Annotated in this window: 53 protein-coding genes and 2 pseudogenes; 38 read left to right on the top strand and 17 right to left on the bottom strand. The window is 67.9% G+C overall.

What is annotated here, in order from left to right:
• Positions 1-197: 197 nt before the first annotated feature.
• On the top strand, positions 198-1,184 hold the full coding sequence (locus PV350_RS02300) for a nitrilase-related carbon-nitrogen hydrolase (protein WP_499510073.1): 987 nt from the start codon (positions 198-200) through the stop codon (positions 1,182-1,184).
• Positions 1,185-1,280: 96 nt separating this feature from the next.
• On the opposite strand, the gene sigJ is transcribed toward PV350_RS02300, so the two are convergent.
• Positions 1,281-2,156, bottom strand: a complete 876-nt coding sequence (sigJ, locus tag PV350_RS02295) for an RNA polymerase sigma factor SigJ (RefSeq protein WP_500332670.1) — start codon at positions 2,154-2,156, stop codon at positions 1,281-1,283.
• A 409-nt stretch (positions 2,157-2,565) separates the two neighbouring features.
• On the opposite strand from sigJ, the gene PV350_RS02290 reads away from it, so the two are divergent.
• The 3 genes from PV350_RS02290 to PV350_RS02280 all read left to right on the top strand — a co-directional run bounded on the left by PV350_RS02290 (position 2,566) and on the right by PV350_RS02280 (position 5,088).
• Positions 2,566-2,979 carry a hypothetical protein gene (locus tag PV350_RS02290; RefSeq protein WP_499510071.1) on the top strand — a complete coding sequence of 138 codons (414 nt, stop codon included), beginning with the start codon at positions 2,566-2,568 and terminating at the stop codon, positions 2,977-2,979.
• Between the two features lie 91 nt (positions 2,980-3,070).
• Entirely contained in the window at positions 3,071-3,739 is a 669-nt protein-coding gene (locus tag PV350_RS02285; RefSeq protein ID WP_500332669.1) for a Type 1 glutamine amidotransferase-like domain-containing protein, read from the top strand.
• A gap of 332 nt (positions 3,740-4,071) precedes the next feature.
• Positions 4,072-5,088 carry an alpha/beta fold hydrolase gene (locus PV350_RS02280; RefSeq protein ID WP_500332668.1) on the top strand — a complete coding sequence of 339 codons (1,017 nt, stop codon included), beginning with the start codon at positions 4,072-4,074 and terminating at the stop codon, positions 5,086-5,088.
• A gap of 50 nt (positions 5,089-5,138) precedes the next feature.
• Here the strand turns inward: PV350_RS02280 and PV350_RS02275 are convergent, their stop codons facing one another.
• A complete protein-coding gene (locus PV350_RS02275; RefSeq protein ID WP_500332667.1) occupies positions 5,139-7,103 on the bottom strand; it encodes a SpoIIE family protein phosphatase in 1,965 nt (654 codons plus the stop codon).
• A 588-nt stretch (positions 7,104-7,691) separates the two neighbouring features.
• Here PV350_RS02275 and PV350_RS02270 point away from each other — a divergent pair.
• Positions 7,692-7,997 (top strand): GNAT family N-acetyltransferase, encoded by a 306-nt coding sequence (locus PV350_RS02270; protein ID WP_500332666.1) that lies wholly within the window; start codon positions 7,692-7,694, stop codon positions 7,995-7,997.
• A gap of 60 nt (positions 7,998-8,057) precedes the next feature.
• Here the strand turns inward: PV350_RS02270 and PV350_RS02265 are convergent, their stop codons facing one another.
• Positions 8,058-8,687, bottom strand: coding sequence for a TetR/AcrR family transcriptional regulator (locus PV350_RS02265; protein ID WP_499510065.1), 630 nt, complete (start codon positions 8,685-8,687; stop codon positions 8,058-8,060).
• Positions 8,688-9,319: 632 nt separating this feature from the next.
• Here PV350_RS02265 and PV350_RS02260 point away from each other — a divergent pair.
• The 7 genes from PV350_RS02260 to PV350_RS02230 all read left to right on the top strand — a co-directional run bounded on the left by PV350_RS02260 (position 9,320) and on the right by PV350_RS02230 (position 16,863).
• Complete coding sequence (locus PV350_RS02260; RefSeq protein WP_499510064.1) at positions 9,320-10,363, top strand: zinc-binding dehydrogenase; 1,044 nt, start codon at positions 9,320-9,322, stop codon at positions 10,361-10,363.
• Between the two features lie 235 nt (positions 10,364-10,598).
• Positions 10,599-11,513 carry an NADP-dependent oxidoreductase gene (locus PV350_RS02255; RefSeq protein WP_499510063.1) on the top strand — a complete coding sequence of 305 codons (915 nt, stop codon included), beginning with the start codon at positions 10,599-10,601 and terminating at the stop codon, positions 11,511-11,513.
• Positions 11,514-11,611: 98 nt separating this feature from the next.
• Positions 11,612-11,953 carry a GNAT family N-acetyltransferase gene (locus tag PV350_RS02250; RefSeq protein ID WP_499510062.1) on the top strand — a complete coding sequence of 114 codons (342 nt, stop codon included), beginning with the start codon at positions 11,612-11,614 and terminating at the stop codon, positions 11,951-11,953.
• Positions 11,954-12,190: 237 nt separating this feature from the next.
• The gene (locus PV350_RS02245; RefSeq protein WP_499510061.1) at positions 12,191-12,787 is read left to right on the top strand and encodes a TetR/AcrR family transcriptional regulator; all 597 of its coding nucleotides are present in this window, start codon (positions 12,191-12,193) and stop codon (positions 12,785-12,787) included.
• 194 nt (positions 12,788-12,981) lie between these two features.
• Entirely contained in the window at positions 12,982-14,367 is a 1,386-nt protein-coding gene (gene lpdA / locus PV350_RS02240) for a dihydrolipoyl dehydrogenase (protein WP_500332665.1), read from the top strand.
• A gap of 574 nt (positions 14,368-14,941) precedes the next feature.
• On the top strand, positions 14,942-15,328 hold the full coding sequence (locus tag PV350_RS02235) for a nuclear transport factor 2 family protein (protein WP_500332664.1): 387 nt from the start codon (positions 14,942-14,944) through the stop codon (positions 15,326-15,328).
• Between the two features lie 293 nt (positions 15,329-15,621).
• Complete coding sequence (locus tag PV350_RS02230; RefSeq protein ID WP_500332663.1) at positions 15,622-16,863, top strand: MFS transporter; 1,242 nt, start codon at positions 15,622-15,624, stop codon at positions 16,861-16,863.
• A gap of 123 nt (positions 16,864-16,986) precedes the next feature.
• On the opposite strand, the gene PV350_RS02225 is transcribed toward PV350_RS02230, so the two are convergent.
• Positions 16,987-17,190, bottom strand: a complete 204-nt coding sequence (locus PV350_RS02225) for a hypothetical protein (RefSeq protein WP_500332662.1) — start codon at positions 17,188-17,190, stop codon at positions 16,987-16,989.
• On the opposite strand from PV350_RS02225, the gene PV350_RS02220 reads away from it, so the two are divergent.
• Positions 17,098-17,430 (top strand): MFS transporter, encoded by a 333-nt coding sequence (locus PV350_RS02220; protein WP_500332692.1) that lies wholly within the window; start codon positions 17,098-17,100, stop codon positions 17,428-17,430. The two genes, PV350_RS02225 and PV350_RS02220, sit on opposite strands and share 93 nt — an antisense overlap.
• Positions 17,431-17,678: 248 nt before the next feature.
• On the opposite strand, the gene PV350_RS02215 is transcribed toward PV350_RS02220, so the two are convergent.
• Together PV350_RS02215 and PV350_RS02210 are read right to left on the bottom strand one after the other, a co-directional pair.
• The gene (locus tag PV350_RS02215; RefSeq protein ID WP_500332661.1) at positions 17,679-20,339 is read right to left on the bottom strand and encodes a right-handed parallel beta-helix repeat-containing protein; all 2,661 of its coding nucleotides are present in this window, start codon (positions 20,337-20,339) and stop codon (positions 17,679-17,681) included.
• Positions 20,340-20,446: 107 nt separating this feature from the next.
• A complete protein-coding gene (locus PV350_RS02210) occupies positions 20,447-21,442 on the bottom strand; it encodes an aldo/keto reductase (RefSeq protein WP_500332691.1) in 996 nt (331 codons plus the stop codon).
• Between the two features lie 142 nt (positions 21,443-21,584).
• Between PV350_RS02210 and PV350_RS02205 the strand changes: the two genes are divergently transcribed.
• From PV350_RS02205 to PV350_RS02170, 8 genes are all read left to right on the top strand, one after another.
• Complete coding sequence (locus tag PV350_RS02205; RefSeq protein ID WP_500332660.1) at positions 21,585-22,604, top strand: zinc-dependent alcohol dehydrogenase; 1,020 nt, start codon at positions 21,585-21,587, stop codon at positions 22,602-22,604.
• A complete protein-coding gene (locus PV350_RS02200) occupies positions 22,601-23,362 on the top strand; it encodes an SDR family oxidoreductase (RefSeq protein WP_499510055.1) in 762 nt (253 codons plus the stop codon). Before PV350_RS02205 ends, PV350_RS02200 begins: the two co-directional genes overlap by 4 nt.
• A gap of 423 nt (positions 23,363-23,785) precedes the next feature.
• A complete protein-coding gene (locus PV350_RS02195; protein ID WP_500332659.1) occupies positions 23,786-25,156 on the top strand; it encodes an ABC transporter substrate-binding protein in 1,371 nt (456 codons plus the stop codon).
• A 1-nt stretch (position 25,157) separates the two neighbouring features.
• A complete protein-coding gene (locus tag PV350_RS02190) occupies positions 25,158-26,111 on the top strand; it encodes a carbohydrate ABC transporter permease (protein ID WP_499510053.1) in 954 nt (317 codons plus the stop codon).
• A 2-nt stretch (positions 26,112-26,113) separates the two neighbouring features.
• Entirely contained in the window at positions 26,114-27,016 is a 903-nt protein-coding gene (locus PV350_RS02185; RefSeq protein ID WP_500332658.1) for a carbohydrate ABC transporter permease, read from the top strand.
• A 31-nt stretch (positions 27,017-27,047) separates the two neighbouring features.
• Positions 27,048-28,229, top strand: coding sequence for a mandelate racemase/muconate lactonizing enzyme family protein (locus PV350_RS02180; RefSeq protein ID WP_500332657.1), 1,182 nt, complete (start codon positions 27,048-27,050; stop codon positions 28,227-28,229).
• Positions 28,226-28,564 (top strand): L-rhamnose mutarotase, encoded by a 339-nt coding sequence (locus PV350_RS02175; protein ID WP_500332656.1) that lies wholly within the window; start codon positions 28,226-28,228, stop codon positions 28,562-28,564. The genes PV350_RS02180 and PV350_RS02175 overlap by 4 nt, the downstream gene beginning before the upstream one ends.
• Positions 28,561-29,397, top strand: coding sequence for an amidohydrolase family protein (locus tag PV350_RS02170; protein WP_500332655.1), 837 nt, complete (start codon positions 28,561-28,563; stop codon positions 29,395-29,397). Before PV350_RS02175 ends, PV350_RS02170 begins: the two co-directional genes overlap by 4 nt.
• Here PV350_RS02170 and PV350_RS02165 read toward each other — a convergent pair.
• On the bottom strand, positions 29,382-30,164 hold the full coding sequence (locus tag PV350_RS02165; RefSeq protein ID WP_500332654.1) for a FadR/GntR family transcriptional regulator: 783 nt from the start codon (positions 30,162-30,164) through the stop codon (positions 29,382-29,384). The two genes, PV350_RS02170 and PV350_RS02165, sit on opposite strands and share 16 nt — an antisense overlap.
• A gap of 43 nt (positions 30,165-30,207) precedes the next feature.
• Complete coding sequence (locus PV350_RS02160) at positions 30,208-30,798, bottom strand: TetR/AcrR family transcriptional regulator (protein ID WP_500332652.1); 591 nt, start codon at positions 30,796-30,798, stop codon at positions 30,208-30,210.
• 443 nt (positions 30,799-31,241) lie between these two features.
• On the opposite strand from PV350_RS02160, the pseudogene PV350_RS02155 reads away from it, so the two are divergent.
• From PV350_RS02155 to PV350_RS02130, 6 genes and pseudogenes are all read left to right on the top strand, one after another.
• Positions 31,242-31,394: pseudogene (locus PV350_RS02155) on the top strand (carboxylesterase family protein); the annotation flags it as partial.
• Positions 31,395-31,401: 7 nt separating this feature from the next.
• Positions 31,402-32,481: pseudogene (locus tag PV350_RS02150) on the top strand (carboxylesterase family protein); the annotation flags it as partial.
• 194 nt (positions 32,482-32,675) lie between these two features.
• Positions 32,676-32,804, top strand: coding sequence for a hypothetical protein (locus PV350_RS02145; RefSeq protein ID WP_500332651.1), 129 nt, complete (start codon positions 32,676-32,678; stop codon positions 32,802-32,804).
• Between the two features lie 41 nt (positions 32,805-32,845).
• The gene (locus PV350_RS02140) at positions 32,846-34,069 is read left to right on the top strand and encodes a sensor histidine kinase (protein ID WP_500332650.1); all 1,224 of its coding nucleotides are present in this window, start codon (positions 32,846-32,848) and stop codon (positions 34,067-34,069) included.
• Positions 34,066-34,851 (top strand): response regulator, encoded by a 786-nt coding sequence (locus tag PV350_RS02135; protein WP_500332649.1) that lies wholly within the window; start codon positions 34,066-34,068, stop codon positions 34,849-34,851. The genes PV350_RS02140 and PV350_RS02135 overlap by 4 nt, the downstream gene beginning before the upstream one ends.
• 56 nt (positions 34,852-34,907) lie before the next feature.
• Complete coding sequence (locus PV350_RS02130) at positions 34,908-36,104, top strand: serine hydrolase domain-containing protein (RefSeq protein ID WP_500332648.1); 1,197 nt, start codon at positions 34,908-34,910, stop codon at positions 36,102-36,104.
• 561 nt (positions 36,105-36,665) lie between these two features.
• Here the strand turns inward: PV350_RS02130 and PV350_RS02125 are convergent.
• On the bottom strand, positions 36,666-36,926 hold the full coding sequence (locus PV350_RS02125) for a hypothetical protein (RefSeq protein ID WP_499510042.1): 261 nt from the start codon (positions 36,924-36,926) through the stop codon (positions 36,666-36,668).
• A gap of 326 nt (positions 36,927-37,252) precedes the next feature.
• Between PV350_RS02125 and PV350_RS02120 the strand changes: the two genes are divergently transcribed.
• The 3 genes from PV350_RS02120 (at position 37,253) to PV350_RS02110 (ending at position 39,654) form a co-directional block, all read left to right on the top strand.
• Positions 37,253-38,485 (top strand): HEAT repeat domain-containing protein, encoded by a 1,233-nt coding sequence (locus PV350_RS02120; protein ID WP_500332647.1) that lies wholly within the window; start codon positions 37,253-37,255, stop codon positions 38,483-38,485.
• Position 38,486: 1 nt separating this feature from the next.
• Positions 38,487-38,732 (top strand): hypothetical protein, encoded by a 246-nt coding sequence (locus tag PV350_RS02115; protein WP_500332646.1) that lies wholly within the window; start codon positions 38,487-38,489, stop codon positions 38,730-38,732.
• Positions 38,733-38,964: 232 nt separating this feature from the next.
• Complete coding sequence (locus PV350_RS02110) at positions 38,965-39,654, top strand: hypothetical protein (protein ID WP_499510040.1); 690 nt, start codon at positions 38,965-38,967, stop codon at positions 39,652-39,654.
• 259 nt (positions 39,655-39,913) lie between these two features.
• Here the strand turns inward: PV350_RS02110 and PV350_RS02105 are convergent, their stop codons facing one another.
• A complete protein-coding gene (locus tag PV350_RS02105) occupies positions 39,914-40,186 on the bottom strand; it encodes a hypothetical protein (protein WP_499510039.1) in 273 nt (90 codons plus the stop codon).
• A gap of 659 nt (positions 40,187-40,845) precedes the next feature.
• On the opposite strand from PV350_RS02105, the gene PV350_RS02100 reads away from it, so the two are divergent.
• The 4 genes from PV350_RS02100 to PV350_RS02085 all read left to right on the top strand — a co-directional run bounded on the left by PV350_RS02100 (position 40,846) and on the right by PV350_RS02085 (position 44,282).
• Positions 40,846-41,634, top strand: a complete 789-nt coding sequence (locus tag PV350_RS02100; protein WP_500332645.1) for a calcium-binding protein — start codon at positions 40,846-40,848, stop codon at positions 41,632-41,634.
• Between the two features lie 155 nt (positions 41,635-41,789).
• Complete coding sequence (locus PV350_RS02095; protein ID WP_500332644.1) at positions 41,790-42,521, top strand: DUF6193 family natural product biosynthesis protein; 732 nt, start codon at positions 41,790-41,792, stop codon at positions 42,519-42,521.
• A gap of 168 nt (positions 42,522-42,689) precedes the next feature.
• Complete coding sequence (locus PV350_RS02090; protein ID WP_500332643.1) at positions 42,690-43,241, top strand: hypothetical protein; 552 nt, start codon at positions 42,690-42,692, stop codon at positions 43,239-43,241.
• Positions 43,242-43,772: 531 nt separating this feature from the next.
• Complete coding sequence (locus tag PV350_RS02085; protein WP_499510035.1) at positions 43,773-44,282, top strand: hypothetical protein; 510 nt, start codon at positions 43,773-43,775, stop codon at positions 44,280-44,282.
• A gap of 215 nt (positions 44,283-44,497) precedes the next feature.
• On the opposite strand, the gene PV350_RS02080 is transcribed toward PV350_RS02085, so the two are convergent.
• Positions 44,498-45,340 (bottom strand): phosphotransferase family protein, encoded by an 843-nt coding sequence (locus PV350_RS02080; protein ID WP_500332642.1) that lies wholly within the window; start codon positions 45,338-45,340, stop codon positions 44,498-44,500.
• Between the two features lie 439 nt (positions 45,341-45,779).
• Positions 45,780-46,547, bottom strand: a complete 768-nt coding sequence (gene snpA / locus PV350_RS02075; protein WP_499510033.1) for a snapalysin — start codon at positions 46,545-46,547, stop codon at positions 45,780-45,782.
• A 784-nt stretch (positions 46,548-47,331) separates the two neighbouring features.
• On the opposite strand from snpA, the gene PV350_RS02070 reads away from it, so the two are divergent.
• The gene (locus tag PV350_RS02070) at positions 47,332-48,354 is read left to right on the top strand and encodes an LLM class flavin-dependent oxidoreductase (protein ID WP_500332641.1); all 1,023 of its coding nucleotides are present in this window, start codon (positions 47,332-47,334) and stop codon (positions 48,352-48,354) included.
• 278 nt (positions 48,355-48,632) lie between these two features.
• Here PV350_RS02070 and PV350_RS02065 read toward each other — a convergent pair whose 3' ends face one another.
• Together PV350_RS02065 and PV350_RS02060 are read right to left on the bottom strand one after the other, a co-directional pair.
• Positions 48,633-49,685 (bottom strand): PP2C family protein-serine/threonine phosphatase, encoded by a 1,053-nt coding sequence (locus PV350_RS02065; protein ID WP_500332640.1) that lies wholly within the window; start codon positions 49,683-49,685, stop codon positions 48,633-48,635.
• The gene (locus PV350_RS02060; RefSeq protein WP_500332639.1) at positions 49,670-50,578 is read right to left on the bottom strand and encodes a PAS domain-containing protein; all 909 of its coding nucleotides are present in this window, start codon (positions 50,576-50,578) and stop codon (positions 49,670-49,672) included. The genes PV350_RS02065 and PV350_RS02060 overlap by 16 nt, the downstream gene beginning before the upstream one ends.
• 24 nt (positions 50,579-50,602) lie before the next feature.
• Here PV350_RS02060 and PV350_RS02055 point away from each other — a divergent pair, with 24 nt between their 5' ends.
• A complete protein-coding gene (locus PV350_RS02055) occupies positions 50,603-51,289 on the top strand; it encodes a PP2C family protein-serine/threonine phosphatase (protein WP_500332638.1) in 687 nt (228 codons plus the stop codon).
• Positions 51,290-51,358: 69 nt separating this feature from the next.
• On the opposite strand, the gene PV350_RS02050 is transcribed toward PV350_RS02055, so the two are convergent.
• Positions 51,359-51,835, bottom strand: a complete 477-nt coding sequence (locus PV350_RS02050) for a GNAT family N-acetyltransferase (protein ID WP_499510029.1) — start codon at positions 51,833-51,835, stop codon at positions 51,359-51,361.
• Between the two features lie 1,281 nt (positions 51,836-53,116).
• On the opposite strand from PV350_RS02050, the gene PV350_RS02045 reads away from it, so the two are divergent.
• Entirely contained in the window at positions 53,117-53,710 is a 594-nt protein-coding gene (locus tag PV350_RS02045) for an SMI1/KNR4 family protein (protein ID WP_500332637.1), read from the top strand.
• 578 nt (positions 53,711-54,288) lie between these two features.
• Positions 54,289-55,064 (top strand): IS5 family transposase gene (locus PV350_RS02040; RefSeq protein WP_500332690.1). Its coding sequence is split into 2 segments (ribosomal slippage): positions 54,289-54,568 and positions 54,568-55,064, totalling 777 coding nucleotides; the frame shifts between segments, so codons are not numbered across the junction.
• Here PV350_RS02040 and PV350_RS02035 read toward each other — a convergent pair.
• Together PV350_RS02035 and PV350_RS02030 are read right to left on the bottom strand one after the other, a co-directional pair.
• Complete coding sequence (locus PV350_RS02035) at positions 55,049-55,453, bottom strand: DUF6188 family protein (protein ID WP_500332636.1); 405 nt, start codon at positions 55,451-55,453, stop codon at positions 55,049-55,051. The two genes, PV350_RS02040 and PV350_RS02035, sit on opposite strands and share 16 nt — an antisense overlap.
• A gap of 252 nt (positions 55,454-55,705) precedes the next feature.
• Positions 55,706-56,050, bottom strand: a complete 345-nt coding sequence (locus PV350_RS02030) for a hypothetical protein (RefSeq protein WP_500332635.1) — start codon at positions 56,048-56,050, stop codon at positions 55,706-55,708.
• Positions 56,051-56,398: the final 348 nt, after the last annotated feature.

Here is a 56,398-nt window from a genome sequence, read left to right as displayed (position 1 = left end):
CAATAGGAGCATATGCTCCTATTAGTGAGATGGCGGCCCTCCGCGGCCGCCCGAAGAGAGTGGTCAGCGCGCAGCTCAGCGCTTCCCCGACTCCAGGCCCCTTGAAGCGGCCGCTTCCAGTGCCTGCCGAGCGCCGCCTCCGGTCATCGCAACCGCCGAGAGATCGCCGACCCCGCATCGTGAGAAGGAACCACGTCATGACCCTTGTGAAGGCAGCTGCCGTCCAGATCAGCCCCGTGCTCTACAGCCGTGCGGGCACGGTCGCGAAGGTGGTGGAGAAGATCCGAGAGCTGGGACGGAAGGGTGTCCGGTTCGCGGTTTTCCCGGAGACCGTTGTCCCGTACTACCCCTACTTCTCCTTCGTGCAGCCGCCCTACACCATGGCCAAGGAGCACCTGCGGCTGATGGAGGAGGCGGTGACCGTGCCGTCCGCCGACACGGATGCGATCGGCGCGGCGGCCCGCGAAGCCGGCGTGGTCGTCTCGATCGGCGTCAACGAACGTGATGGCGGCTCCCTGTACAACACGCAGCTGCTGTTCGACGCCGACGGCACGCTGCTCCAGCGCCGCCGCAAGATCACGCCGACGTACCACGAGCGCATGGTCTGGGGGCAGGGCGACGGCTCCGGGCTGCGTGCCGTGGACAGCGCCGTCGGTCGCGTCGGCCAGCTCGCCTGCTGGGAGCACTACCAGCCCCTCGCCCGCTACGCCCTGATCGCCGACGGTGAGCAGATCCACGCCGCCATGTTCCCCGGCGCGTTCGGGGGTCCGCAGTTCGCGCCGCAGATGGAGGTGGCCATCCGTCAGCACGCGCTGGAGGCGGCCGCTTTCGTCGTCAACGCCACCGCCTGGCTCGACGCCGACCAACGGGCGCAGCTCGCGGCGGACACCGGTGCCCCGGCCGGGGTGTTCTCCCAAGGGTTCTTCACCGCCATCGTCGACCCCGAAGGCGGCATCATCGGCGAGCCGCTCACCTCGGGTGAGGGAGAGGTGATCGCCGATCTGGACCTCACGATGATCGACCGGCGCAAGCGCCTGATGGACGCCCGGGGCCACTACGGCCGCCCCGAATTCCTCAACCTGCAGATCGACCGCACCCCCACCGCACCGCTGCTTGACCGCAGCACCCACACGCCGGTCCAGCGCGTCCACATACCCAACGACGGCCTGCACTCGGAAGTCTGAGGCCACCCCGCGTCAGGAGGCGTTGCCGCTGGTTGGCACGCCTCCTGTCCGGTGCCACGGCGCGTCCGGACCGGCCGGCCTCGCCGAGAATGCTGGTCAAGCAGAGCACCGTGTGACCTTGGAGCGCACGTGCGCAAGCTTGTCCGGGTTGAGGACCCTGCGGTAGGCGGTGATCAGGCCGTCCTCGATTTCCACCGTGTCCACGGAGACGGCTCGCCCGTCCCTGCGGAGGAGGAGCGCCGGCTCGCCTCCGACCTCGATGACCTCAATACTGTCCGCGCGCAACAGGCGCCCCGCCCGCATCATCACCATGGCGATGCGCGCGCCGCCCCGGATCACCTTGCGCGCCGCGACGACCCTGCCGCCACCGTCGGTGACATATACGGCATCGGGGTGCAGCAGACGCACCAGGCCGGCCATGTCCCCCTCTTCGTAGGCACTGCGGAAGGCGGCGATGAGGCGCTCGCGCTCCGCCCGGGAGGCGTCCACGGTGCGCTGCCTGGCCCCTGCCACCTTCCGCCGTGCTCGTGAGGCGAGTTGTCGGGCGGCCGCCACCGAGATGCCGAGCACGTCGGCGATCAGGCTGAACTCGAAACCGAACACGTCGTGGAGGACGAAGGCCACACGCTCGGGCGGCTTCAGTTCCTCCATCACCACGAGCATGGCGGATCCGACGGATTCGTCGACCAACACCGGCTCAGAGGCGTCCGGCCCCGTCAGCAGGGGCGCCGGCAACCACGGCCCGACATAGGTTTCCCTTCGGGCGCGGGCGGACTTGAGGATGTCATACGACCGTCGCGCCGCCACCGTGACCAGCCAGGCCCGCAGGTCACGGACGTCGCGTAGGTCGGCTGTGGCTGCCCGCAGCCATACGTCCTGGGCCACGTCCTCGGCATCGGCCACGCTGCCGAGCAAGCGGTACGCCGCTCCGAAGACGGCGGGCCGGAGGGTCTCCCACTCGTTCTCGAGCATCCCAGGTGGCCTGGGTGTATGCGTCACGTCCATCGACGTGGCCTCCTTCGCCCCGGTGTTCAGGTGAGCACCTCCCTGCACGGGGAGTACATGCTGAGAGAGGCCCATGTCGTGCAGACCTGTCGGTCGCGCTCGAGGGCCCGGCGCACATGTCGCCTCGGCGGCAGCGTGCGCTTGCGCCCTCTGCTGGAACGTCGAGCGACATGTGACCAGCGGTTTCACCGGGCCTCACCAATAGGAGCATATACTCTTAGTGCCGAGGCCCTGACGGTGGCCTCACCCCCGCGCGAGCCGGATCGAAGGCTTGTCGTCGGCAAGATAGGAGCATATGCTCCTATTCGTTCACCGGAACCACCGGCAACCGATCGACACGCAAGCGCCCCGGCCGCAGCTTCGAAGGAGACAGGACATGACGAACGCGGAAAGCAGTGACACCGACCGCCAGGGACTCAGCTACTACCCGTGGTGGCTGGACAACCTGGCCGAGGACGTCACACTGGAAGGCGCCGCCATGAACGGCACCGCGCGTGGCGCGGAAGCGGTTCGCGCCATCGTGGTCAAGGCCCGCGAACTGTATGAGTTCCAGGACTTCGGCTTCACCGGAGACTTCGGTGACAACGGCTTCCTCGAGATCTACGACGCCTCGGTCCTCGGCGAGCCCATGAAGGTCGTCGTCACGGTCACCTGCAACGCCGACGGACAGGCCCAGGAACTCGCGGTGCTCCATCGGCCGCGCAACACGCTGCTGCTCTTCTCCCGCGAGATGAACAAGAAGTTCGCCGGCACCCCCCTCGCCGAACACTTCCTCGCCGACGAGTCCTGAGGCGATGGTCGGGCCGTCCGGCCCCGTCGGCCACGAAGGGGTGGATCCGATGTTCGTTGCGCGCGCCCGCCGGTCGTGCTTGGCTCGCCGGATGAACTTTCTCTTGACGGCGAGTGGCCTGCGCAACGAGACGCTGCGGGATGCGCTGCGGGACATGCTGGGAAAGCCGTTCGGATCGGCGAACGTCGTGTTCGTTCCCACGGCGTCGGTCGCCGAGCCCGGGGACCACGGGTGGGTTGTCGAGGACATGAACCGGCTGCACGGCCTCGGCTGGCGGGAGTTCGACGTCCTGGAGCTGAACGGCCTGCCCCGGCAGATGGTGCTCGACCGGCTGCTCCACGCCGACGTCATCTATGTCGAGGGCGGCAGTCACTACCACCTTGCGCGCAGCATCACGGGCAACGGCCTGGCCGACGGCTTCCTGGAGGCGCTGGAGAGCCGGGTCTACGTGGGGGTCAGCGCCGGATCAATGATCTTCAGTCGTCATCTCACCGGGCATTCGGCCGACGTCATCGGGGACACTGCGGACCTCCACGTGCTCGGTGCGACGACCGTGGAGCCGCCGTTCGGCCTCTTCGACTGGTATCTCAAGCCCCACCTGTACTCGCCGGATTTTCCCGAGCGGGATGACGCCTGGGCTGATCGCATCGTTGCGCGGGCGGACTTTCCGATCTACTTCATCGACGACGAGACAGCCGTTCGCGTCAGGGACGGCAAGGTGGATGTCGTCTCCGAAGGCCGGTGGCGGTTCCATCCGTGACTCAGCCCCTGGTGGCCGCAGGAAGTCTTCGCCTTAGGTGAGTTCGCCTTGTCATCGCCTACGCCGACACGCGCCGGCCCTTCGACGTCGCCGTACGGGCCGCGGGGTCGACGCCCCTCCTGCGTGAGTGGCGGATCTCCAGTGCCACCGCACCATCGGGCAATAAGAACGCGTCGTACCACCGCACCCGCCGGGCGGTGACTCCCGGGGGTATTGGACGACCTGTGGCATCAGGCCTTCGGCAACGTACGGTGCCGAACCGATGGGTGGCTGCACCGTACCCACACGTCTAGTGTGGAATAACGAGGTAGCGACTCCAAGTAGGTGCATCAATGAGCATCGGAACAGGAAAGGCCAACAGGCTCATCACGGCATTGAAGACCCTCCTGGAAATCTCCGTCACCTCGGGCTCCGGAGGATGGGGCGAAAGCCGCCGGCATAGTTCGATGGTGGAGCCGTCGCCATCGACTTACCCGCAATCTCAACCACCCGCTGGGTTTCGGTCCGAGTACGCGGAAGTGAATGGCTTCCGTATGCACTACATGCGGGGCGGAAAAGGCTCGCCCGTGGTGATGATCCACGGGTTCCCCCAGACGTGGTCCGAGTGGCGGCAGCAGATGGGCCCGCTCTCCATGACTCACACCGTGATCGCCGTCGACCTGCGTGGCACCGGCAACTCACAGGTCACGAAGAGTGGTTACCAGGCCGCACAATTGGCTGAGGACGTGCATCAGCTGCTGGAGCAGCTGGGACTGAACAACGGCATCCAGGTGGTCAGCCACGATGTCGGCGTGTGGGTCGCCTACGCCTACGCGGCGCAGTGGCCGTCGGAGGTGCGCCGCATGGCCGTGATGGAAGCCCCCATCGCGGATGACAGCGCCTACGGCTTCCCCGTTCTGAACGTTGACCCGAACAAGCCCTCGCCGTGGCACTGGGGCATGTTCCAGATGCGTCTCGCCGAACATCTCATCGCCGGTCACGAGCGTGTCTTCATCGAAGAAATGATCACTGCGTACCTGGTGGGCAACAAGTCACCGTTCACGCCGTCGGACTATGACTATTACGCCCACTTCCTGAAGGAGCCCGGCCGCACGACGGCGTGGATGAGTGTATACCGGCAGCTCCGCGCGAACGTTCAGCAGAACAAGGAGTTCCTGGGCCGGGGCAAACTGGAGATGCCCATCCTCGCCGTTGGCGCGCAGGATTCCTTCGGTGGGATGATCGTCGACCAATGGCGTGATTACGCCGAGAACGTCGACGGACGAGTCCTGACAAATTCGGGACACTTCGTGACGGAGGAGAAGCCACAGGAAGTGACAGCCATGCTGCAATCCTTCCTGCAGAATTAGCTTTCACAGCCGAAAAGCCTTTTCCAACTTGTCTCCGAGCTGAGCACCTCCTAGGTGCGCCGGATGACCAGCACGGCCACGTCGTCGAGGTGGTCTACGGCGACCACGGCGTCGAGGATGAGATCTGCCGTCGCCTCGACATCGAGCCGGTCGTGCAGGGCGCGTCCGGCCAACGTTCCCGCTCGCTCCAGTCCGGCTTCCAGCGTCAGGCCCGGCCCTTCGACCAGGCCGTCGGTGACCATGACCAGTGCGGTGCCTTCTTCCAAAGTGAAGGTCTCCTCGGGGTAGTCGACATCGGGCAGGACTCCCAGGACGGGTCCTCCGGGAAGAGTGCGGATGCAGTGGCTCCCGTCGTCGCGTGCGTGGAGCAGCGGAACATGGCCTGCGCTGGTGCCGATGACCTGACCGTCACGCGGATCTACGTGCAGCATGGTGCAGCTGGCGAAGCGTGGTGCGTCCATCGCGGTGAGCAACTCGTTGGTGCGTGTCAGCACCGTTCCCGGCTCGGGCTCGTGGGCGGCGATCGCACGCATCGACGAGCGCACCTGGCCCATGAAAACCGCGGCATCGACGTCGTGCCCCTGGGCGTCGCCGATCTCGAGTGCGACCGCACCGTCGGGCAGGAAGAACGCGTCGTACCAGTCTCCGCCGATATCGAGCCCGTCCCGGCTGGGCTGATAGCGGACGGCGACCTCCAAGCCCGGGAGGTGCTCGGGCAGCGTGGGGAGCATGCTCTGCTGGACCGCCGTGGACAGCTCGACGTGGGCCTGCTGCAACCTGATGCGCCTCAGGGCCTGGCCCGCCAGGTCGGCCAGAGTGGTCATGAAGGCGAGTTTCTCCAGGGAAGGAGGGCGCTTGCTGTCGTACGTCACTGCCCAGGCCCCGAGGGGTCGGTCGCCCGGTGGGCTGAGGGGGGTGATCGACATGGCGACATCGGGGCCAGGCGGTGCCTGAGCCGCACGTGAATCACTCAGCCAACACCGCGCGAGCTCCTCCTGGCTGGCGATGAATTGCGGCTGACCGGTACGGATCGCACAGGGCAACGGCCTGTCCTCATCCAGCGACAGACCGAGCAGGGCATCGGTCTGCCATGTGGGGATCCCGGCGTCCGAGGAGACCTGCAGGCGCCCGTCGCCGACGAGCGCGAAGAGTGCGCCGAAGCCGCCGTAAGCCGCGGCGAGCCGAGTCAGGACCACCTGCTGCAACTCCTGCTCGGTGGCGGCAGTGAACAGGGCGGAGGAGAACGCGGCGATCTCATCGGCGCGCTGCCGCTCAGCGCTCACCGCAGCCAGCATGTCCTTTCGGTGCGCCTCCATCGTGGACTCGTCGCGGATCACCCCGAAGACCCGTTCGGGGCCGCCGTATCCCAGAGTGATCCGGCGGGCTTGGCTGGCCAGCATGCGCCAGCCGTCGTGTTCGGTGTGGAACCGCGACCTGATCCACGGGGACTGGGCTTCGGACGAGCGCACAAGCCGCTGCACGTCCTTTCGGTCCTCAGGGTGCACTCGCCGGATCACCATGGGCAGGGACATCGACGCCTGCGGGAAGAGCGTTGCCAGGCCGGGCTCGCCACCCAGCCACTCGATCTGGTGCTCATTGGGTGAACACATGTAAAGGCCAAGGCCGGCGGCCTTGGCTGCGAGGTCAAACGGGATCAGCAGGGCGCCCAGGTCATGTCGCGCGTCCAACGAGTGCGCCCACACGAGCCGCTTGCCATCTGCGGGGTCCGTTACCGGCCGCGCTTCGACCAGGCAGACCACAGACGCTTCGCCCGTCCCGGGGAATTCCAGCACCCGCATCGCGAGCCGCTTCGTCGTCGCCCCGTGCGCCAGCAGGCTCCTGGCCGAGATCCGCTGATCTTCGGACAGCAGGTCACTGAAGCCGCGACCTACGCACTGTTCCTCCGGCCTGCCAAGCGCTGAGGCCATTGCGGCATTGAGACGGCGGATGACACCGTCCAGGGCCAAAAGAGCCGACGGCGTGGCCCTCTGGAGGAGTTCGTCCGAGGCGTCCATCTGCCGCTCCCTGACCATTATCGAGTGATATCACCCCGATAGACGTAACAATCCTATCTGCCGCCGCAGAGCAGGTCGCGTCCGCCGGGAGCCGGGCGCGAAGCTGAGAGGTGGCCCAGCCGACAGCTGGTTTACCCGTGAGGAGATTGCCGCCGCCGCGGCGGAATTCGTGAACGGTCTCTGGGGGCGTCGTCGAGAGCGGCATGACCGCGGTCTGCGTACCCGCGATGGCCGGCGAGTCGGGAGCGGCCTCTGCGTGCAATCGATGGGGCATCCGGTGTCGTTCCGTGCGGGATCCGGAGGGGTGACCCCTCCTCGGGTGCAGCCGTCCTTCGCGGGTCACGGCGTGCGCCGACGGGATGCCGACTCGTGCTCAGGCTGGACTGTTTCGTCCACTTCACTTAGGCTGAAACGCGCTGCGCCGGAGCTCGGGTGGGCCGCCCTTGCAGCAACTCGTCCAGAGGCTGGACCTCTTCACGGCACCCGCCGATCGACTTCTGGCAACTTTCCCACTGTGGGGCTTTCACGATGGACCGGAGGGCTGAGATGTCTGACGTTCTTTTTTCAGACGCGGAATCGTCTGTGGTGGTGAGTGACAACGAGAAGGAGTATCGCTACGAGATCTCCGTGGCGGGTGAGACGGCCGGTCACATGGGCTATCGATCGATCGGCAATCGACGCGTATTGATGCACACCGTCATCTATCACGCATTCCGCGGGCAAGGTCTCTCCAACGTCCTCATCAAGAACACCCTGGACTTCTTGCGTATCCACGGAAACACCATTTCAAATTATTGCCCAGTCGTCGACAGGTTCATACGCAAGAATCCCGAATACGTCAGCCTGGTCGACGCGGAACATTCGGGCACCTGGGTCTCGCCTCCATCGAGCTGACCAGTCGGCCGGCCGCCAACTGCCCGCCTGCCTGGCGAAGCATCGAGTCGAGGATCCGGATCAGTCCACGACGTAGGAGCGTACGTAGCTCAACGCCATCTGCATGGAGACGCGCATCGGCTCGACGTCCTGTGCGGTCTGAGCCAGCAAATAGCCACCCTGCAAGGCGGCCATGACGGCGGTGGCGAGCTGCTCCGGGTCCGCTTCTTGACGGAGCGAGCCGTTCTCCTGCATGCGCTTCAAGCCTGCCGAGATGAGCTGCTGCCAGTCGGCGAACGTCTCGGCGAGCTTGCTCCTCGACGTCGGGTCCTGCGCCGCCCGCGCGCTGACGAGCGAGCCCAACGCGCACCCGTAGGCACCGTTCTGCAAAGAGTTGAGATGGATGACCTTGTCGCTCCATCGCTCCAGCGCGCGAATGGAATTCATCCGCTCCAGCATTTGGCGATCACGGTTCAGGACTTGACCGGCCCGCAGTTCGATGACGCTGTGGACAAGCTGGTCCTTGTCCGCGAAGTGGCGATACAGCTGAGATTTGCTCGTCCCACTCGTCGCTCGTACGTCGTCGAGTGAGACCGCGTTGACGCCCCTCACGTAGAAAAGGTCGGCAGCGGCCTGAATAATGCGGTCACGGGTGACAGCCCCACGCGAGGTCAGGCGCCGCTCCTGCCTTGGAGCATCTTCTACGGACATGTGCCCGATATTACTACGCGCGATCACCGGGTTGCCGGGAGAGTCCGAGGGCCGTGCCGACCCGCGCTCGGGCGTATCGGTCGGCTGCTCCCTGCCCACTGGGGGCTCCAGCGCATGAGGTGCGGCCTTCGCAGGCGCGCGCGACTTGCCTGTCATCATGGACCACCTCTGCCTCTCACCGGGTACGAACCGTGGCAACGCTCGAATGGGGGTCCAACTTCCCTCACGGATGACTTCCGGGCAGCAGTCCGCGCCGGCACGCACGGGTCCCCGTGAGCAGGGTGAGGACTCCGACGTTGGCGACATTCGCGGGCGCCCACTACATGGACTACATGGTCCTCTCGTTTGCGTTATAACGGAAGAGGACGGCGGGCCGACGATTATCGGTGGCGTTCTGAGCGGAGCAACGACTCCTGTAGCGATCGTCGACAGGCTCCGCAGTCCAACTGGCAGCTGATGCTCCGCTCCAAACGGTAACCAGTTCTGTTCCGTAATCAACGCTGGCGGAGCAGGGGCGAAGTCGGCTCGACATGGAAGGCCGGCACAAGCCCACCAGCGGCATTCTCCGGTCGGCGGTCAGCCGAAACGCACCACCACTCCCGCAGCCACCACCTGGAAAAGGAGCATCACTGATGCGCGCAGCACTCATGTACGGCGCCGGCGACGTCCGCGTCGAGAACGTGCCCGATTCCGTCATCAAGAACCCGACCGACGCCCTGGTGCGGATCACCGCATCCTGTGTCTGTGGCACGGACCTGTGGCCGTACGCCTCGCTGAAGCCCGAGGACGGTCCCGCACGGATGGGCCACGAGTTCATCGGCGTCGTTGAAGACACCGGCCCGGAGGTGACCACCATCGCGCCCGGCGACCTGGTCGTTTCCCCCTGGAGCATCTCGGACAACACGTGCGAGTTCTGCCGTGAGGGCCTGCACAGCTCCTGTGTCCACCCGCAGGCGAACTTCTGGGACGGCGAGGCGGAAGAGGGCGCTCAGGCCGAAGCCATCCGCGTGCCTCTGGCCGACGGCACTCTCGTCAAGCTTCCCGTCCCCGCGGACTCGGCGCTCGTCCCCTCCCTGCTGACGCTCTCCGACGTGCTCTGCACCGGCTACCACGCTGCCGTGTCAGGCGGGGTCAACGAGCGCACCCGCGTCACGGTGATCGGCGACGGGGCCGTCGGCCTGATGGCGGTCCTGTCCTGCAAACGGCTGGGTGCCGAACAGATCGTCCTCATGGGCCGCCATCAGGCGCGCACCGACCTCGGCCGCGAGTTCGGCGCGACCGATGTCGTCTCCGCCCGCGGCGAGGAAGGCACCGAAACCGTCCGCGAGCTCACTGGCGGGTACGGTCCGCACGCGGTCCTGGAAGCCGTCGGCACCAGGCCCGCCTACGATCAAGCCCTCGCCATCATCCGGCCGGGCGGAGTCATCAGCCGGGTTGGCGCCCCTCAGTACGAGGAAGCACCCATTGGCATCGGCAGCCTCTTCCGTCACAACATCCGCCTGGCCGGCGGCCCCTCACCGGCCCGCGCCTACATCGAAGGACTTCTGCCCGACGTCCTGAGCGGCGCCATTGAGCCCGGGAAGGTCTTCGACGCCACCACCGACCTGGACGGCGTCCCGACCGGCTACCAGGACATGGCGGACCGCAGGAGCCTGAAGGTGCTCATCAGGCCCTGACCCCGGACACGCGTGGGGTGCGGCGCAGTCCCCACCCGGTGGCCAGCCGCCCGCTCGTCGGCGTCGGGAGAGTGGGCTGCCCGGCGTCCCTGAACGGGACTATCTCGACCAGTCATCGACTTGAGTATGCTGTTAGAGTCCAGATCGAACCAAAATTGTGGACCTTTTAGTTCACTTTGATTGTGTAGCTCGGCGTGCGTGGCATGCGGACGATGCGGGATGCAGGGAGTACCCGATGAAGGCGATTGTGGTGACCGATCAGGCCGCGGGAACGGCCGGAATGAGGCTCGCGGAGCGCCCCACGCCCGAGGCGGCGGGGAACGATGTGCTTGTTGAGGTTCATGCGTCCGGATTCACCCCAGGGGAGCTGACGTGGCCTTCGAACTGGACGGACCGCCTGGGCCGTGACCGCACGCCATCGATCCCCGGTCATGAGCTCGCCGGAGTGGTCAGTGCCCTCGGCTATGGCACGACGGGGCTGTCCGTGGGGCAGCGGGTCTTCGGCCTCACGGACTGGACCCGCGACGGCACGCTGGCGGAGTATGCGGCCGTCGAAGCACGTAACCTCGCACCGCTGCCCGGCGATGTCGACTTCACGGTGGGCGCGAGTCTGCCGATCTCGGGCCTGACGGCGTGGCAGGGCCTGTTCGAGCATGGGCGTCTTCAGCCGGGGCAGAGCGTCCTCGTGCACGGTGCGGCCGGCGGAGTCGGATCGATGGTGACGCAACTGGCGCGCGAGGCGGGTGCTCACGTCATCGGCACCGGACGTGCCGCCGATCGTCAGACGGCGCTCGACTTCGGCGCGACGGAGTTCGTCGACCTGGACAACGACACGCTGGAAGACGTCGGCGCAGTTGATCTGGTCTTCGACGTCATCGGTGGCGACATAGGGAAGCGATCCGCGAGCCTGATTCGAGCCGGAGGAACGCTGGTGACCATCGCCGGCCCGCCGGAGGCGCGACCTGCGGACGGCCTGGCCATCGACTTCGTTGTCGAGTCTGATCGCGTCCAGCTGCGTGAGGTGGTCCAGCGGGTGCGGGACGGACGGCTGCGTACGGTCATCGGCAACGTCGCGACCCTCGATGAGGCTGTCGCGGCCTTCAATCCGACCGAGCGGGTCAGGGGAAAGACCGTCATCCGCGTCCGCTGAAGGCTCATCAACCCCCCAAGGGGACGATCTAGTCCACTAGGTGATCGACAGGATTGCCCCGTCATCCAGACGGAGCCGGCACAGATACAGGAACAGCGATGGCCAAGGTGCTGTGGACTGACACGAGCGGCTCGATCCGAGTCCTCAAGGACGAAGACAACAGGTTCTACGAGGTTCAAGAGAACGGCAACTATGCAGGGCTGCTCGCCTACGAGCGCAAGGGCACTCAGTACAGCCTGACGCACACGTACGTCCAGGAGGGTTACCGCGGCCGCGGCCTGGGGACCGCGTTGATGCACGAGGCGCTGTCCGACCTGGTGAAGGAAGACGCGGCAGTCACCAACCGGTGCCCCGTCGTGGATCGCTTCATCGAGAAGCACCCCCGGTTCCGCGAGATCCTCGATCTCGGGTCGCAGGCCGTTGACGATGCCCACAACTGAGGCGCCCGCCCGCGGCGGAACGAGGTGCGGCGGCGCAGACGTGGCTGCCGAAGGCGTCGTCGCCGGCTCCGGGCGAGCAGGCGGTGACCGCGGCGCGCGGTGGGCCGGGAGAGGCCGCCGGCAAGGCAGGAGATGGGGCCGGGTGCCGGTGGCATTGCTGGCCGGCGCCAACGGTATGCCCCGGACTGCGCCCTCACGCGTCGCCATCGATTCCAGATCTCTCAGAAGGGGCAGAGAATGGCGATCACCAGCGGAGCCATAGCACGGGTTCGCATGATCCAGGCCGCTGCAGACCTCTTTTACGTCAAGGGTGTCAACTCGGTGACCCTGGATGACGTGCGAGCGGTGAGCGGGACCAGCAAGTCCCAGTTCTACCGCCATTTTCCGGACAAGGACGAGCTGGTGCACAGTGTGATCGAGTTGCGGGCCCAGCAGATCCTCGATCGCGACCGACAGCACTTGGAACGGATGAGCTCCTTCCAGGCCCTGGAACGCTGGAACGAATCGATCATCCGCCTCAACTCTCTCCAGGACGGAGCCTACGGGTGCGCTCTGGGTGCACTCGTCGGATCCCGCGCGCCTCACGATCCCGCGGCCCGAAACCTGCTCGCTGAGAAGTTCGGCGAATGGCAAGAGTTGATCACGGCAGGCCTGTGCCGGATGCAGGAGAACGGCTCGCTCAAGGAGGAGGCCGATCCTGCAAAGCTCGCTGTGTCCGTGATGGCCGCATTGCAGGGAAGCTACTTGCTCGCCCAGATGACACGCGACGTCGAACCGATGCGCATCGCCATGGAAATGGCACTAGCCCACGTGAAGACGTACACCGTGGGCTGATAAGCGGTGCACGAGGCAGCGGGAGAGCTGTTCGGCCTGGACGTGCGGGCTTGCCGCCCACGCGCGCCACATCTCGTGACCAGTACGGACGGCACACGTGCCGTCCGGTCCTCCCCCCCCATTGAAGCGGTGCCGCGACAACCGGGGCGGCGCCCGCCGGGCAACCGCCCGGCAAACCGCAAAGGAGCAATGACATGAGCGTCAACGAAGAGCACTACGACATGGTCGTTTTCGGGGCCGGCAGCGCCGGGTACGCCGCCGCATTGCGCGGAGCCCAACTCGGGCTCAGCGTCGCCCTGGTCGAACGCCACAAGCTCGGGGGCACGTGCCTCCACAACGGCTGCATCCCGACCAGAGCCATGCTGCACGCGGCAGAACTGGCCGATCAGGCCCGCCAGGCTCGCGACATGGGGGTGCGCTCGTCTTTTCAAGGCATCGACATGGACGCCCTGCGCGCATACAAGAACAGCGTCGTCACAAGCCTCTGCAATGGGCTCACCGGCCTCGTCGACGCACGCGGCATCACCTATGTCGAAGGGGAGGGCCGACTGTCATCAGCGACCTCCGTCGATGTCGGAGGCCGCCGGCTCACGGGTCGCCACGTCGTACTCGCTACCGGGTCCGTCCCAAGAACCCTGCCCGGACTGGAGATCGACGGACGGCGAGTGATCTCGTCGGACCACGCTCTCACCCTCGACTACGTCCCCAAGTCCGTGATCGTGCTCGGCGGGGGAGTGATCGGCGTCGAGTTCGCCTCCGCGTGGTCGTCGTTCGGAGCCCAGGTCGCCGTTGTCGAGGCCCTGCCACACCTTGTCCCGACGGAGGACGAGACCGTCTCCAGCCGGTTGGAGACGGAGTTCCTCAAGCGGGGTATCGCCCTCCACCTCGGCGTCCCCTTCGTCGGCAGCGAGTACACACAGGACGGCATCCGCGTCCGTCTGGCGGACGGCAAGGCGCTGGAAGCCGACCTCCTGCTCGTGGCCGTCGGACGAGGCCCTGTTTCCCAGGGCCTGGGCTTCGAGGAGGCCGGCGTCGTAATGGACAAGGGGCACGTGATGGTCGACGAGTACATGCGTACCAGCGTCCCCACCATCTCCGCTATCGGAGACCTGGTCCCCACTCCGCAGCTTGCACACGTCGGCTTCGCCGAGGGCGTCCTCGTCGCCGAGCGAGTGGCCAAGAAGGCTGCTGTGCCGATCGACTACGACGGCGTCCCGCGTGTCACGTTCTCCCGCCCTGAGATCGCGTCGGTCGGCCTGACGGAAGCCAAGGCCAAGCAGGCGTACGGGGCCGAGAACGTCGACTTCGTCGTCTACGACCTCGCGGCCAACGCTCGTAGCCGCACGTTGAGAACGGAAGGGCACGTCAAGGTCGTCCGGAGGAAGGACGGGGCAGTCGTCGGTGTGCACATGATCGGCGACCGGATCAGTGAGCAGATCGGGGAAGCGCAGCTCATCTACAACTGGGAAGCGCGTCCTCAGGACGTTGCCGGCCTCGTCCACGCTTATCCGACACAGGGTGCGGCGCTCGGTGAGGCAGCTCTCGCGCTGACAGGCAAACCGCTGCACTCGCAATTCTGACCCTGCGGCGGCGACCACGAAGCGTGGCAGCCGAGCCCTACACGAGCATCCCTTCAGTCGTAGTGCCGGCACCGCACAGGCGCCCGGGCCGTCCGTAGGTCGCTGCCCGTCGACGGTCGCCTCTTCTACGAAGAGCTACACAGTCCATGCTCCTAGACGCTACTTCCAGGCTTGACGCCTCTGAGCTGCCCATTTCTGGGAAAGCGATCGGGAATCTCAAGGGGAAGAGGACTTGACAGTCCCGTTTTGTCCTTGAGAAGCTTGATGAGAGTTCGTCCCAACCAGTGGCCTTCGCTCGGAGCAGGAGCTTCCCGACCTACACACGAGGCCCGGGCTCCCAAGAGGCGGCGGCGCGCGAAAGCCGTCCACCTCTTCATCCGGATCGCGACGGCCGCATTCCATGGCGAACGCGAGGCATTCCCATGTGCGGTGGTCTCCCTGATGGCCTCGTTCGCCGCGTCGACCAGCACCTGATCGACAGTCCGCAACCGTGCGCGCCGGTGCCGTGCACACGGCACCGAGACGACAGCCCACCTGCAGCGAACGCCGCAACACGCACAGAAGGAACAAGAAAGTGAACGACACCAACACCAAGCAGACCGTCGAAGATCTGGCGATCCTCGATCAGCTCAACAGCGACTACGTCCACTCGGACCAGTTCAACGACGTCCAGCGCTTCAGCGAGATGCTCGCCGAGGACTTCGTCGTGCAGACTCCGGGTGTCACGCGCAACCGTGCCGAGTTCCTCGAATACATCGCCAACCCGCGGCCCTTCAAGGATCTTGCTGTGCACGATGTCAAGATCCGCATCCTCAGTGACGTTGCCCTGATCCACGGCCGCGCCACTTACACCATGCTCGCCGACGGAGCGGCCCAGGAAGCCCTGTACACGGACACGTACCAGAAGCGTGAGGCAGGCTGGGTCTGCGTGTCGGCCTGTGCGATCGCTCCGGGCACCTGAGCCGAACGCGCTGTCGATACTGCCGGGCGCTGGGCAACCCGTCACGAGACGGCAAGAGGCCGAAGACGCGGCCTCGCTCCAGTACCCGCTCAAGTCGGCACAGGTCACGAGCACGACCAGCGGAATCGGCGCCGGTGTGGCCGCCAACGCCGTCGGCCACTCCGGCGCTGTCCGCATGCGAACAGTCCACGACCCCGTGATCCTCTCTCGCGCACCCGGCCGCAGTCGCAGGCCGGAGCGTCCACGACCGACATCGGGACCTGACTCACCGACTCATGGAAAGGCACTGCTCGATGCAGGACGTGGCACCAGTGATCAGCCTGACCCGCCGGGGCAGAACCCTCCGGCTGGCGTTCTCATCCGCGGTGGTCTCCCTGGTGGCCTCGTTTGCCGCGTCGGCCGCACCGATCCCCTTGTTCAACACCTACCGGGCCGAGGACGGGTTTACCAACGCCGGCATCTCACTGGCCGTCGTCAGCAATTCCGTCGGCACCATCGCCGGACTGTTGGTGCTGGGACGACTGTCCAGTCATCTGGGCCGACGGCCGACCGCGATCGCCAGTCTCGGCCTGCTCCTGCTGGGCTGTCTGCTGCTGCTGAACGTGCACGACATCGGGACCCTGCTGTCCGGTCGGCTACTGATGGGTGTCGGTACGGGGGTGGCCAGTAGCAGCCTCACCTCCTACATCGTCGACGCCGCACCCACCAGACCGGAATGGCTGGCCTCCGTCGCCTCCAGCCAGGGCCCCATGCTCGGCCTCACCCTCGGCGCCATCGCCTCCGGCGCCCTGGTCCAGTTCGGCCCCTGGCCACGCCACCTCATCTACCTGGTCTGCGCCGGTTTCCTCGTACTGTCTGCCGCACTCATCCTCATCAGCCCGGAAACCGCGAAGCCGACGCCGGGCGCCTGGCAATCACTGCTACCCCGGGTCCGCGTACCGGTCCGGGTCAGGCATCTGCTCCCTGTCGCCGCCGCGGTGTTCCTCGCGACCTGGGCGACCGGGGCTTTCTACCAGGCCTTCATGCCCGCACTGGTCGCAGATCAGTTCCACACCCACAGCCCGCTCATCCTCGGACTGCTGTTCGCCCTTTACATGGCCCCCAGCGTCCTCGGCGCTCCCATCGGCGGCCGGTTCACATCCGCGGCGGCCCAGCGGTTCGGGATGCTCGTCTTCCTGACCGGATGGATCGGCATCATTGCAGCGATCGCCGTCGGAACACTGGCGTTGTTCATCGCCGCAACCATCATCGCCGGCACCGGTCAGGGCATCGCCATCAGCTCCGCCACCCGCGGTCTACTGCACGACAGCACCCTCGCCGACCGGGCACCGATCTTCAGCGCCGTCTACCTCCTCTGCTACAGCGGAGCCGCCTTCCCCAGCCTCGTCTCCGGCCAACTCTCGAACTCCTTCTCGCTACCGCACATCGCCCTCGGATACGCCGTACTCGCCATCGTCGCCACCCTCTTCAGCGTCCTCGCTGCACGCGACCCGCACACCGACATGACCGGTAACGAACGGCCGGGCGGTGGGTGATCACGACCTCGCTGTCATCCCGACCTCACCCGACCGGGAGCAGGTCGCCACCCGCGCTCGTAGACGCACCTCGATGACCGCACGGATCAGCGCAAGGAGCCAGAGCCGGATCGGCGGCCCGCTTCATCTCGACGCGACGCTCGCGGCGGTCGGCAGGGCCAAGGTGTCCCCGTCGTCGTACGCGACGTCCTGGTACCGGCGCTGCCGGCTCTCGGAAAGGATCTCCACGCCGACCTGGGGCTGACCGGATGGATCCTCACCCCCTACCTGCTCGCCGGCGCGGTCCTCGCGCCGCTCGCCGGATCCTTCGGTGACCACTTCGGCCACCGGCGCGTGCTGCCGGCGGTGTTCGCCGTCTACCTCGTGGCGACCTGCGTCGCAGCGTTCGCCTCCACCATCGGCGTGCTCATCGCCTGCCGAACCGTACAGGGAGTCAGCACAGCGGCGTTCCCCCTTGCGCTGGGCGGGCACCATCGATGCGGACCGGCACTCGCCATTTTCGTGCCGCTCCCCTCCGCTGACGACTGGGGCCCGGCGCGGGCAGTGCCGGCGCGGCGTGACCCGTGACGAATACCTTCGGCGTTTGCTGTCCCCACAGCCTCAACGGCCGGGTTGAATGCGGCCCACCGCACTGTGCCGGAAGGCCGTGCGGGGCGAGCGTACGCCCGCCCCGCATGGTCGGATGGCCGACGACAGGTCACTTTCGGTGCTCTGGTCTTCTCGTGCGCCCGCCGCCGGAGTCCGAGAACGGCCGGTCTGCCGGCGCGCTCCGGAACACCTCACCGGGCCTGTCGTCGACCCACCGGGAGCGGCGCCTACGGCATCATCGCGGCCGTGAAGGAGCTGGAGTCGAACTGGTTGATCGCTGACTGCGTGACGTCGTGGGACGTGGAGAAGATGCCCGCGTCCTGCTTCGCTGCCGCCGAGGCCAACGTAACGGGCTGACCGAGCGGGACGTAGTTGGCGCCGTCGTAGGAGTACGAGGCGCTGAACGAGGTCCCCGACCGGGTGAGCTTCACCCAGACGGGGCGGTAGATGTCGACGCCGGCGCGGGCGTCGGTGTCCAGGTATCCGTCGCCGTTGGCGTCCCACTCGAACACGACGCCGTTGCGGGCGGTGACCGCGACGACGGCGTACCCGGCCGAACTCCCCGCCTTGGTCATGTCGTTGCGGACCATGACCCCGGACTTGGCCCAGGCGTTGGCGTCGTTGACCGATACGACCCGGGTGGACACGCTCGAGTCGGCCGCGAACGAGTCGTCCCGGTAGATCGAGCCGAACTGGTCGTCGTGCTGCCCGCCGGCGCCCCACACGTCGGCGCCCGCTGCCGCGATCCCGAATCCACCGCCGCTCTGGCCGAAGTACGAGCTGACGGCCGAACTTCCGGAAGTGCGCAGGCCGGGTGCGACGGGTCCACCTGCCGGGCACCCGCTGAAGCCGAACTGGTTCGCGTTGAGCGAGGTCCGGTACTGCGGCGCGACACCCGCCTGGCAGATCACGTCCCGTGCGGCCGCGGGCCAGTTGGCGCCGGTGACCTTCACGTTGTTGATCAGCTGGTTGTTGTGCGCCGCGGCGTTCGGCGTCGAGGCCCCACCCGAGTTGTACCAGTTGTTCTGGATGACGTTGTCGCTGGTGTTGTTGCGGAGGCTGTACGCGTTGGTGAAGAGGAAGGAACCGCCCTGGACCACGTTGTTCTCGTAGGTCATCGAGCGGGAGCCCTCGTCGAGGTAGAGGCCGACGCCCGAGATGTTGAACAGGTAGTTCTTGGCGACGACGCTTCCCGGGCTCGCGGAGAGGTTGTAGACCGATCCGCCGTCGGCGAAGCGCGCCTTCGTGTTGTGCACGAGGTTGCCCTCGACGCGGTTGTCCTTCAGCGTCGTCGGCGTCGTGTACTGCGTGTTCCACTTGTAGTAGCCGCGGTCGACGTAGTCGTTCGAGCCCCCGGCGTCGTTGATGCCCCAGCCGTAGCCGGTGTCGATGCCGTCGTAGGGGACGTTGGAGACCTCGTTGTGCAGGATGCGGGCGCCTGTGACGTAGGTGCTGAGGATGCCGCTGTTGTCCTTGTAGTCGACCGCCACGCGATTGATCGTGTTGTCGGATATCAGGATGTCGTGGTTGGTCATCCTCGGGTCGCTGGGGTGGTGCGCGTCGGGCAGCACGCCGCCGACCGCGACGCCGTGGCCGCTGTTCTCCGTGAACCGGTTGCCGACCACGTCGATGTCGCCGGCGCCCAGCCCGACCCCGGTCACCGTGGCGTTGGCGTCGTTCCCGATGCCCAGCGCCGACTGGCCGAGGTTGGTGAACGTGTTGCCGGTGAACGAGATGCGGCTGGCGGCGGACACCTGCACGGCGGCGGGTTCCTGGTACCAGCTGGTGCGCGCTCGTTCGAACATCTCGCAGCCGCGCGAGCAGTTGGTGAAGGCGTCGGCGGGGCGGTAGTCGTAGGCGCCCTTGATGAACAGGCCGTTCTGCTGGTCCGCGTACCCGTCGGTCGAGGGGCCGAGCCAGGAGGTTCCGGAGAACTGGATGCCCTTGAAGGCAAGTCCGGTCACCGGATCGTCGTACGTCCCGCCGATGCTGATCAGCGACTCCAGGCGGGGCAGCTCGATGTCGAGCCGGTTGGGGTCGACCCCGTCCGCCGGCTTGTAGTAGAGCTTCCCGGCACTCGGGGATATGTACCACTGGCCGACCTGGGTCAGGAAGCTCAGCGAGTTGTCGAGGTACCAGCTCGGCCCGGCCAGGAACGAGTTCTGGACGGTGTCCCAGCCCCAGGTGTTGTTGTCCCACGCCGGTTGCGCCATCGTGATCTCGGTGGCACTGATGCTCTGGACCGGCGAGTAGCGGTTCGTGAAGTCGCCGAGGGACTCGAACTCGATGCGCCCCTGGTCGGGGAGCGTGGCGAGGTAGCTCAGGGCCGGGTTCTTGATGGTGAGACCGGTCGCGGTCGGAGTGACGTCGGCGTTGGCCAGGCGGATGGCGGCGCGAGGGGCGATCACGCCGTTCACGTAGAGCTGGCGGGTGTCGAGGCCATGCGGGGTGTCCGCCTCCCAGATGCCCGACCCCGCCTGGGACTTGGACCAGCCGGTGACCTTCGAGGCGCCCGTGATGACGGGGTGGGCGCCCGGGGCGGCGGTCCACTGGACGGTGTGGTCGCCACCGTCGTCGCCGGGTCCGAACCGGAGGGGCTCGGAGAGGCGGTAGGTGCCGTCGGCGAGCTGGACGGTCACGTCACCGTGCTTGGTGGCGGGGCCGACGACGTGCTGAGCCCGTTCGAGCGAGCACGGCTGCGCCTGGCTGCAGTGTCCGGCGTCCTTGCCGTCCGGGGCTGCGAAGTACTCCGCCCGGGGCGCGGCTTGCGCCTGGAGGGGGATGAGCGCTGACGCGATGACGGCGCAGGCGCCGAGCGCTGCAAGGGCGCCGGCCCTGCGCCTCCATCGTCTGCTCACCGAGCGTGTCGAGTCTGACGTCGATGTCATGTTCGATCGCTTCCTGTGATAGGGGCGTTGATGCCCGACACAGAGTTAGCATACGTATGATGTTTGCGACAAGATTCATGTGACGTATGACTTCGAGTCCCGGAGGGCTAGCTTGCCCGGACCGGATCCGGGGCGAGCCCTGTGACGTGCAGCTCCTCCCACAGCGCCTCCGGGATGTCCGCCCGGTACCGCGCGACATTGCTTCGCACGTGTTCCCCGGTGCGCATCCCTGTCACCACCGAGACGACCGCGGGATGGCGCAACGGGTATTGGACGGCGGCCGCGGGAAGCTCCACGTCGTGTCGCTCGCAGACGGCGGCGATGCGGGCGGCACGTTCGACGACGGCCGGCGGCGCTGCCGCGTAGTCGTAGGTCGCCGTACCGTCCACGGCCTTGGTGCTCAGCAGTCCGGAGTTGTAGACCGCCGCGGCGACGACGCCGACGCCGCGCGCGACGGCGACGGGCAACAGGTCGTCCAGTGCCGATTGGTCGAGAAGGGTGAACCGCCCGGCGACCATCACCACATCGACGTCGGTCCGCCTCACGAACTCGGCCAGCATCGCCGCCTGGTTCATTCCGGCGCCGATGGCACCGACGACGCCCTGGTCCCGTAGCCCGGCCAGGGCGGCGATCCCGCTCGACGATGCCGGCCCCCAGTGGTCGTCCGGATCGTGCAGATAGGCGATGTCGAGCCGGTCCGTCCCGAGCCGCGCCAGTGACTCCTCCACGGAGCGCAGGATCCCGTCGCGGCTGAAGTCCCAGACCCGCCTCTTCGCGGCCGGCACGACGAACCCGTCGTCATCGAGCAGGTGACGGGTGTCCGGGCTGTCCACGAGCAGGCGCCCGACCTTCGAGGAGATGACCACACCTCGACGAGTGGCCGTATGGAGGGCGTCCCCCAGCCGGCGTTCGGACAGTCCGAGGCCGTAGTGCGGCGCGGTGTCGAAGTACCGGATCCCTTCCTCGGCCGCGGCTGCGACGGCGCGATGCGACGCGTCGTCGGTCGTCTCGGTGAACAGGTTGCCGAACTGGGCTGCGCCCAGGCCCAACTCCGTGAGCTGGTGCCCGGTTCGCAGTCCCCGGGTCGGGAGCGTCTGTTCCATGGATGCGTGGTCGCGCGTCGGCGGCTTGCTGGTCACGAGGCTGAATGTAGCAGCGACAACATACGTATGATGTTTCCCTGTTAGGCTGCGCAGGGCTGTGGGCCGGTGCGGCCCGCGACTTGACGAGGAGGAGCCGATCGGCATGTTGGCGGCACATTACGTAGGCGCGCACACGATGACGGTCGAGGAACGGGAACCGGCTGAGCCGCGTGCGGGGGAGGTCCGGGTCGCCGTGGCGTACGTCGGAATCTGCGGCACGGACCTCCACGTGTTCCACGGGGACATGGACGGCCGGGTCAGCAGGCCGGCGACGATCGGACACGAGATGTCGGGCACGGTCGTCGCCCTCGGCGCCGGTGTGGAGGGCTGGTCGGTGGGTGACGCCGTGACCGTCATGCCGCTTGCCTGGGACGGCACTTGTGCGGCCTGCCGGGCGGGGAACGAGCACATCTGCCAGAACCTGGACTTCATCGGCATCGACAGCCCCGGAGCGCTGCAGGAGTACTGGAACGTACCGGCGTCGACACTCGTGCGACTGCCCTCGGAGATCTCTCTGCGCGACGCCGCGCTGGTGGAGCCTGTCGCGGTGGCGGTTCACGACGTACGGCGTTCCGAACTTGCCGCGGGCGACAAGGCGGTCGTCATCGGTGCGGGCCCGATCGGCGTTCTGATCGCGACCGTCGCCGCGGCGTCCGGTGCCGAGGTCGTGGTCGCCGAGATCGATCCGACCCGGCGGGCCGCCGCCGAGGAGATGGGGCTGACGACGCTGGACCCCTCGTCGGTCGATCAGGTCGCGTGGGTGGAGGAGTGGACGGACGGCGCCGGAGCGGACGTCGTGTTCGAAGTCTCCGGCTCGGCCGCCGCCGTGCTCGCCGCTACCAGCCTGGCGAAGGTCCGTGGCACGCTCGTGGTGGTGGCCATCCACGCGCAACCGCGGCCGATCGACCTGCACCGCGTGTTCTGGCGGGAGCTGAGGTTGCTCGGGGCACGGGTCTACCAGCGCCACGACTTCGAGCGCGCCATCGAGCTCTTGGCCGAGGGCGCGATACCGGCCGAGAAACTCATCACGGGCATCGTGCCCCTGACTGAGGTCGAATCGGCGTTCGGTGTCCTCGAGGCCGGGCAGGCGATGAAGCTGCTCGTCGAGGTGAGCGCGTCATGAACCCGTTCGACCTGACCGGGCGCCTCGCTGTCGTGACGGGGGCCAAGCGTGGAATCGGGTTCGCCGTCGCCGAGGCCCTGGCCGCTGCCGGTGCCGACGTCGTCGGAGTCTCCGCCACCCTCGATCCCGAGTCCTCGGCGATCGGCGACCGCGTGCGCCGGCTCGGCCGTGAGTTCTCGGGACACCGCGTCGACTTCGCGGACCGGCGGCAGGTGACCCGGTTCGCGGAAGAACTCGCCGCAGGCGAGCGCCCGGTGGAGATCCTGGTCAACAACGCCGGGACCATCCGCCGCGCTCCCGCCGCCGAGCACCCCCTGGAATGGTTCGACGAGGTGCTCGAAGTCGATCTCACGAGCACGTTCGTGCTCAGCCAGGTTCTCGGGCGGCGGATGCTGGAGGCGCGGCACGGGCGCATCGTCTTCACCGCGTCCCTGCTCTCGTTCCAGGGCGGGATCAACGTGCCGGGCTATGCGGCGGCCAAGTCCGGCGTGGCGGGACTGATCCGGGCGCTCTCGAACGAGTGGGCCGGACAGGGTGTGACCGTCAACGGCATCGCCCCGGGCTACATCGCGACCGACAACACCCAAGCGCTTCAGGACGACCCTGACCGGTCCCGCGCGATCCTCGAGCGGATACCGGCGGGGCGGTGGGGAACCGCGGAGGACATCGCAGGCGCTGCCGTGTTCTTGGCGTCGGACGCTGCGCGCTACATCTCCGGGACGATCCTGCCGGTCGACGGTGGCTGGCTCGGCCGATGAGGCTTTCGCACGCCCGTTGTTGGTGACGACGCCCCTGCGAGAGGCGGTGCGGGCAGCCCGCTGGGCGGGCACGTGCTGACCTCCGGGAGACGATGGGGCTGTTCCTCGCCGCCGACGTCGGCGGCGGCGCGGTCGCCGGTGTTCCCGCGGCGGAAAGTCGGCGGGTACCGCCCGCACTTGATGCCGTTGTCGACGAGGTGGCGGATCGCGTCGAGTATCGCCCGATGCCAGTACGCCTCCGGCTGCGTCCCCCGCATCGATGGGGACACGATCACACGTCGGCGCGGCCGAGTTGCCGACCGGAACAACCGTCGACGCTCACCCCTCAAGATGATGCACCTCAAGCTCGTGACAAACATCATACGTATGCCCTACAGTCCTGGCGCGGAGTCGTCAACGAAGTCGACAAGACAAGGACATCCCATGGCCGGAATCCACACTGCGGTGCGTTCGCGCCGTAAGGCGTCGACGGTCGCCGTTTTGTGCGCCGCAACGGCGCTCCTGGCCCTCGCCGGTTGCGGCGGCAAGGGCAACTCGGCGAACGGCGCGTACGGCTTTCCCGAAGCCAAGCAGGAAGCCTCCTCGACGATCACCGTCTGGGTGGACGCGGACAGGCAGGCTGCCGCGAAGGCGTTCCAGACGGCGAACCCGGACACCAAGATCAAGGTCGTCACCTATGACGGGTCGGCCAACGGGTCCAACTCCTTCCGGACGAAGATGCAGCTCTTCGACCGCGCCGGCAGTGGCTGGCCCGACGTCGTCTTCTCCAGCCAGAACAACGACGCGGCATGGGCGAGCCAGAGGAGCGGCGGCAAGCAGGCGTTCGCGGCCGTGCTGGACAAGGGTCTGGTCCCGAAGGACACGCTCGGCAACTTCACCGAGGGCTCGCTCAACCCCTGCACGGTGGACGGCGCCGTGTACTGCCTGCGCAACGACCTCGCCCAGGCGGTGCTCTGGTACGACAAGTCCCTGCTGGACCAGTTCGGCTACGCCCTGCCGACCACGTGGGAGGAGTACCAGGCGCTCGGCGAGAAGGTCGCCAAGGAGCACCCCGGCTACATCGTCGGGACGGCCGGCGACGCCTGGACGCCCGAGGTGTTCATGTGGGGGAGCAAGTGCCAGGCCAATGACGTGCCCGGCCCCAAGTCCCTCACCGTGAAGACCGACTCGACCGAGTGCAAGCGGGCCGCCTCGCTGCTCGACACCCTCCGCGACAACGGGACCGTGCCGGTGGTCAGCGTGTTCACCCCCGAGTTCCTGAAGAAGTACTCGGGCAAGGTGCTGATGATGCCGGGTCCGGCCTGGTACGCCGGCGCGATCTTCAACAACCCCCAGTCGCTCAACGTGCCGGCCGGGCGGCTCGGTGTCGGCGCGCCGCTGCCGTGGAAGGGCGAGAGCGGGGCGGTGACGGGCAACGTGGGTGGCGGGACCTGGTTCGTCTCCAGCCATTCGAAGAACCTGAAGGCCGCCGAGAAGTTCGTCCAGTTCGTCACCACCGCCGACGAGTACCAGGTCGATGTCGCACCGGGTTACCCGGCGTACGCGCCCGCCGCACAGAAGTGGATCGCCAAGCAGGAGGCGAGCAAGTACTACGCCACCTCGCTGCAGCCGGTGGTGACCGCGGCGTCACAGGTCTGGGACGGCTGGGGCTACCCCATGTTCAGCCAGGAGGCGATATGGGCGAAGACGATGACCCCGGGGATCACGGGCGGCCAGTCGATCGTGGACCTGCTGCCGACCTGGCAGACGGCCATCACGAACCAGGCCAAGGTCAACGGATACAAGGTGAACTGACATGACCCTCGCTCCTCCGAGCGGCCGGCCGGCCGTCGACGCCTCGGGGCGTCGGCGGTCAGGCCGGGGCAGCGGCCGGTCGGCCGGCCGCTCCTTCGCTCGCAGTCCGATCGGCTATCTGTTCGTCTCGCCCTACGCGTTGCTCACCGTCGTCTTCGGGATCGTCCCTTCGCTCTACGCCGTACTCCTGGCCTTCACGAACGCCGACGGTGGATTCGCAGGCTTCGACAACTTCACGAAGGTCGTCGGCGACTTCCGGTTCTGGCCGGCCGTGTTCCACGTGACCACCTATCTCCTCATCTGGCTCCTCGGGCTGGTCGTCTTCGTCGTCGGCCTGGCGTTGGTGGTCCACGCGCTCGGTGTGCGGTGGGTCAGCACGACCCTGCGCTTCGTCTACTACCTGCCCGGCGCGCTCGCGGGCGCGTCCAGCGTCCTGTTGTGGCTCTTCGTCCTCGATCCGACCGCGAGCCCGGTCAGCGGTCTGCTCACGGCGATGGGGTTCGAGAGCTTCGTGCAGGTGATCCAACCCGGCCACCTTCCGGCGATCTTCGCGATCATCGCGTTCTGGACCGGAGCCGGCGGATGGATCCTCATCATGTACGGCGCCCTCAACAACATCAGCACCGAAGTGATCGAGGCCGCCCGCATCGACGGTGCGAACGCCGTCCAGATCGCGTTCCGGATCCAGCTTCCGATGCTGCGCAAGTGGGTCGCGTACATGGGCGTCATGTCGCTCGCGGCCGGGACCCAGCTGTTCGTCGAACCGCAGTTGCTCAGCCAGGCCAGCAACGCGGTGGTGCCCAACGACTACTCGCTCAACCAGCTGGCCTACCAGTACGCCTTCCAGCAGAACGACTTCAACGGCGCGGCGGCGATCTCGCTGATCCTGCTGGTCGTCGCGCTCCTGCTGTCCTGGGTGTTCGTGACCCGCGGCGGCCTCTTCGAGAAGGAATGACCATGGCAGCACTCTCCGCCGCACGCCGCCGGCCGAGCCTCAGCGGGTGGAGCGGGCGGTCCATCATCGGCGTCCTGCTCGTCGTCTTCCTCCTGTTCTTCGCCGTCCCGATCGTCTGGCTGCTCCTCGCGGTCACGAAGTCCTCGAAGACGCTCGTCGTCGCCGACCCGTTCTCGATCGGGTCGTGGTCGGACCTCGTCGCCAACTGGCACCAGTTGTTCGACTTCCAGGACGGTGCGGTGACGACCTGGATCGGGAACTCCGCGCTGTACGCGATCGGCGCTCTGGTGATCACGCTCCTCGTGAGCATCCCCGCCGGCTACGCGCTCGCGCTCACGGAGTTCAGGCTCCGGCAGGCGCTGCTCGTGCTGACACTCGTCGTCATGCTGATCCCCAACACCGCACTGGTGCTGCCGATCTTCCTCGAACTGAACAGCGTCGGCCTGATCGGGAGCCCGCTGTCGGTGATCCTGCCGATGTCGTTCTTCCCGTTCGGCGTCTATCTCACCTACATCTACTTCTCGACCAGCATCCCTCGGGACATCCTCGCGGCCGCGCGCATCGACGGCTGCAGCGGGTTCCAGGTCTTCACCCGGGTCGCCCTTCCGCTGGCCGCCCCGATCGTCGCCCTGGTGGCGTTCTTCAGCTTCGTACAGAACTGGAACAACTTCTTCCTCCCGTTCGTGATGCTGCCCTCGAGCGACGGCTACCCGATCCAGGTCGGGCTCACCTCGCTCCTGGCGTCGACCCCGGCTTTCAATCCCAGCTCCGCGGGATCCGACTCCGTCCAGCTGCCCACCCTGGCGCTGGGGACGATCGTGTCGATCCTGCCCGTCCTGGTCGTCTTCCTGTTCTCCCAGCGATTCCTGGTCGCAGGCATGACAGCCGGAGGAACCAAGGAATGACCACTCGCACCTGCAAGGAGAACCACCGCCGATGAAGATCACCGGGTACCGCAGTCTGAGCACCGTTCACGACTGGGGCAGAATCACCGGGGACGTCAACGGTGTCCAGCCCGGCCACTCCACGCCGGTCCCCGTCCTCATCATCGAGACCGACAGCGGAATCGAGGGAGTGGGCCTCGGGGCCCACGCCGACATCGCCCGTGTCTTCCCCGCGATCGAGGGCGACGACCCGCGCTCGGTCATGGCGCTCTACGACCGCATGCTCGACTGGGTGTTCAAGGCCGGTCACTCGGGATCCACCTTCGGCACCGTCGGGGCGGTCGACATGGCCCTCTGGGACATCAAGGCCAAGGCCGCCGACGAGCCGCTCTGGCGGACCCTCGGTGCCCGCGAGCGCTTCGTCCCGGGCTATGCGTCCGGTCTCGAGTACGGCCTGACCGACGACGAACTGGTCGACCTCTACGGCCGGTTCGCGGACCGCGGGTTCAAGGCCGGCAAGCTCAAGGGCGGCCGCGACCTCGACCGCGACCTGCCCCGGCTGGAGATCATGCGCGACGTCCTCAGCCGCAACTCCCGCCGGCCGGCGCTCATGTTCGACGCCAATGAGTCGTGGAACCACGCCCAGGCGGCCCGGTACGTCGCGGCCATCGAAGAGCGCATGGACCTCACCTGGGTGGAGGAACCGCTGCGCCGGTGGGACGCGGCCGGCATGGCCTCGCTGCGCGGGAAGGTACGCGCGGCGATCGCCAGCGGCGAGAACCTGACCGGGCTGGAGCAGTACCGCCCTCTGCTCGACGCCAACGCGGTGGACATCGTGCAGGTCGGCAACGTGTGGGGGATCACCCACTTCCTCCGCGTCGCGACGCTCGCGCACGCCCACGACCTGCCGGTGAGTCCCGTCGCGTACAACGCGAACCCGGTGGCGCACGCCGCCGCCGCCGTACCGAACCTGCTGACCTTCGAAGTCCAGGACCTTCACTTCCCCGTCGGTCTCGACGTGGACCAGCAGTTTGACGACGGAGGCATCGTCCTGGGCGATCGCCCAGGCATCGGGATCGTCGTCGACGAGTCCCGGATGTCACCGGCCGACGCCGCTCCGCCCCTGCCCGCGGCGACCGGCCCCCACATCCGGCCCGAACGCGCCGCCCTGCGGCTGGTGGCCGAACCCGACGTGATCGACGACCCGACGCACCGCGGAGGCCGAACCCGATGACCCGTCGACCCGAGCGCAGGGCCTTCGTCGCGGGTGTGCGGCCCGACAAGCGCGAGGAGTACCTGGCACTGCACCGTGCCGTGTGGCCGGGCGTCGAGCGAAAGCTCACCGAATGCAACGTACGCAACTACAGCATCTTCATCTTCGGCGACATCCTGTTCGCCTACTACGAGTACGTCGGCGAGGACCACGGGGCGGACATGCGACGGATCGCCGACGACCCGGTCTCGCAGGAATGGTGGACGCACACCGACCCTTGCCAGGTGAGGATCGCCGAGGAGCGTGATCCAGGCGCGCTGTGGCAGCCCGTCGAGGAAGTGTGGCACCTCGCATGACTGCCGGCATCGACGCCCATGTGCACCTGTGGGACCGGGCCGTGGACCCGCAGGACTGGATCGACCCGGAGACCATGGCGCCGATCGCCCGGGACTTCGGCGCCCGCGATCTGAGCGAGATGCTGGCCTCGACCGGACTCGACGGTGCCGTCGTCGTGCAGTCGAGCAACAGCCTCGACGAGAGCGTCCGGCTCGCCAAGTTGAACTCGCCCGCCGTCGCAGGCCTCGTCGCGTGGGTCGACCTCACGGCGGAGGTCGGACCTCAGCTCGACCGGATCCGCGAGAACGCCGTTGTCCCCGTCGTCGGGGTGCGGCATCTCGCCCACATCGACCCGGACCCGGAGTGGATGATGCGCGAGGAGATCGGTGCGGGCCTCGCCGTCCTCGAGCGGGAGGGCCTCTGCTTCGACCTCGTCGTACGTGAGTGGCAGCTCCCGCAGGCGACCCGTCTGGCCGCGCGCCACAGCGGCCTCCGCTTCGTGCTCGATCACCTGGGCGGTCCACCCGAGCCCGGGGAGGACAGGAGCACGTGGGCGTCGCGGCTGCGGGAGCTCGCGCGACAACCGAACGTCGTCGCGAAGGTCTCGGGACTCACGTCGGGCCTCGCCCCCGGATCGTGGCAGGCAGCCCATCTCGCCGACCCGGTGACGATCGCCCTGGGATCCTTCGGCCCTGAGCGTCTGCTCTACGGCTCCGACTGGCCGTTGGCTGAGCTCGGCGGGGGAGCGGCGCCCTGGAAGTCCGCTCTGGAAACCCTGCTCGACGGGCTTTCCGCCGCGGAACGCGCGCGTGTGTTCGGCGGCAACGCCGCCGACGTCTACTCGCTTTCCTGATCGAGCGCCCGACCACGCGCCCGTGGCGCGTGGTCGGGCAGCCGACGACGCTCCCACGAGGTGTGGATGTGATCGTGCATAGCCTTCTGGGCCGCGGCTACGTCCTTCCTTGAGATGGCATCGACGATGGCCGCGTGCTCCTTCAGGGTCAGTGCGACCGCATCAGGGGGGTCGATGCCCTGGTAACGGCTGGACTCCGTGGCGCGCTTGTACAGGTGCTTGGCGATGTTCTCCGCCAGCCGGTTGCCCGAGACCTCCATGAGCGCGTAGTGGAACACCACATCCGCTTGCCGGAAGGAGTCCGTCTCGGACTCGCTTTCACGCATCGTGGTCAACGCGTTCTCCAGCCTCCTCAACCCATCTGCGCTGCGCGAAGCGGCAACCGCTCCCGCCATTGCCGACTCGAGGCTCGCCCGCACGATCGTCAGCTCGTCAAGGACACCGAGCGTCGCGTCGTTGTCGATCAACGCGGACAGCACCACCGGATCGAGCATGTTCCAGTACCCAGGCGCTCTCACCTGGGTGCCGCGACCCTGGGAAACGATCACCAGGCCCTTCTCCTCGAGCCGCTTCACCGACTCACGCAGCACCGTGCGACTCACGCCGAAGTGTTCGCTCAGCGGACCCTCCGGGGGCAGCAACGCGCCTTCCTTCAACTGGCCCGTCACGATGAGGTCGACGAGCTCGGCAACGACCGCAACACCCAAGCGGCCGGCGGGCAGGCGTGGCGGGAACAGACGGTTCGAGGGCTGCGACTCGGATGGCATACGTATGACCTTATCGCTCAATCAATCTTCGGTCGCCCTTCCGTCAGCCCGATGCGGCGACCAGGCCGACACCCTGGACCAGGGTGCGCGCCGCGGACCGGGAGTCGCCGAGGTAGCCCGCGACCATCGCTCCGTCACGTAGGGCGACCACCAGGTCGGCGGACTGCCGGGGGTCCGTGACGCCCATGGTCGCGAAGGTGTCCTCCAGGATCTGGTGGAACCACTCGCGGTGCCTCAGCACGGCTTGGTGGATCGGGCACTCCCGATCCGGGTACTCCGCGGCCGCGTTGATGAAGGGGCAGCCCCGAAACCCCGGACCGCAGATCTCCTCGCCGATGCTGTGCGCGACGACATCGAGCAACGCCCCGCCTCCCCCCGTCTTCTCGGCCGCCACGGCCACCCGGGCCCGGATGTCGCGATCGGTGGCGTCCAGGTAGCCGCGCACCAGGTCGTCCTTGCCCTCGAAGTGCCGGTAGAAGGTGCCGCGCGCGACGTCGGCCTCCGCCATCACCCGGTCGACGCCGACAGCGCGGATCCCTTCGGTGTAGAAGAGCCTGCTCGCGGTGGTCAGCAGCCGCTCCCGCGCCGCCGACTTGCGGCCGGTCGTGGCAGGCCCGCTCTTCGTCTGGGTCATGGAGACATTATATAGAACGTTCCTTCCATAATCTGAGGTAGGCGCAAGCAGGTACCCAGGTCACAGCGCCACCGGCGGTGCAGGCGGATGCGCGGATCGGCATGCAATGGACGTGAGGCCAATGTGCGGGCCGACGCTGCCGACTGCTCCGCGACGGGAGGCGGGAAATGGTCGTGGGGGGGGGAATGGCCTTTGGCTGCCGAAATGGGTACGCGAAGTTCACGGGTCGGCGGGGCGCCTTTTCCGCTCCCGGCGTCACGCGCGTTCCGGTATTTCTGGCACGGTCGTGCCTGCCGCAGGATGGGCACCTGACGGGCCGTCCACCTGGGCGGGGACCCTCGCGGCGACAGAGGGGGGCGTCGACGGAGCCCGTGTCCGGACGGCACATTACCCCCCCCGCGGACACTCCGCGGTCATGACTTTCACGGGACGGTGTCCTCGACGGTACCGCTTTCAGTGCCTCGCCTCCGCAGGCCCAGATGCCTCCTTTGCCGGCGCTGTGGCACCCGGGTGACGATGCCGACTGCCTCACCGTGAATGTCTGGACGCCCGATCCCGGGGCAGCCGGTCTCCCGGTGATGGTCTGGCTTTACGGGGGGAGCGTTCATTTTTGGTTCCGCGAGCCAGCCCGAGTTCGATGGCACGAACCTGGCCCGCTCGGGCGTCGTGCTGGTGACCTTGAACTACCGCACTGGCTTAGAGGGCTTGGGCTGGCTGCCGGACGCGCCGCAGAACCGGGCACTGCTCGACCAGCTCGCGGCCGTGCGCTGGGTTCAGGAAAACATCGCGCGTTTCGGCGGGGCCCCGGGCAATGTGACGATCTTCGGACAGTCAGCGGGAGGCAGCGCCGTGGCGGCGCTGACGGCCGCCGAGGCCGGCCGCGGGTTGTTCGGCCGGGCCATCGGACAGAGCGTCACAGCGGCCTTTCTGCCGGAAGAACTGGCGCGCGGCACGGCAGAGCGGATCGCGGCGGCGCTCGGTGTTCCGCTCACTTCCGAGGCCTTCGCGGGCGTGGCGTCGGAGGCGATCCACGCCGTGCAGTCCAGGGAGGGCGAGGTCACTCCCTACGGACTGGTGGTGGATGGGGATGTGGTGCGTGACCAGCCCTGGCGCGGCCTGCGTGCGGAGGTCGACCTCATGACCGGGTTTGCCCGCGACGAGTACCGATTCTTCGCCATGGCGATGAGCGAGAACCTGTCCGCCGTTGACGTCGCTGGTGTCGCGGCGGCGCACGGCGTTCCTCTCGACGGCTACCGAGCCGCGTACCCTGGCGTCTCAGACGCCGATCTGTACATCCTCATCCAGTCCGACGCGTTCTTCCGCATGCCGTCGATGTGGTGCGCTCAGGAGCACTCCGGCCGCAGCTGGTGTTATGAGGTGGCCTGGCCGACCCCGGTGTTCGGCGGGGCGCTCGGCGCTTGCCACCTGCTCGACGTACCGCTGACATTCGGCAACTTCCACGGCCCGATGGCGGCCATGCTCTTCGGCGACTCACTCCCGCCGGAGGCTGTCGGCCTGGCGGAGGAGTTCCGCAGGTCGCTGACGGCCTTCGCCGCCACCGGCGACCCCGGCTGGCCGCAGTACCGGAAGGGTGAGGCGCTCACGCAGATCTGGGACGTGCCCGTCTCAGTGGTGGCCGACCCCGTGTCGGCGTCCCGACAGATCTGGGCGGACAAAATCTAAAGCCCCCGGGAGCCTGCCGGCGAGTGTGGACCCGCTGGACCGGCATCCAACATCTCGGCGGGGTGGAGGGTTCACTCGTGAGGGCATCGTGCGGACTCTGCTCGATGCCCTTCCATCTGGCAGCTGGCTCATGCTGGGCCATTCGGCACTCGAACCCGGGGGCGCCGGTGACGAGGAGGCGATAAGGTTCCGGAGTGATCATGCCACTCCGCCGTTCGTGGCTGCGGGCAGAGGTCGCGTCCTTCGCCGTGGGCCCGGACCTGCTGGAGCTCGGGATCGTGTCCTGCTCACGTCGGCGTCCCGACCGCCGGGCCGAACAGTGACCGGAGGTGGCACAGTTCGGCCTGGTCGCCAGAGAAGCCTGATGGTGGCCGGCCACCTGAGGCTCTTCGCCTCCCGTATCCGTCAGCCGCTCACCAGTCCATGGACAGTGGACGCGGGGCTGATGCTGCTCGTGCAGGCCGCCGAGACCATCCCGTTCGTCGTGCCGCGCTCGCCGTCACTGCCACCCGCCACCTGGGCGTCGTACGGCCTCACGACGCTCGGCGTGCTGCCCCTGCTATGGCGGCGCCGGGCACCAGTGACCGCGCTCGCCGCGGTCCTTGCCGCGCAGGTGCTCTACCGGTTCACGCTCGACGGACCTGGGCAGCCCCTGCCGTACAACGCGCTGGTGGCGCTCTACACGGTCGCCGAGCTGACCCCGGCCAGGTGGCGCATCCCCGTGGCTGCGGGAACGCTTGCGCTGATATTCCCCTCGGTGGCGCTCAACTCCGGTGAGGCCAGGGAACTGCTGTTCTCGTTGTTCCTCTTCGGCGCGGCGTACGGGTTCGGCCGCCTCACGCACACCCGGAAGGCCTACACGGCCGCTCTGGAGGACCGGGCAACTCAGCTGGAGCGGGCGAACCGCATCGAGGTGGAGCAGGCCGCCGCGGCCGAACGGGCCCGGATAGCACGGGAGATGCACGACATCCTCTCGCACGCGGTGAGCCTGATGGTGGTGCAGGCGGAGGCCGGCCCCGTCACGGTCCGTACGGCGCCGGAGCGTGCCGAGGCGGCGTTCGAGGCCATCTCCGAGACGGGGCGGGACGCGATGACGCAGCTGCGCAGGATGCTGGGGGTGCTCAGGCAGGACATGGAGACCCCGGAGCCCGCGTCCCGCAAACCCCTGCCCGCTCTGGCCGATCTTCCGCTGCTCGTGGAGCAGGTGGCCTCGGGCGGCCTCGCCGTCGAGTACGTGACCGTGGGTTTTCCGGGGTCCCTGCCGCCGGCCACCGAAGCGACCGTCTACCGGATCGTGCAGGAGTCGCTGACCAACGTGGTCAGACATGCCTGCGCGGAATCCGCGACGGTGTGCGTGGAGCTGGGCGCCGAGTCCGTGGAGATCACGGTCACCGACGACGGCAGGGGAGCCGCTGTCGGCACCGGCGGCAGGCCGGTCGGGGGCACGGGGCACGGTCTGATCGGGCTGCGGGAGCGGGCCGCGGCGCACGGCGGGACCGTCCAGACGGGCCCGGGCCCGGACGGCACAGGGTTCCGGGTGAGAGTGCGGTTTCCGCTGGCCGATGTCTTCATGGAGGTGGACGGGTGACCATTCGGGTGGTGGTGGCCGACGACCAGGAGCTGGTACGCAGCGGCTTCGCCATGATCCTCGACGCCCAACCCGACATCGAGGTGGTCGCCGAGGCGGCTGACGGGGCCGAGGCGGCGGAGGCCGTGCGGCTCCATGGCGCGGACGTGGCGCTCCTGGACGTCAGGATGCCGGGCACGGACGGGATCGAGGCGTGTCGCGCCATCGTCGCGGCAACCGACTGCCGAACGATCATGCTCACCACCTTCGACTCCGACGAGTACGTGTACGAGGCGCTGCATGCGGGGGCGAGCGGCTTCCTCCTCAAGGACGTCAGGCGCGACGATCTGGTCCACGCGGTGCGGGTGGTGGCCGAGGGCGATTCCCTGCTCGCCCCCACGGTGGCGCGCCGGCTGGTCGAGGAGTACAGGAGCCGGCCCCGGCCGGCCTGGGCGCCTGCGTCGGACCGGCTCGACGCGCTGACCGCCCGCGAGCGCGAGACCCTGCTGCACCTCGCCCGGGGGCTGTCCAACGCCGAGATCGCGGCTGCGCTGACGGTCAGCGAGCACACCGTGAAGACCCACGTCGGCAACGTGCTGGCGAAGCTCGGGCTCAGGGACCGCATCCAGGCGGTCATCTGCGCGTACGAGACCGGACTCGTGACTGCGGGGGGACCGGCCGCCGGCGGTCTCCCGGTACGTGATCCCTCTCCCGGAGGAGGCGGGCCCGCCGGCTCCCCCGCGGGGGCGAGTCGACGTCCGCACCAAGACCGCCCGCCCGGGCGATCCGCGCGGGGGCTGTGATCAACAGGATGGCAGGCAACGGCTCGCGCCGTTTCCCGTCGTCAGGAGATCACACGATGAACGCCCGTACCCGTACTGCCCTGTCCGCTCTGCTCGCCCTGACTGCCGTCGCCTTCCCGGCGGCCCAGGCGGCTGTGGCCACTCCGCCCCCGTTGCCGTCCTCGTGCACTTCCGGCACGCACGCGGGCGGGCTCGACAGCGAGGCGTTGTGTGCCGCGCTCGGCTCCCTGCCCGACGCCGACACCACCGCCGCGCTCGTACGCGTCGGCGGCACGGACGGCACGTGGCGCGGCAGCGCGGGCGTGCACGACCTGGAGAGCGGGCGCCCAGCCGATCCGCGAGGCCGTTTCCGGGCCGGCTCAGTGACAAAAGTGTTCACGGCAGCGGTGGTCCTGCAGCTCGCCGCCGAGCGGAAGGTGGACCTGGGCGCGCCCGCGCGCCGCTACCTGCCGGCATTGATCCCCGCGGCGTACAGGGACGTCACCGTGCGGCAGCTGCTCAACCACACGAGCGGCATCCCGGCGGCTGACATGCCGGGCGACACCATCGAGGAGGCCTACGTCCACCGGTTCGATCTCTACACGCCCGAGGACATGGTGGAGAACGCGACCGCGAAGCCGGCCGAGTTCGCGCCCGGCACCCAGCAGCACTACCTCAACATCAACTACGCCGTGCTCGGTCTGCTGATCGAGAGGATCACCGGACATGCCTACGAAGAGGAGGTCGGCCGGCGCATTCTGAGGCCGCTGCGGCTTCAGAACACCTCTTACCCCGGCACCGACCCGCGCATCGAGGGACCCCACAACCACGGCTACCAGGCCTTTGCGCGCCCCGACGGCTCGACCGAGCTCCGAGACGTGACGGTCTGGGGCCAGACGCAGGGCTACGCGGCGGGCGACATCATCTCCACCACCGCCGACTTGGAACGGTTCCTGCAAGCGCTGTTCACAGGTCGTGTGGTGCCTCGGCCGCAACTGGAGGAGATGTTCACCCTGCCCGAGGCGTCGGTGCGTGAGTACGGCTCGGGGGCCCCGGCCTCCTACAGCGCAGGGCTGTCCAAGATCAATCTCGGCGGCCGCGAGGTCTGGGGCAAGACGGGCAGCCGGTACGGCTACACCAGCGCGATCGCCGCCACCCGGGACCTGTCCCGCACGATGGTGATGAACGTCGGTGCCACGGACGCGAAGGGCGAGGGCATGAACTCCACCGAACTGGCTTTGATAGTGGCGGCATTCGGGGCTCCGTCCTCCTGAGGCCGGTGACGCTCCGCGCCCCGGAGCCATCACGATGGTGCCTGAGCAGGACACCGGGCATCCCCCGCCTCGAAGCCGACCTGGCCGGACGCCCGGTCTCCCGCCTGGACGAGTTCTCGCTGAACGCAGACCGGGGTGCCCCTCACCCCCATGGCCATGGTCTTTGCCAACGGCGCGACGGTCATGATCAACGGAGCCGGCCCGTGCCAGGTCTCCTCGACCCGGCACGGGCCGCGGTACCGTCCTGACGAGGCCGGGCGGCGCGCCGACGAACTCCGCCTTCAATGAGCCAGCGTTGACGCACCGACCTTGACCTTCCGCGAGTCCTGCTCCACCGCTCCGACGGGTAGTCAGGGGGAACAGGGATTCCTGACCATGAACCGATGCACTTCACCGTCCTGCCCATCCGTGTGAGGCCTGCTAGGCCACGCCCGGGGCAAGCCCGAAGAGGGGTGTGACACGACGAACCGGCCCCACCACGCCTTCCACGGGCGTGTCGGGGCCGGTTCCGGTTCGGGTCGCCGCCGCCCCTACGGGCGGGTGCCGGCGTCGGCTACGGGGTCAGCGGTGGCACTCCTGATGGGCGGGGCGCCAGACGCGGGTCCACTTGCCGGGGTGCCAGCGGTGGTGCCGGTCACGGAACCCCGGGTGCCACTGCCGTGCCCAGTGGCCCGCCACCTTCGCGCAGTGGTGCGACGCTTTCGGCGGCCGGTGGTCCTGCGGAGCGGCCGACGCGGTGCCGACCGTGCCGACGACCGCGCCCGCAGCCAGGGCCACCGTTGCCGCGCCCAGGGCCGCGGCCCTCTTCAACCCGTTGATCATGTTCAGGCCTTTCCGTACGAACGGGGGCTGACGCCCCCGGGACTGCCCGGACCGTTCGGCCGGGCATGCGTTGATCCTCACCCTCCGGCGCCGCCAAAACACCGCAGAACACTGCTTCTCATGAAATGCAATTCAATTTCTCATTTGCCTTAAATAGTCATATGTTCGCGTAGTTCTTTGTTTGTTGCCGCCCCATACATGCAGCGCAGATGCGGGTCACGGCGCAGTTGCCGCACCTTGCTGCGATCGGTCGGCGTCGTGAACCCCCGGTGTCAGCGCCTGCCGCTACCGTTCGGCCGTCAACGATCTCCAGGGAGGGCGGCTCAATGGGTGCCAGTGGATGGAACGACGTCAATGACGACCCTCTCACCGGCCTGGACGATGTGCCCTGGGCCCAACTGCACCACTCCTACGGCACGGCCGAGGACGTCCCCGGACACCTCCGGGCGATGCAGGCAGGGGTTTGGGACGGCCGGCACCCGCCGAGTGCGCAACTCGCGAACCACATCGTCCACCAGGGCACGCGATCGCAGGCCGCGGTGTACACGGTTCCGTTCCTCGTGCGGATGGCACTCGACCCGAGATTGGTCAATAGGCATCGGTTCGTCGGCCTGCTGGTCGCCATCGCGATCGGGCTGGACAACAACTATCTGCCGAACGGCATCGACCCTCGCGAGGACCGCACCAACCTGGCGAACCTACGCGGCGAAGCCGACGACTGGGCTCAGTGGATCGGCGAAGCGGCGGGCGATGAGCAGCGCAAAGAGCGCGAGGAGACCTGGGCGCATGTGCTCATCGCCGCTGAAGCGGTGGTGCGTTCCTATGACGCCGTCCGGGAGGCGCTTCCCGCACTCGCCGTCCTGCTGACCTCGGACAGTCCTGAACTGCGGGCCGAGACCGCGCACTTGCTGGCGTGGTTCCCCGAGTCCGCGGCGACGTCGATTCCGCTCTTGAAGGCGTTCATCGCCGACGAAGGCTCGCCCGGAGCGGCAGCGACGGGAGTGGTCGCCCTCGGCCTGCTCGGCGAACCGGCGACCGTCCCCTTCATCGAGCGCTACCTGGACAGCCCGATCATCGAGCTGCGCTGGGCCGCCGCCTTCGCGTTGACGCGGTTCGGCGTCTCCGGCCCGGCCGTCGTCGACGTGCTGACGCAGGTCGTCGCCCGGCCGCCCGAGTCCACCGAGACCATGTCGTTCCTGAGCGGCTCGTACCGCGGCCTCGCGACCATGGCCCTGGCCGAAACACCCGAAGCGGCGACGCCCCGGGCGGTCGACGCCATGCTGGTCGGCCTGGCCGACTGCACGGGCGTCGAAAGGTTCTACGACAGGTACTACACGGCGCATAGGCTGTTCACACTGCTTTTCCCGGGTGATCCCACCGAGCCGCCGCAGTCCTTCGGCGACCTGAGCGACGTGCAGCAGCGTGTCGTGCGTTTCGTCGCCGAGCAGGACGAGACTGCCTGGCCATACGGTGCAATGGACGCCTTGCGTCGGTGGAAGGTGCCGACAAGGCACCCTGACCTCGGCGTCTACGCCGGGATTGTCCAGGCCGGCCAATAGGTTGGCGTCCGACGCCTCGCGCCACACCGCCCTCGACCCCGAGGGCAGCGTCCGCGTCCGAGTCGTGCTCCTCTTCGGCGATCAGGTCGAGATCGCCACCGACACCGAGGACGCCGACATCCCCGAGCGGTATCCGGCCGCCGAGGTTACGACCGCCGTCGGCCTCGAGCCCAGCGAGCTCCCGGGCAAGCGGCTGACGGCCCGGTTGGGCGCCGGCCACCGCCTCGAGGACTTCCGCCTCGCCTGACACGCACCTCGGCGCAACACAACGGCCCGGCACCCCACCAGGGGTCCCGGGCCGCTGATTCCGAGATGTGGGGCTTCGGCGGTGACCGGCCCTGGAGCGAGGTCTGGCACAAGGGTGTGGTCTTCACCTTCGGCCGCGCGCAACACCGTGCGCCACCATGCCATCATGCATCGGCCCCTCGCTCCAGGGGTGAGGCCCTGGCCGCTACCGAGCACTACGTGAGGGAATCGCCATGAGGCGAACGATCGCTGCTTGTGTCGCTCTCGCGGCGATCGCAGGCGCTGGTGCGTGTACCGATACCGCTGCGCACACCGAAGGCAAGGCAGCGCCGTCGGTGCCGGCTCAGACCATGGGTCCGAGGGCTTGCGTCAACGGCACGTACCAGTGGTTCAACGTCGAGAGGCCTGTCCGGCTCTCCGCCCTCTCCGAGGTGGAGACCTTCGGCAAGGGCGGCGGCAAGTTCACGAAGGCACCCAAGCATCGGGTGTCGTGGCCCGAGACATCCGTATCGGCAAGTGGTCCAGCGGTGCCGTCGCGTGACGTGCTGTTCTCCCTTGCAAAATTGGTAGGCGAGACCCAGGAGGATGACACTGTCGCCGACATGGCCTTCACCGAGGTCGGCAGAAGGCTGGGCGATCCCAATCTGAGCCGGGCCGTCTCGACGCCCGGGGCAGGCCGATTTGTGTCGTACAACGAGACACACGTCGTCGAGGCGGACTTCCGGTACACGTGCCCAGGCACGAAGGCCGTGACCATCGGGCATGCGAAGAGCTGGACGACGGAGGGTTCGGGCACCCTTGAGTGCGGCACCCGGATCGGTCCCGGCAGCGAAGCCCACCTCGCCGTTGCACGAGAAGCCGCCCGACTTTCATGCGGCCCCAAGTCGATTGCCGCGCAGGGCACGCCGGCCTCCGGGCAGTGACAACCTGCTGCCCGCTCGATACCGCTTAGGTTGTACGTGCAGTCGGAGTCATGCGTGCGTGGGCTCACCCGATGAGGGGCGGGCCCCGTGCGGCGGGTCACGCAGGCGATATCCCAACCCACTGAGCGGGCCGGGCACCTGCCGACAGGCGGTGGCCTTTGGCCGGGTCCGGTGAGGTGGTCTGCCGGTCCTGTGGCGGACGGGCAGCGAAGGTCTCCTCACCTGCGAGGGCCGCAGCGGCATGCGCCGACAAGCGCCGTCACGGCGGGTTGGCCGCTGCCCGGCAGGCCCCGGTGGCGGCGCCGCCCGGTACGCCGGCCCCGGTCAGGCCGCTGACACAGCCCTTCAGGTCACCGTGTACCCCCAGGGTGCACGCCGTTGTGACGGCGTCGGAAACCTCGACGCCCGTTTGCCGGACCATGTTCGTGCAGGACGGGATGTCCGCGTGGGCGGCCGGGACGGCGAAGGCCGCGCCGCCGAGTGCGACGGTCAGACCGGTGAGGACACTGGCGATTCGGATCGACGTGCGCATGGGAGGCACCTGCTCTCCGGGGCTGGTCGGGAACTCACGGTGCCGAGCAGCGCACACGACAGGTGCACGACCGTGGTTGCGGACCTCGCAGCGGTCGGCTCGGCAGACCACCCCTTCTTCCGACACTAGAGCAGCGCGCCACCGTGCGCACTCCGGCTCGGCGCCGCTGGGACTCCCTGGTCCGGCTGCTGACCGGCCTGCCGACTCGCCCATACGAGAACAAGGGCCCGCGGCTCTGACCAGCTTAGATGCCGGGGCTTCTGTCATTGATCAAGGTGGCCCAGGACGGCTGATGCCGTTTCACCTTCGCCGGTTCGCCCACCGCCGCGACGGTCTCCGCCACCGGCGACTACGTCGACGTGAAGTAACCACGCACACCGCACGCACCACCTACCACCACGGCAGCCGGACTCCCGCCTCGCGGGGTCCGGCTGTCGCGCGTGCGGGCCGCCGGCGGCGCTCGTCGTACATGAACGGCCGGGGCGGCCGCGCGACGTGATCGGTGACCTTGTCGGCATCCCGCAACAGCCGTTCGACCAGCGGGCGACGGCCGGGCGGGAACCCTCGGCAGGGCGGCGGAAGGCGTGCAGATTGGTCACGACGGCAACGTCACCCGCCGGGGGGACACGCGGCGGGACTGTTTCGATGTGGGGGTAATCATGCACGTGCGTATCCGCTCAGCCGCGGCCGTCGCTGTCGGCGCCCTGGCTCTGTCCGTTCTCGCCATGCCGGCCGTGCAGGCCGCCCCGGCCGACGATGTACAAGGCGACACCCAGATATCCAACGTGATCGTCAACGGCGGCAAGTCCATCGTGGTCAACTCATCGGGCAAGGCATCCGTGACCGTCAAGCTCACGGCCTCCGACCCGAACGGCATCAGCGACGCCGGCGGGATCCTGTACCACGGCAAGGACGTCAACCACGACGACTGGGGTGTGTCGCTGCCCAGTTGCGGTGCGCACGCCGTCACCACCTACACCTGCACCCTGGTGCTGAAGAGCACCTCGGACTACCGGCACTTCGGCGTGAGCAAGAACTCGCAGGCAGGCACCTGGAAGATGTGGGCCTACGCGCTCGGCGCCGACGGCAATTACAGGTTCAGGGACCCCGCCGCGACCTTCAAGGTGCTGCGGGCCACGAAGCTGACGGCCAACGCCACGCCGGAGCCGGTGAAGAAGGGCAAGACGATCACCGTCAGCGGCTCCCTGACCCTGGCGAACTGGGAATCGCACAAGTACATGGGCTACGGCAGTCAGAAGGTCGCCCTGCAGTTCCGCAAGGCGGGCACCACCAAGTACGTGAACGTCAAGGGGATCAAGTCGAGCAAGACGGGCTCGCTGAGGACCACGGTCAAGGCGGCCCAGGACGGCTACTACCGCTTCGACTTCGTCGGTTCGCCCACCGCCGCCGCGGTGGCCTCCACCGGGGACTACGTCGACGTCAAGTGACCGGCTGACAACGGTGTCCCGGGCGGCCGCGTCTCAGGCGTCCGTCCGGGACACCCGTCCGCACACCCCTGCCGCACAGGGTCAGCGATCGTCTCTTCGGAGATGCATCAGCGCATCCGCCCCGGGCAACCAGGGGCTCAGGCACAATCGGAGTCGTGCCGACACCTCCTGACCCCGCTGTGCTGTACCCCGACGTCGTGGCCTGTGGCAGCCTTGCCGCAGCGCTCCGGGCCGAGGCGGGAGGCCGCCTCGACGCCGTTCCCATCCGGTCCTCGGACCTGGTCCATGCGGTCGTGCCCAGCACGTTGCCGCACCGCGAACCGCTGGAGATCAGCGCCCGGTCCTGGGAGCGCCGGTGGTCGATCCGGGGCACGGAACCGTTCCAGAGCCTGGCCCTCATCGACGGCACGACGGACGACCTGGCGGAGATCGCCCGTGCCGCCCGGGCGTGGCACGACGGGGCGTCCCTGAACGACATCCGCCGAGCGGCACCCTTTGTGCACGTGACCGGACGGCTCGAGGTGCCCGACCACGATCCCGTACGGTTGACGGAATCCGAGTGGCGGAGCCTGCGCCTGGAGGCGGCCGAAATGGAGTACGACTGGCGCGAGACGTACCAGGCCCTGATCGAGGCGGCGTACGCCGAGCCGGCCCTGCGCGCCCTCTACCCGTTCACCAGCCACTGGGCGCTGCGCTTCTCGACCACAACCCGCCCGCGGCTGACCGTCGTCGGACCGTACCTGGCCGCGAGAAGCGATGGCACGTACGGAGCGGGCAGGAGCATCGCCCGAGAGGACCTCGGCGTCTTCACCACGGCGAAGGAGGCTGTGGCACTGGCCGTGCACCATCTGCCTCCCGGCCTGGCGCCAGTCGCGCTCGGCGGATGAACCTCAGCGCGGTGCTGGAACGCGATCACCGTCTCATCCGCACCGGACAACGCCTCCTCGGCTCGCAGCCGGCATCCGGCACACCCGGACTGGGGACGCCAAGTACCAACGATTCCTGACTGCCCACGACCACTGAGAACGCCGGACCCAATCATCCAGGCTGTCGCCGTGCTCCTGATCCACGACGGGGAAGCCGCCCCCGACGCGCCCGTCCTTCGTACCGGCGGAGTCCCGCTCGTCCCGGAGGGCTTCGTCTGGCCGACCTGCCGGAACTGCGCCGGGGCCCTGCAGTTCCTCGCGCACCTGCCCGTCGACGGCGGGGCGGTCGCCGTCTTCTTCTGCCAGAACGACCCGGGCATGTGCGACGACTGGGACGCCGCCGCGGGAGGCAACCGCGCCTACCTGTTCACCGGCCCGCTCAGTCAGGCCGCCGTCCCCGCCGAGGGAGAGACGCTGCTCGGCGCCGTCACCGCGCTGCGCCCGCAGCCCGCCGGCGTCGCCACGACGGCGCCCGTCCTCGGACGGCTGGGCGGCGAGCCGGACTGGCTGCAGAACGACGAGACCCCGTCCTGCCCCTCCTGCGCCGCGCCCATGGCGTTCGTGGCGGAACTGGAGGAGGGCCACGACCACACCACCTCCGCGAACTTCGGTGGCGGCGGCCTGGGTTACACCTTCGTCTGTCGGCCCTGCGAGCGGGCCGCGTTCCTCTGGCAGCGCTGATCGCGTCCCCGCCGCCACTCGGGCGCCCTCGTGTGCCTCTCGTGGTGACCGTCCCGGCCCGTAGAGCTCGTAACGCGATTTTGAGTGTTGGGAGGGTGCCAGGAGCCCGTGCGCCGTGGTCTCGGGTGCGGGCGTGTTGATCCGCGCGATGTCGGAAGGTGCGCAGAGGTGCCGTGCCGTGCATGGATGAGGCTTTGACAATTGCCGCAGGCACCCATGCGAACGCGGATATTTCTGCTGGTCATCACCGTGTTCTCGCGGCAGTTGAGGAGTCAATCATGCGCCATTAGGCCATAAGTGGACACCGCACGCATCGCTCGATACGGTCGAAACACAGGCGCCGCAATTGCAGCTGTAATCCAATTACGCACGCGAGGAAGTCGGCGTCGCAAGCCGGAAGCCACCGGCCTCATGGTGCCCAGCGCATCGCGGTGTAGATACCGCTCCCCGGATCGCAATCCGCACCCGGGATGTGTCCTGGCCAGGTTCAGGCGCCATGTGCACGTACTGTCTCGAAGAAAGAGGATGGCTATGCGCGCGAAGCGAAGCATCGCGATCATGGCGAGCCCCGTCGCCGCGGCAGCACTGGCGTTCTCGCCGGCGCTGATGACGCAGGCGGCAGCCGACACCGCAAGCATCTCGGCAACGACGACCGCGCGAGCCGCGCACCTTCCTGCGGACGATGCCTCCGAGGGTAAGGCGAAGGGTGCGAAGGACGGCAAGCGCGACGGCCTCAACTTCAAGTGCGACTACCGGCACTCGTACGCTCCGGCAAAGGCCACGGAGGACTACAAGGACGCGTACGACCTGGCATACCGCTCCAGCTACGACAACTACTGTCGTGGCGAGGCGGCTACCAATACGCCTGCAGGTGCCAACGACGCCTCCGAGGGCAAGGCGAAGGGTGCGAAGGACGGCAAGCGCGACGCGCTCACCCTCAAGTGCGACTACCGGCACTCGTACGCTCCGGCAAAGGCCACGGAGGACTACAAGGATGCGTACGACCTGGCATACCGCACCAGCTACGACAACTACTGCTAGGAGCCTGGGTCGGTAACAGGCAAGCAGACCGAGATAGCCGTGACCGTTGTGGGCCGGTCACGGCCATCGGGCTGGCCTCGACAGGATGAGGCTCCGGTGCCGCCGCGCCGTGCTGGCCTGCGAACCGGAGCACCCCGGTCAGACGCAGGCAGCGCGGCTTGAGCCCCTGCCGGCCGAACTTGCCGCCCGGTGACCGCAGTCCTGCGGTGGGACTGTCAGGGGGTGTGGTGTTCGAGCCAGGGGACGATGTGGTTGACGTAACTGTCGACGTTGGACAGGGGTTTGCCCGGCAGGACGGCGATCAGGTGCTCGATGCCGAAGGTCTGGTCCCAGATGCGGGCGCGCCTGTAGGTGTCGTGGTCGACGGCTTTGCGGATGGTGTCCCAGCCGTGCCAGGCCATGCAGGCGGCGTCGATGGCGGGGTCGAAGGGCAGGGCGAGGTCCCAGTCCAGGACGCCGATGAGTTTGCCGTCGCGGCTCCAGTGGACGTTGGATCCGGCGAGGTCGCCGTGGACGAGCGCGTCGGGTACGGGGTCCAGGGCGATCGCGTTGTCGAGGCGGCGCCGGCCTTCGTCGCGCCACCGCGCGGGCAGGCGGGGGATGACGTCCTCGGCCAGGATGTCGGCCCAGCCCCGTGTGGGGATCTGGTCCTGGGCAGCGGCCAGGGCCTGGCGGAGGTCCACTGTGAGGGGGACTTCCCGCAGGGTCCGCAGGAGTTCCCCGATCTGCTCCGGGTCCCCTTCACCTTCAGGCAGTGCGGTTCCGTCGATCCAGGACACGGCAACGGCGGCACGGCCGTCGAAGACCGCGACCGGCGTCAGCGGCTCCGGTACGGCGAAGGGCAGACCGGCGGCGCCGATCGCCCGTAGCAGTTCCATCCGACGGGGAAGCGCCTCCGCAGCCGACGGACGCTTGCTGATCCGCACGGCCGCGATGCCGGGCAGCAGCACGACATGATGGACATTGCCATCGGCAGCCAGACGCACCCGATCCAGGGGCGTGCCCGGCAGGAGCGCATCGACAATCTCCAGCAAGTCCGCGGGTACTTCGCTGCTCATGATGAATGCTTTCCCGTGTCGCCGAGGTCGCCCGGCCCCTGTCCCGTCGCCACGAAGGCTAGTCGCCCACTCGCCTACAGCTGACCTCAGTCGAATGCCGCGGGTGGGAGGGGAATGAGCCGGGGCGACCTCGGTGCCGCGCAGGGGCCAGGCTGAACTCTCACGGTGGCGGTTACCAGCACGTGCGATTCGGCACCGCCTGCGTACGGGCCCGATGGGACGTGTTGGCCCCCTTACCCAAGAGGGCCAACTTCTGCTGATCGTGGCCGGGCCGGGAGTGTTGGCGACGGGGGGCTTCGCCTGCTGGCTCCGCCCCCCAGGACAGCCGTACAAAGGATCAGCGTCTGTCTGCCGGCCTTCAAGAGTGCTCAGAGGACTGTCTTGCGCATGCGGCTGTAGCCATCCTCGACAGCGAGCCGATTCCCACTGGGGAACGCGATCAATTCCAGGGTGTGTTGTTGCGCGGACGCCCCGGACGGTGGCCCGGTGTCACGGTCCCCGCCGGCGGTGCAGGGCTCAGGTGGTCACCGGGGGGCTGGTTCACCGTGCCCGGGGCCTGCGCGAGTCCGCCGGCCCACAGCTGGTCCACACGCGAGCGCTCGGTGGCGTTCGGGTAGCGGTTGGTGCAGGACGGGCCGGGGCCGCCGCCCGACATCAGCTCACTGCACGGACCGCTGTAGTTGTCCGGCAGGCCCAGCACGTGCCCGGTCTCGTGGGTGACGACGCGGATCGAGTCGTCCTGCTGGTTCTGGGTGTAGTCAAGGAAGATGTAGCCGCTTCCGTGGCCGTTGGTGGAGGCGTAGGACCCGCGTGAGTCGTTGCCCTCGTAGTAGGAGAAGTCGGCACCGCTCGACGCCTCTTGGAGCTTGACGTTGGACTCGGAGCTGTTCCAGATCGAGGCCGCGCTCGATATCTGCGAACGGAAGCTCGGTGCCTGCGAGGCGTCGTAGTAGACGGTCACCGCCTGCGCGTTGGGCTGGGCGGCGCGCTTCTCGGCGACCGACTTGAGCACGGCCTTGAAGAACGCCGTGTTGTTCGCGGCCTCCGCAACCGACCCGTCGTACCGCGCCACGGAGGTACCGGCGGAAGCAGACGGGGCGGCTGCCGGCTGGGCGCTCGCGGGCACCGCCACGCCCAGCGCGCTGGAGGCCAGACCCAGGCCGAGAGCGAGGGTGAGGAGCCTCGCGGAGGTGCGGGACGACTTCATGTGAGGGCTCCTTCTCACTCGGTGACGCCGAGCGCCCGGTGCGCGGTCGACTCCGCGTGAACACCGGTTCCGAACTGCAGCGACGTCCTGTGGGGGGTCATTGTTAGAACGGCTCGACAGGGAGCGCAAAGGGTCCCGCCACTACGTCGCCTCGTAGGTCCCAGGACCTCGCCGGGGTGGTGTGCGGGTCTCCGGTCCGCACATGGCGGCGCGAGGGAAAGCTGTCGCGACGTCAGAAGCCTTGCACCGCGGGGCAGTGGACGTGCGGGTCGGCCGGGCGGAATTCCGGACATGCGGCGGGATCCACATTCGGGCAAAGAGGGGCAAATGCCAAGATATCTGCCACACCGCGTCTACTAAGTGCACCAGTTGGTAGGCGGAGCGCTGTGACCGACATCACGGAATATGGGCTTCCGTCTCTTTCGCGCCCCACCGGCCCCGAGTCGCCCCTCAGGCAGTCACCCTCGGCGCTGGGCGGCATCCCTCACCGCTGAGCCGCCGCCGCTCGGTCCCCCGCGATGGCCCCGATGACCACGTGATGCGCGGAAATGCGCTCGGCAGGCACGGCGCGGACCCTTGGCGGTTCGCCGCTCTGGATGAAGCCGAGCGGTTGATGAGCTCGCGCCAGGACGCACACCGTGGCGTGCAGCCGTCCCCGGACGCCGGAGGAGAGCATGCGCCGTCGTCGCCGAGATGCCGGCCGCGTTGAGCTCGTACCGTTCCCGACCTGGAGAAAGGAGCGGGGGGCGGGAATCGAACGCAACGTCCAACCGCTGGACATGGTGTGAAGAAAATCGGATTCCTCTCCTTCGGCCACTGGTCGGCCAACGAGCATTCCCGGGCCCGGTCGGCCGCGGATGTCCTGCACCAGTCGATCGATCTCGCGGTCGCCGCCGAGGAGCTCGGCGTGGACGGTGCGTACTTCCGCGTGCACCACTTCGCCCGGCAGGCGGCCAGCCCGTTCCCGTTGCTCGCGGCGATCGGCGCGCGGACCTCGAAGATCGAGATCGGCACCGGCGTGATCGACATGCGCTACGAGAACCCGCTGTACATGGCCGAGGACGCGGGCGCCGCCGACCTCATATCGGCCGGTCGGCTGCAACTGGGCATCAGCCGCGGCTCACCGGAACAGGTCGTCGAGGGTTGGCGCCTGTTCGGCTACCACCCCGCGCCGGGCGAGACGGACGCCGACATGGCCCGCCGGCACACCGAGGCGTTCCTCACGGTCCTCGGCGGCGAGGGTTTCGCCACCCCCAACCCGCGGCCGATGTTCCCCAACCCGCCAGGGCTGCTGCGGATCGAACCGCACTCCGAGGGGCTGCGCGACCGGATCTGGTGGGGCTCCGCATCGAACGCGACCGCCGTCTGGGCCGCCGAGCTGGGGATGAACCTGCAGAGCTCGACGCTGAAGAACGACGAGACGGGCGAGCCGCTGCACGTCCAGCAGCGCAAGCAGATCGAGGCGTACCGCGAGGCGTACCGGAAGGCGGGCCACACCCGGGAGCCCCGGGTGTCGGTCAGCCGCAGCATCTTCGCCCTGACCAACGACCTCGACCGGGCCTACTTCGGCCGCGACCGCGGATCCCGGGACCAGGTCGGCATGATCGACGACACGACGAGGGCCGTCTTCGGGCGCTCCTACGCCGCGGAGCCGGAGGAACTGGTGAAGCTGCTGCGGGACGACGAGGCGATCCAGGCCGCGGACACCCTGCTGCTGACCATCCCGAACCAGCTCGGGGTCGACTACAACGCCCATGTGCTGGAGAGCATCCTCACCCACGTGGCACCGGAACTGGGCTGGCGCTGAGCATCGGCCGGCGGGGCGGTCCGAATCGACGGGCCGTCCCGTCCGGCACCTCTCGATCCGCCTGGGGCAAGCGTCCCGTGATCACGGAGGCTGCGATCCCGGGCGCTGAAGCGTATGAGAGCAGTCTGGCGACGACCAGATACAGCGCCCGGTAGCGGCCCGCCTCCCAGCGAGTGCGCTGACCTGCCCCTGCGCCGTGACCATCGCCTCATAAATTCGAGTCCGGCTCGGCGCGGCCTGCCAGAACCTGTGTCTACAGTCGGGGCGCGCAGCACCTCTCAGGCCGGGGAGGCGGTCCGGGCCGGGCGGAGCGAGCGGGTGCGGACCAGGAGCAGGCTGGCGTCGTCGAACGCCTCCTGGTCCTGGCAGGGCGCCATCGCGCGGGTGCAGAGCTCCTCCAGGGACAGGTCAGGCTGTGCGAGGGCGGTGCCCAGTCGGTGCATGCCGTCCTCGATGTCGTGGTCGCGGCTCTCGATCATGCCGTCGGTGTACAGGGCGAGGAGAGTGCCCTCGGGCAGTTCCAGCTCCGTGGCCTCGAAGGGGAGCCCCAAGCCGATGCCGAGGGGGGCGCCGGTGGGAAGGTCGGGGAAGCTGACGGGGCCCTGCGGGTCGATGATCGCGGGCGGCGGGTGACCGGCCGCTGCGATGGTGCACTGGCGGGTGGCCGGGTCGTAGACGGCATAGAGACAGGTGGCGCCCACGGTGGTGGGCAGGTCCGGGGCGTCGGTGTCCTGGTCCGCCAGACGCTGGACCGTGGAGTCGAGGCGGGTCAGCAGTTCGTCGGGGGGCAATTCCATGTCGGCGAGGGTCTGGACGGCGGTGCGGAGCCTTCCCATGGTCGCGGCGGCGTTGATGCCGTGTCCGACCACATCACCGACCACGAGGGCCACCCGGGCGTTGGACAACGGGATCACGTCGAACCAGTCGCCCCCGACGCCGCTGTCGATGTCGGCCGGCAGGTAGCGCGACACGGCATCGACCGCTGAGCCTCCCCTGAGACGGTGCGGCAGCAGGTTGCACTGGAGCGCCAGGGCCATGGCGTGCTCGCGCGCATACTGGCGCGCATGGTCGAGCGACGGCACGGCGCGGCTGACGAGCTCTTCCGCCAGGAGCAGATCGTCCTTCTGGAACGGTGTCGGATTCTCCGTGCGGACGAACAAGGCCAGTCCCAGCAGTACGCGCCGCGCACGGATGGGCACGACCATCACCGAGTGGATCCCGTTCTCCCGGATCCTCTGCGCGAGCTCCGGCGTCTGATCGATCCACGAGCCCGGAGCGGTGTCCAGTTTTGGCACCAGGCGGGACTCGCCGGTGATCAGGACGTCGGCCATGGGTGAGCCGGGAGGTACGGGAACGCGCTCACCGCGCACCCACGGGGACTCCGGCACCCCTGGGCAGACCGATGCCATGCCGGCACGCTGAAGCACGGGGAAGCGTTCGCCGATCGAGCCGATGCGCACCGGGGCCCCTTGCCGAAGGGAACCGAGTGCTCCAGGTCCACGGCTACGAAGTCGGCGAACTGGGGCACGGCAAGATCGGCCAGTTCCTGACCGGTCTGCATCAAATCCAGGGTGCTGCCCAAGCGCGTGCCCGCCTCACCGAGAACCGCCAGGCGCTCCCGCTCCCGCCGGCTCTCGGTGAGATCGGCGCTGATGGTGCAGATCCCCAGCGCTCGGCCGTCGGCGCCCTGGAGACAGGAGAACGAAACCGCATACGGACGCTCCTCTCCCAGACTCGTCGGCAGCCACGTCCGGTACTCGTGGACCTTGGTGCTGCCGTTCCTCAGCACCCGCCGCATCACCGTCTCCGTAGCTTCGGTTTCGACGCTGGGCCACGCGTCGGTGATGCCGCATCCAAGCCGCCGGTCGCGGGAGATGCCGTCGTGGCTCTCCATCGCGTCGTTCACCCCGGTGCAACGCAACTCCAGGTCACGGACGACGACGCCGATCGGCGCGCGGTCAAGAATCGACCCCTGCACCGATACGTTCACCATGTCCCCGGACGGCACACCGATGTCGGTCGCGGACGCGAGCCACCGCACTGCTCCGTCGTCCCCGTGCACCGATGAGATCCGCAGGCCGACGTCGAGCACGCAGCCGTCGCGGTGCCGCACCGCCGTCGCGCCCGCCCAGCCGTTCCGGGTACGGCACTGCTCGACGAACGCCGACATCGCCGGCGATTCACCGAAGGACGGCAGGACGAGTGCGGCGGACTGGCCAACCACCTCGCCTGCGGAGTATCCGACAAGGTGCTGAGCATCCCCACGCTGCCCCAGCGCCTACCGGGTCTGGAGGTCGCCGCCCGCTACCGGCCCAGCCGGGACGGGCTGGACATCGGCGGAGACTGGTACGACGTCTTCATGATGCCCGACGACTCGATCGCACTGGAGATCGGCGACGTCCAGGGACACGACGTGGACGCCGCCGCCTTCATGGGACAGGTCCGCTTGTCCATGCGCGCGATCGCCGCCCTGGAACCGGCTCCCGGAACCGTGCTGACCCGTACCAACGAGCTGCTCGTCACCATGGCCACCGCACGATTCGCCAGCTGCACCATGTTGCGTCTCAACCCTCGCGACGGACGGGTCACCGGCACCAGCGCCGGCCATGTGCCGGTGCTGTGCGCACGCAGGGACGGCAGCCACGATGTCCGTGAGCTGCCGGGCGGCCCGGTCCTGGGTGTCGTGCCTGGCACGGACTACCCGGAGGAGACCTTCACCCTGGATGAGAACAGCGCGCTGATCATGGTCACCGACGGCGTGGTCGAAGGACCGGGCCTGACACTGGAAGCCGGACTGGAACGAGCCGGAACACTGGCCGCCCAAGCCGTCCACGACGGACTGAGCGCTGAGGAGACCGCCGACCGAATCCTCGACGCCGCGGCCGCGGTTGACCACCTCGACGATGTGGCCGTGTTGGTCGTCCGACGCACATGACAATGCCCGCACCTCCGGGCTGGCCATGGTCTTGGGTCCCGTCGTCATCGGGGTTGAGTGGGCGCCGGGTTAGAGGACCAGGGTGAGAACCACCTCGTCGATCTCCTCGCCCCGTGCGTTCGCAAAACCCCGCTCACTGCCGGTCACTACAAATCCGCACTTTTCCAGCACCCGGATGGAGCGGCCGTTGTCTGCAGCCGCGCGGGCACGCAGCGGACGCTCCTGCACGACGCTGAGCAGCTCTCGCAGTGCGGCGGTAGCCGCTCCACGGCCCCAGTACTGCCGCCCGATCCAGTACGTGACCTCGCGCTCCTCGGTCGGCCCGAACACGGCAGCATGCCCGACGATCTCATCACCCTCACCAACGACGGTCCGCACGATGACTGACGGATCTTGGCGGATCCGCGCCCAGTGCGCTTCGAAATGGGCGCGGTCTGATGGGTCCTTGGCGGTGAACGCTGCCATCCGAATCCCCTCGGGATCGTTCGAGTGGGAGTAGAAGACCGGCAGGTCGCCGTCCCCCACCTCTCGTAGCGATACGTACATCAGAGCCTCCCTGGTGGTGACCGCGTGAGCGGTCGAGTGGATCGCACGGCGCTCTCTGATCCTTTCAAAGCGCCGCCACCTCCGAGGGGTGTTTCATCGCGGTCCGCCGCGACCTTGCCCAGACTTCGATGGCACGCACTCCCGGTTCGGTGGAAGGACATCAACCGATCCACAGGTTTCGGCAATTGCTCGCGCACCGCTGTGCACCGGGATTCCCCCTGACTCCCCGCTCGTTCTGGTACGGATGTGGCACAGCGCGTATCAGTGCGGCCGTGCCTCGTCGTCCCAGGCGTAGACCCGAACGGGATCGAGGTGGAGTCCGCACGGCCCATGCAGTCGGCTGCGAGCGTGGCCAGATGTGAACCGCACGGACAAGTCCGGTTGAGTCCGTGGGCGTTCAAGTCGCTCTTCCATGCCTGCTGGACCGTAGGGTGCACCCCAGGGCAACGGGTCAATCGGATAGTGCCCCCGTGGCAGCAGGGAATGATCCAGCCGAGACCTCTCGTCCCGCCCGCCGGCTGACGGTGTGACCTCCGGAACACGGCAATCACCGCGCGGAATTCACGGGGAGCCGGCCCGGTGAACGGGAGGATCCATGATGCTTCCGCCGCGGTGATCACACGGGGCATCCCTTGATCACCACGGCGGCCAGGACCGATCCTCCCCGCCTTGAGCCAGCCGTAGCCAGGAAGCCGCCCTTGCGGGGAATACCGCCGTCCTCTGCCATGCTGCGTCCGTGGCTCCTTTTGGCTCCCGCACGAAGAACGCGCCGTCTGCCCCTCGATGCGAACTATGGGCGTAGCGGGTCGCTGAGGTCTGCTCGTCTGGTCGGACGGTCGGGCAGAGTTGCTGGTGGTCGGTTGCGGTCGCGGTAGCTGCCGTACTTTGCTGCTGTATCGCACTCGCCGATCACCGCTGCAGGAGTTTCGAGCTCGTGCGTTTTCCCGAGCTCGTGACCGCACGGAGCATGGCCGCTTCTGGCCGCCCGACGCCGCTTATGTCTGTTGACGTTCGCGGCAGTGGCTGAGTCCAAGGCTCCGGAGCCGAGCATGTCTGGCGTGACTGGCAGCATGGTGACATGGAGATCATCCCCGGCCGCGGTGTCGACCTCGTCGAGTCGGCGACCACCGTTCGCACGTCGAGGAGCGCATCGGACTGCCATGCCACGGAACCGGGGCCAGCGCGCGGTCTAGAACACCTCGCCGATGCTGGTCATCACTTATGCAGCGAACGGCGTAGTCGAACTCGAGCCCCAGCGGTGAACTGCAAGAGGTGAAATTGATGCGTGAGCGTGATTATTGGGCCAAGGTTCTCATGATGCTCGGTCCGGGCGAGCAGCGCTTTGCCAATCCTGCAGCTTGGGATGAGCTGGAACGGAGGTTTGGATCGGAACTTCCTGAAGATTATCGTGAGTTCATCGACGCATACGCTCCGATTCAATTGAACAAGCACCTCTACTTCCATCACCCTGCGACTTCATCCTGGAATCTCGGCACCTGGATTGGGGATACGGCGGAGGCATACAAGAGGATCGATTGGAGTGAGACGATCTGCCCCGACTTTCCTGAAGGGAATCCGGTCTTCGGCGTCCCAGGAGGCCTGATCCCCGTTGCGGGTTCGGACAAGGGGGAGGACGTCTTCCTGATCAACAAGGAGGCGGCCGACTGGCGTGTCTGTGTGTACGTGGGAAGCGACGACGAGTTCTACTCCTACGCGATGGGCTTCTCGGAATGGCTCTACCGCTATCTGATCGGTGAGGACATGACCGGACCGAACAGTGCCTCCTTCTACCCGGGACCCGTTGAGACGGAGTATCTGCCCATGAGGGACGGAGAGGTGACGACCCCATTCCAGGGTCCCGACCGTGGTATGTGACCTCTCCGAGTCGCCTGATACCAGTCTCAGGCCCTCCGTTTCGCGGTGAATGGGTGCCGACGACTCGAACGGCTGCGCATGCCGCTTTTGCCGCTGCGGCGCGCCACACCTACTCGCCGGCGTCGTCCTGCGCGTGCGGCTCTTCGGCGTCCGCCCGGGCAAGGTCGCGAAGGAGCGCCTCGATGACCAGGTGTTCCCGCATGCGGTCCTGCGGTCCCGCTGACGCGAGCCTCCCCGCGATCCATACGTGCCTCGCGTTGCGGGGGTCGTATCCGAGAGGACGGCGCTTCCACGGGTGCCAGCGCGTCCAGCATCGCCGAGGTACCTCGTCCACCGTCACCAACGGCGGCAGATCCACGTCGTCCATATTCGTCATATAACTGCGGCAATGGGGATGGCGGAAGGGGTGCCTTCTTGTGATGGTCGTCACGTAGGCGGACCTCCCCTTCGAGCTCGTAACACGATCTTGCGGGCTGGTGCAGGTCAGCCGTGACCGGTCTGACGATTGAGCCGTTCGTGAGGGCGTGAGCGTCAAGCCGTGGGTCGTGGACGACGAGTTGTGGGCGCTGATCGGGCGCATGCTGCCGCCCTGGCCCGAGCGTTCGCCCGGCCCCAAGCCAGTACCCGACCGGCTGTGCCTACAGGGCATCCTCTTCGTGCTCTACACCGGGATCCCGTGGCAGCAGCTGCCGTTGGAGCTCGGCTTTGGCTCCTGGCAGACCTGCTGGAGGCGTCTGGAGCGATGGCAGGAAGCTGGGGTCTTCGACCGGCTGCACCGGATACTGCTGTCGGAGCTGAACGCGGTCGGCGAACTGGACTGGAGTCGCGCGTGCGTGGATGCCTCTCACGTGCGCGCGAAAAAGGGGGTGCCGCGACGGGTCCCTCGCCGGTCGACCGCCGCAAGACCGGCAGCAAGCACCACCTGATCACCGACGGCGGCGGCATCCCGCTCAACCTCATCACCACCGCAGCCAACATCAACGACGTCACCCAGACCCTCGCCCTGGTCGACGGCATCCCACCGGTCGCAGGCCGGGTCGGCCACCCCCGCAAACGCCCAGAAGCTCTGCTCGGCGACAAGGGCTACGACAGCAACCCCAACCGCAAGGAACTGCGAAGGTGCGGGATCCTGCCAGTCATCTCCCGCAGGTGTCAGCCGGACATCTACGGCCTGGGAAAGCTCCGCTACGTCGTTGAGCAGACTTTCGCCCTGCTGCACCAGTTCAAGCGCCTCGCCGTCCGCTGGGAACGTCGCCTCGACCTCCACGATGCCTTCATCTCACTGGCCTGCTCCCTCATCTGCTGGAGAAGGCTTAAGAGACTGATGCCACCGAAACCTCAGCCCTTCCGCTGATCGGACATCCTCACGCCACCACCCGGAACAGAACTGATGAAGTGCCGGCCTCCGAGCACGACCGTCCAACCGAAAGCGTCGGAGGCCACCGGAACGTTCAGTTGCCACCCATTGGCAAAGCGGACCCTCAGCGCGCCCGAATCGTCGGCACGGACCTCAGCTACCACTTGGTCGAGCAGTTGCGTGACCCTGTCCAGGTTGATCCGCGCCGACGCGTGGACGGGATAGGTTTCTGTGCCAGCAGTGAGCTCGGCTGGACTATGCACCTCGATCCCGTTCGAACCGATGTGCAGCCGCACCGTGCCACCGACGGTCACCTCGCTGACGCCCACACCGCGGATTGCGCGGACGTCCCAACCGTCCACGAGACGATCGATCCCGTTCTCCATAGGGCAAGGCTACGGAGCCGGCCGGCCCGAGCGGCGCAGTGGGGGCTCCCGAATCTTCCGAGGACAGGCTGGGACCCCAACCGAGCGGCCCTCAACGCTTCAGCAAGATCGCGTTACAAGCTCTTCGGGCGTGGCACCGCGGCCCGGAATCCCGCCAAGGGGTCCCGTGCCGAAGCGGCCGAGGGCCGTCTCCCCGATGGCCTCGGAGGCGTGGTCGAGTGGTTGCCGAGTGGTTGCCGGTGGTTGAACGGTTCAGCGGTGGGAAGGGCGCCGATGGCGCGACACGCGTCGCAGCAGGGCGACATTGGCGATCGCGGCGCAGGTCAACAGGGCCACGTTCAGAGTTGCGCTGCCGAGGCTCAGCCAGCCGGCCTCCGTCCCGTCCGGGCCGGCGGTAGGACTCCAGATCGAGCCGATCGCCGAGAGCGCCGCATAACCCCCGTACATCGCCGGAAGGGCGACGGCGCCCGAAGGGAGGGTCAACGCGACAGCGGCCAGGTAGAAGGCAGCTCGTTCGTCAACGGCTCCCGCTACGGCCAGACCTACGATCAGCACCACGTAAGCCGCTTCCGCGCATCTTCCGACCATGCGCTTCATTGTCGTCCTATCCGTGCAGGAGCGGGGCTCCGGGAGCATTCCCGCCGACGGTGCAGCAGCGGCTCGGCCGGGAACTCCCAGCCGAGCCGATGCTTGCACTCCTACCCGCACACGCCGGTGATCACGTGTTGCGGCGAGCCCCGGAATCCGACGGCACGACGTCCGCCGGGCCTTCGCGCGTGGGTCAGCCGGCGGACGTCGTGCCGTCGGATTCCGGGGCTCGCCGCAACACGTGATCACCGGCGTGTGCGGGTAGGAGTGCAAGCATCGGCTCGGACGGGAACTCCCAGCCGGGCCGCTGCTGCACCGTCGGCGGGAATGCTCCCCGAGCCCCTCACCTGAACGGAA

Source organism: Streptomyces sp. PA03-6a (assembly GCF_033792765.1).
Taxonomy (GTDB): Bacteria; Actinomycetota; Actinomycetes; order Streptomycetales; family Streptomycetaceae; genus Actinacidiphila.
The sequence above is the reverse complement of the archived record's forward strand: the minus strand, read 5'-3'. Positions and strand labels throughout refer to the sequence as shown.

What these genes read in the sequence shown, in the direction of transcription:
- PV350_RS02085 (WP_499510035.1), top strand. Translation starts at nt 43,773, where the DNA reads ATGCGCGCGAAGCGAAGCATCGCGATCATGGCGAGCCCCGTCGCCGCG.
- snpA (WP_499510033.1), bottom strand. Translation starts at nt 46,547, where the DNA reads ATGAAGTCGTCCCGCACCTCCGCGAGGCTCCTCACCCTCGCTCTCGGC.
- PV350_RS02130 (WP_500332648.1), top strand. Translation starts at nt 34,908, where the DNA reads ATGAACGCCCGTACCCGTACTGCCCTGTCCGCTCTGCTCGCCCTGACT.
- sigJ (WP_500332670.1), bottom strand. Translation starts at nt 2,156, where the DNA reads ATGCTCGAGAACGAGTGGGAGACCCTCCGGCCCGCCGTCTTCGGAGCG.
- PV350_RS02110 (WP_499510040.1), top strand. Translation starts at nt 38,965, where the DNA reads ATGAGGCGAACGATCGCTGCTTGTGTCGCTCTCGCGGCGATCGCAGGC.
- PV350_RS02200 (WP_499510055.1), top strand. Translation starts at nt 22,601, where the DNA reads ATGAACCCGTTCGACCTGACCGGGCGCCTCGCTGTCGTGACGGGGGCC.
- PV350_RS02210 (WP_500332691.1), bottom strand. Translation starts at nt 21,442, where the DNA reads ATGGAACAGACGCTCCCGACCCGGGGACTGCGAACCGGGCACCAGCTC.
- PV350_RS02035 (WP_500332636.1), bottom strand. Translation starts at nt 55,453, where the DNA reads ATGGAGAACGGGATCGATCGTCTCGTGGACGGTTGGGACGTCCGCGCA.
- PV350_RS02160 (WP_500332652.1), bottom strand. Translation starts at nt 30,798, where the DNA reads ATGACCCAGACGAAGAGCGGGCCTGCCACGACCGGCCGCAAGTCGGCG.
- PV350_RS02165 (WP_500332654.1), bottom strand. Translation starts at nt 30,164, where the DNA reads ATGCCATCCGAGTCGCAGCCCTCGAACCGTCTGTTCCCGCCACGCCTG.
- lpdA (WP_500332665.1), top strand. Translation starts at nt 12,982, where the DNA reads ATGAGCGTCAACGAAGAGCACTACGACATGGTCGTTTTCGGGGCCGGC.
- PV350_RS02120 (WP_500332647.1), top strand. Translation starts at nt 37,253, where the DNA reads ATGGGTGCCAGTGGATGGAACGACGTCAATGACGACCCTCTCACCGGC.
- PV350_RS02045 (WP_500332637.1), top strand. Translation starts at nt 53,117, where the DNA reads ATGCGTGAGCGTGATTATTGGGCCAAGGTTCTCATGATGCTCGGTCCG.
- PV350_RS02185 (WP_500332658.1), top strand. Translation starts at nt 26,114, where the DNA reads ATGGCAGCACTCTCCGCCGCACGCCGCCGGCCGAGCCTCAGCGGGTGG.
- PV350_RS02175 (WP_500332656.1), top strand. Translation starts at nt 28,226, where the DNA reads ATGACCCGTCGACCCGAGCGCAGGGCCTTCGTCGCGGGTGTGCGGCCC.
- PV350_RS02195 (WP_500332659.1), top strand. Translation starts at nt 23,786, where the DNA reads ATGGCCGGAATCCACACTGCGGTGCGTTCGCGCCGTAAGGCGTCGACG.
- PV350_RS02265 (WP_499510065.1), bottom strand. Translation starts at nt 8,687, where the DNA reads ATGTCCGTAGAAGATGCTCCAAGGCAGGAGCGGCGCCTGACCTCGCGT.
- PV350_RS02290 (WP_499510071.1), top strand. Translation starts at nt 2,566, where the DNA reads ATGACGAACGCGGAAAGCAGTGACACCGACCGCCAGGGACTCAGCTAC.
- PV350_RS02205 (WP_500332660.1), top strand. Translation starts at nt 21,585, where the DNA reads ATGTTGGCGGCACATTACGTAGGCGCGCACACGATGACGGTCGAGGAA.
- PV350_RS02125 (WP_499510042.1), bottom strand. Translation starts at nt 36,926, where the DNA reads ATGATCAACGGGTTGAAGAGGGCCGCGGCCCTGGGCGCGGCAACGGTG.
- PV350_RS02030 (WP_500332635.1), bottom strand. Translation starts at nt 56,050, where the DNA reads ATGAAGCGCATGGTCGGAAGATGCGCGGAAGCGGCTTACGTGGTGCTG.
- PV350_RS02065 (WP_500332640.1), bottom strand. Translation starts at nt 49,685, where the DNA reads ATGGCCGACGTCCTGATCACCGGCGAGTCCCGCCTGGTGCCAAAACTG.
- PV350_RS02100 (WP_500332645.1), top strand. Translation starts at nt 40,846, where the DNA reads ATGCACGTGCGTATCCGCTCAGCCGCGGCCGTCGCTGTCGGCGCCCTG.
- PV350_RS02260 (WP_499510064.1), top strand. Translation starts at nt 9,320, where the DNA reads ATGCGCGCAGCACTCATGTACGGCGCCGGCGACGTCCGCGTCGAGAAC.
- PV350_RS02230 (WP_500332663.1), top strand. Translation starts at nt 15,622, where the DNA reads ATGCAGGACGTGGCACCAGTGATCAGCCTGACCCGCCGGGGCAGAACC.
- PV350_RS02250 (WP_499510062.1), top strand. Translation starts at nt 11,612, where the DNA reads ATGGCCAAGGTGCTGTGGACTGACACGAGCGGCTCGATCCGAGTCCTC.
- PV350_RS02275 (WP_500332667.1), bottom strand. Translation starts at nt 7,103, where the DNA reads ATGGACGCCTCGGACGAACTCCTCCAGAGGGCCACGCCGTCGGCTCTT.
- PV350_RS02080 (WP_500332642.1), bottom strand. Translation starts at nt 45,340, where the DNA reads ATGAGCAGCGAAGTACCCGCGGACTTGCTGGAGATTGTCGATGCGCTC.
- PV350_RS02280 (WP_500332668.1), top strand. Translation starts at nt 4,072, where the DNA reads ATGAGCATCGGAACAGGAAAGGCCAACAGGCTCATCACGGCATTGAAG.
- PV350_RS02215 (WP_500332661.1), bottom strand. Translation starts at nt 20,339, where the DNA reads ATGACATCGACGTCAGACTCGACACGCTCGGTGAGCAGACGATGGAGG.
- PV350_RS02255 (WP_499510063.1), top strand. Translation starts at nt 10,599, where the DNA reads ATGAAGGCGATTGTGGTGACCGATCAGGCCGCGGGAACGGCCGGAATG.
- PV350_RS02180 (WP_500332657.1), top strand. Translation starts at nt 27,048, where the DNA reads ATGAAGATCACCGGGTACCGCAGTCTGAGCACCGTTCACGACTGGGGC.
- PV350_RS02190 (WP_499510053.1), top strand. Translation starts at nt 25,158, where the DNA reads ATGACCCTCGCTCCTCCGAGCGGCCGGCCGGCCGTCGACGCCTCGGGG.
- PV350_RS02140 (WP_500332650.1), top strand. Translation starts at nt 32,846, where the DNA reads ATGGTGGCCGGCCACCTGAGGCTCTTCGCCTCCCGTATCCGTCAGCCG.
- PV350_RS02050 (WP_499510029.1), bottom strand. Translation starts at nt 51,835, where the DNA reads ATGTACGTATCGCTACGAGAGGTGGGGGACGGCGACCTGCCGGTCTTC.
- PV350_RS02300 (WP_499510073.1), top strand. Translation starts at nt 198, where the DNA reads ATGACCCTTGTGAAGGCAGCTGCCGTCCAGATCAGCCCCGTGCTCTAC.
- PV350_RS02105 (WP_499510039.1), bottom strand. Translation starts at nt 40,186, where the DNA reads ATGCGCACGTCGATCCGAATCGCCAGTGTCCTCACCGGTCTGACCGTC.
- PV350_RS02245 (WP_499510061.1), top strand. Translation starts at nt 12,191, where the DNA reads ATGGCGATCACCAGCGGAGCCATAGCACGGGTTCGCATGATCCAGGCC.
- PV350_RS02285 (WP_500332669.1), top strand. Translation starts at nt 3,071, where the DNA reads ATGAACTTTCTCTTGACGGCGAGTGGCCTGCGCAACGAGACGCTGCGG.
- PV350_RS02170 (WP_500332655.1), top strand. Translation starts at nt 28,561, where the DNA reads ATGACTGCCGGCATCGACGCCCATGTGCACCTGTGGGACCGGGCCGTG.